Annotated in this window: 30 protein-coding genes and 7 pseudogenes; 14 read left to right on the forward strand and 23 right to left on the reverse strand. The window is 69.1% G+C overall.

Annotation, left to right across the window (positions count from 1 at the left end; translation table 11 throughout):
- Positions 1 to 1,088 precede the first annotated feature (1,088 nt).
- A complete protein-coding gene (locus ACFWWR_RS40630; protein WP_384308914.1) occupies positions 1,089 to 2,042 on the forward strand; it encodes an expansin EXLX1 family cellulose-binding protein in 954 nt (317 codons plus the stop codon).
- Between the two features lie 80 nt (positions 2,043 to 2,122).
- Here the strand turns inward: ACFWWR_RS40630 and ACFWWR_RS40635 are convergent, their stop codons facing one another.
- The 11 genes and pseudogenes from ACFWWR_RS40635 to ACFWWR_RS40685 all read right to left on the reverse strand — a co-directional run bounded on the left by ACFWWR_RS40635 (position 2,123) and on the right by ACFWWR_RS40685 (position 13,595).
- Positions 2,123 to 3,178, reverse strand: a complete 1,056-nt coding sequence (locus tag ACFWWR_RS40635) for a cellulose binding domain-containing protein (RefSeq protein ID WP_384308950.1) — start codon at positions 3,176 to 3,178, stop codon at positions 2,123 to 2,125.
- Positions 3,179 to 3,479: 301 nt separating this feature from the next.
- On the reverse strand, positions 3,480 to 4,364 hold the full coding sequence (locus tag ACFWWR_RS40640) for a LysR family transcriptional regulator (protein WP_384308917.1): 885 nt from the start codon (positions 4,362 to 4,364) through the stop codon (positions 3,480 to 3,482).
- Between the two features lie 161 nt (positions 4,365 to 4,525).
- Positions 4,526 to 4,901: pseudogene (locus tag ACFWWR_RS40645) on the reverse strand (ISAzo13 family transposase); the annotation flags it as partial.
- Between the two features lie 142 nt (positions 4,902 to 5,043).
- The gene (gene arr, locus ACFWWR_RS40650; RefSeq protein WP_384308920.1) at positions 5,044 to 5,454 is read right to left on the reverse strand and encodes an NAD(+)--rifampin ADP-ribosyltransferase; all 411 of its coding nucleotides are present in this window, start codon (positions 5,452 to 5,454) and stop codon (positions 5,044 to 5,046) included.
- A 655-nt stretch (positions 5,455 to 6,109) separates the two neighbouring features.
- Positions 6,110 to 6,228 (reverse strand): annotated as a pseudogene (locus ACFWWR_RS40655) (IS5/IS1182 family transposase); the annotation flags it as partial.
- Positions 6,229 to 6,299: 71 nt separating this feature from the next.
- Positions 6,300 to 9,851: a SpoIIE family protein phosphatase gene (locus tag ACFWWR_RS40660; RefSeq protein WP_384308923.1), complete on the reverse strand. Its 3,552-nt coding sequence runs from the start codon at positions 9,849 to 9,851 to the stop codon at positions 6,300 to 6,302.
- Between the two features lie 283 nt (positions 9,852 to 10,134).
- Positions 10,135 to 10,527: pseudogene (locus ACFWWR_RS40665) on the reverse strand (DDE-type integrase/transposase/recombinase); the annotation flags it as partial.
- A 518-nt stretch (positions 10,528 to 11,045) separates the two neighbouring features.
- Positions 11,046 to 11,675, reverse strand: a complete 630-nt coding sequence (locus tag ACFWWR_RS40670; protein ID WP_384308926.1) for a hypothetical protein — start codon at positions 11,673 to 11,675, stop codon at positions 11,046 to 11,048.
- Positions 11,665 to 12,408, reverse strand: coding sequence for a hypothetical protein (locus tag ACFWWR_RS40675; RefSeq protein ID WP_383873817.1), 744 nt, complete (start codon positions 12,406 to 12,408; stop codon positions 11,665 to 11,667). Before ACFWWR_RS40675 ends, ACFWWR_RS40670 begins: the two co-directional genes overlap by 11 nt.
- 378 nt (positions 12,409 to 12,786) lie before the next feature.
- Positions 12,787 to 13,107: a transcriptional regulator gene (locus tag ACFWWR_RS40680; protein ID WP_383873814.1), complete on the reverse strand. Its 321-nt coding sequence runs from the start codon at positions 13,105 to 13,107 to the stop codon at positions 12,787 to 12,789.
- Positions 13,104 to 13,595, reverse strand: a complete 492-nt coding sequence (locus tag ACFWWR_RS40685) for a hypothetical protein (protein WP_384308929.1) — start codon at positions 13,593 to 13,595, stop codon at positions 13,104 to 13,106. The genes ACFWWR_RS40680 and ACFWWR_RS40685 overlap by 4 nt, the downstream gene beginning before the upstream one ends.
- Positions 13,596 to 14,553: 958 nt before the next feature.
- On the opposite strand from ACFWWR_RS40685, the gene ACFWWR_RS40690 reads away from it, so the two are divergent.
- Positions 14,554 to 15,189, forward strand: a complete 636-nt coding sequence (locus ACFWWR_RS40690) for a DUF6461 domain-containing protein (protein ID WP_384308932.1) — start codon at positions 14,554 to 14,556, stop codon at positions 15,187 to 15,189.
- Between the two features lie 216 nt (positions 15,190 to 15,405).
- Here the strand turns inward: ACFWWR_RS40690 and ACFWWR_RS40695 are convergent.
- Positions 15,406 to 15,462: pseudogene (locus ACFWWR_RS40695) on the reverse strand (hypothetical protein); the annotation flags it as partial.
- 193 nt (positions 15,463 to 15,655) lie between these two features.
- On the opposite strand from ACFWWR_RS40695, the pseudogene ACFWWR_RS40700 reads away from it, so the two are divergent.
- Positions 15,656 to 15,787, forward strand: a pseudogene (locus ACFWWR_RS40700) (ATP-binding cassette domain-containing protein); the annotation flags it as partial.
- Between the two features lie 16 nt (positions 15,788 to 15,803).
- Here the strand turns inward: ACFWWR_RS40700 and ACFWWR_RS40705 are convergent.
- On the reverse strand, positions 15,804 to 16,571 hold the full coding sequence (locus tag ACFWWR_RS40705) for a class I SAM-dependent methyltransferase (protein ID WP_384308935.1): 768 nt from the start codon (positions 16,569 to 16,571) through the stop codon (positions 15,804 to 15,806).
- Positions 16,572 to 16,769: 198 nt separating this feature from the next.
- On the opposite strand from ACFWWR_RS40705, the gene ACFWWR_RS40710 reads away from it, so the two are divergent.
- Positions 16,770 to 17,045 (forward strand): hypothetical protein, encoded by a 276-nt coding sequence (locus ACFWWR_RS40710; RefSeq protein ID WP_383873804.1) that lies wholly within the window; start codon positions 16,770 to 16,772, stop codon positions 17,043 to 17,045.
- A gap of 480 nt (positions 17,046 to 17,525) precedes the next feature.
- Positions 17,526 to 18,191 (forward strand): maleylpyruvate isomerase family mycothiol-dependent enzyme, encoded by a 666-nt coding sequence (locus ACFWWR_RS40715; protein WP_383873801.1) that lies wholly within the window; start codon positions 17,526 to 17,528, stop codon positions 18,189 to 18,191.
- 105 nt (positions 18,192 to 18,296) lie between these two features.
- Here the strand turns inward: ACFWWR_RS40715 and ACFWWR_RS40720 are convergent, their stop codons facing one another.
- From ACFWWR_RS40720 to ACFWWR_RS40730, 3 genes are all read right to left on the reverse strand, one after another.
- The gene (locus ACFWWR_RS40720) at positions 18,297 to 19,730 is read right to left on the reverse strand and encodes a polysaccharide deacetylase family protein (protein WP_384308938.1); all 1,434 of its coding nucleotides are present in this window, start codon (positions 19,728 to 19,730) and stop codon (positions 18,297 to 18,299) included.
- Positions 19,731 to 19,907: 177 nt separating this feature from the next.
- On the reverse strand, positions 19,908 to 23,708 hold the full coding sequence (locus ACFWWR_RS40725; protein ID WP_383873791.1) for a hypothetical protein: 3,801 nt from the start codon (positions 23,706 to 23,708) through the stop codon (positions 19,908 to 19,910).
- Positions 23,709 to 24,050: 342 nt separating this feature from the next.
- The gene (locus tag ACFWWR_RS40730) at positions 24,051 to 25,721 is read right to left on the reverse strand and encodes an amylo-alpha-1,6-glucosidase (RefSeq protein ID WP_384308941.1); all 1,671 of its coding nucleotides are present in this window, start codon (positions 25,719 to 25,721) and stop codon (positions 24,051 to 24,053) included.
- A 329-nt stretch (positions 25,722 to 26,050) separates the two neighbouring features.
- Here ACFWWR_RS40730 and ACFWWR_RS40735 point away from each other — a divergent pair, with 329 nt between their 5' ends.
- Both ACFWWR_RS40735 and ACFWWR_RS40740 read left to right on the forward strand, forming a co-directional pair.
- Positions 26,051 to 26,380, forward strand: a complete 330-nt coding sequence (locus ACFWWR_RS40735) for a hypothetical protein (RefSeq protein ID WP_383873783.1) — start codon at positions 26,051 to 26,053, stop codon at positions 26,378 to 26,380.
- Between the two features lie 282 nt (positions 26,381 to 26,662).
- The gene (locus ACFWWR_RS40740; RefSeq protein WP_384308953.1) at positions 26,663 to 27,124 is read left to right on the forward strand and encodes a transposase; all 462 of its coding nucleotides are present in this window, start codon (positions 26,663 to 26,665) and stop codon (positions 27,122 to 27,124) included.
- 21 nt (positions 27,125 to 27,145) lie between these two features.
- On the opposite strand, the gene ACFWWR_RS40745 is transcribed toward ACFWWR_RS40740, so the two are convergent.
- The 3 genes and pseudogenes from ACFWWR_RS40745 to ACFWWR_RS40755 form a co-directional block, all read right to left on the reverse strand.
- A complete protein-coding gene (locus ACFWWR_RS40745; protein ID WP_384308944.1) occupies positions 27,146 to 27,616 on the reverse strand; it encodes an NUDIX hydrolase in 471 nt (156 codons plus the stop codon).
- Between the two features lie 1,487 nt (positions 27,617 to 29,103).
- A complete protein-coding gene (locus tag ACFWWR_RS40750; RefSeq protein ID WP_384308955.1) occupies positions 29,104 to 30,285 on the reverse strand; it encodes a PP2C family protein-serine/threonine phosphatase in 1,182 nt (393 codons plus the stop codon).
- A 407-nt stretch (positions 30,286 to 30,692) separates the two neighbouring features.
- Positions 30,693 to 30,845 (reverse strand): annotated as a pseudogene (locus ACFWWR_RS40755) (NAD(P)-binding domain-containing protein); the annotation flags it as partial.
- 133 nt (positions 30,846 to 30,978) lie between these two features.
- On the opposite strand from ACFWWR_RS40755, the gene ACFWWR_RS40760 reads away from it, so the two are divergent.
- On the forward strand, positions 30,979 to 31,275 hold the full coding sequence (locus ACFWWR_RS40760) for a LysR substrate-binding domain-containing protein (RefSeq protein WP_384308958.1): 297 nt from the start codon (positions 30,979 to 30,981) through the stop codon (positions 31,273 to 31,275).
- A gap of 851 nt (positions 31,276 to 32,126) precedes the next feature.
- On the forward strand, positions 32,127 to 32,735 hold the full coding sequence (locus ACFWWR_RS40765; RefSeq protein ID WP_383873777.1) for a superoxide dismutase: 609 nt from the start codon (positions 32,127 to 32,129) through the stop codon (positions 32,733 to 32,735).
- A 168-nt stretch (positions 32,736 to 32,903) separates the two neighbouring features.
- On the opposite strand, the gene ACFWWR_RS40770 is transcribed toward ACFWWR_RS40765, so the two are convergent.
- Entirely contained in the window at positions 32,904 to 33,074 is a 171-nt protein-coding gene (locus ACFWWR_RS40770) for a DUF5670 family protein (RefSeq protein ID WP_030933194.1), read from the reverse strand.
- Between the two features lie 488 nt (positions 33,075 to 33,562).
- On the opposite strand from ACFWWR_RS40770, the pseudogene ACFWWR_RS40775 reads away from it, so the two are divergent.
- Positions 33,563 to 33,748 (forward strand): annotated as a pseudogene (locus ACFWWR_RS40775) (ANTAR domain-containing protein); the annotation flags it as partial.
- 97 nt (positions 33,749 to 33,845) lie between these two features.
- Here ACFWWR_RS40775 and ACFWWR_RS40780 read toward each other — a convergent pair.
- A complete protein-coding gene (locus ACFWWR_RS40780; protein ID WP_384308962.1) occupies positions 33,846 to 34,352 on the reverse strand; it encodes a hypothetical protein in 507 nt (168 codons plus the stop codon).
- A 232-nt stretch (positions 34,353 to 34,584) separates the two neighbouring features.
- Between ACFWWR_RS40780 and ACFWWR_RS40785 the strand changes: the two genes are divergently transcribed.
- Positions 34,585 to 35,436, forward strand: a complete 852-nt coding sequence (locus tag ACFWWR_RS40785) for an MBL fold metallo-hydrolase (protein ID WP_384308947.1) — start codon at positions 34,585 to 34,587, stop codon at positions 35,434 to 35,436.
- Between the two features lie 365 nt (positions 35,437 to 35,801).
- Here ACFWWR_RS40785 and ACFWWR_RS40790 read toward each other — a convergent pair whose 3' ends face one another.
- Complete coding sequence (locus tag ACFWWR_RS40790) at positions 35,802 to 36,107, reverse strand: transposase family protein (protein ID WP_383873772.1); 306 nt, start codon at positions 36,105 to 36,107, stop codon at positions 35,802 to 35,804.
- A 286-nt stretch (positions 36,108 to 36,393) separates the two neighbouring features.
- On the opposite strand from ACFWWR_RS40790, the gene ACFWWR_RS40795 reads away from it, so the two are divergent.
- Together ACFWWR_RS40795 and ACFWWR_RS40800 are read left to right on the forward strand one after the other, a co-directional pair.
- The gene (locus tag ACFWWR_RS40795) at positions 36,394 to 37,221 is read left to right on the forward strand and encodes a class I SAM-dependent methyltransferase (RefSeq protein WP_383873769.1); all 828 of its coding nucleotides are present in this window, start codon (positions 36,394 to 36,396) and stop codon (positions 37,219 to 37,221) included.
- Between the two features lie 172 nt (positions 37,222 to 37,393).
- Positions 37,394 to 37,951 carry a hypothetical protein gene (locus ACFWWR_RS40800; protein ID WP_383873766.1) on the forward strand — a complete coding sequence of 186 codons (558 nt, stop codon included), beginning with the start codon at positions 37,394 to 37,396 and terminating at the stop codon, positions 37,949 to 37,951.
- A 148-nt stretch (positions 37,952 to 38,099) separates the two neighbouring features.
- On the opposite strand, the gene ACFWWR_RS40805 is transcribed toward ACFWWR_RS40800, so the two are convergent.
- Complete coding sequence (locus ACFWWR_RS40805) at positions 38,100 to 39,164, reverse strand: ADP-ribosylglycohydrolase family protein (RefSeq protein ID WP_384308960.1); 1,065 nt, start codon at positions 39,162 to 39,164, stop codon at positions 38,100 to 38,102.
- A 596-nt stretch (positions 39,165 to 39,760) separates the two neighbouring features.
- Between ACFWWR_RS40805 and ACFWWR_RS40810 the strand changes: the two genes are divergently transcribed.
- The coding region (locus tag ACFWWR_RS40810; protein ID WP_384308948.1) for an RNA-guided endonuclease InsQ/TnpB family protein at positions 39,761 to 40,566 on the forward strand (806 nt) is incomplete at its 3' end.

The raw sequence follows: 40,566 nt of genomic DNA on the forward strand, positions 1-40,566 counted from the left end.
GTTCCCCCCGCCCCTACCCCCCCCCCCCCCCCCCACCCACGTTTTACCCCAACACAAAAAACCGGGGTGGGGGGCCCTGCACCCCGGGCCCCCCCCCCCCCGACGCTCTGCGTCCTGTCCTCACCACCCAGACAGCAGTGGCCACACATCAGCGCACGAACGGAGACGGAGGGATGCCTCATCTTTTTCGCGGGCGGCCGGGACAGGAGCCGGCGGGGCGGAGTGGAACGTCGTTCTTGAGTAGTGCCAGGCGCACGGTGGCGAGGCTCGTTCCTTCCCGGTCCGCGATGTCCTGGAGCGACAGGCGGTCTTGTTCGTACCAGGTGCGCCATTGCCCGTTACGGGTGGCCGTGTGCTGAGTACGGCGAAATCGGGGCGGACTCCAATCGGCCGGGTGCCGGGACAGCAGATAGATGGCATTCGCCGTGGTGGTGTTCAGAGCCTGCGCAACCTGGGCGATGGAGAAGTCGCCGACGGGTACGGGCTGGTGGAGCTGGGCAGCGGTAATGCTGTCGGGGTCAGGTCCCGGTAGCTGGAGTTCTTGCAGGCTGGCGGCGTCCAGTCGTGGGGCCCACTGGACGGGTTCGTCGATGCCGTGTTCTTCGAGGATCGTGCGTGCGGTGTGGGTGAGCAGGTCGGCCTCGGCGGGCAGGATGCGCCAGCGAAATCGCTTGTACTGCTGGCGTCGGGCCGGGGTGGCGGGCGCGATGGCTGGTGCGCGTGATGCGGGGGTGATCCGGTCAGGGTGTGGAAGATCCAGCGTTGGGCGTGCGCGATGTCGGGAAGGTGGTTCGACCTAAGGCGGCGCTGTAGGTCCAGCCGGTTCTTCGGTGCGACAGGGATTTGGGTGGGGGCACGGCCGCGTCTGGCCGGGGTCCCGTCGGCTGAGGGGCCCCATCACTCACGTCGATCCCCCTGCCACGCGCTGCCGTCCGAGGGGGTGGCCGTCACAGAGACCGTGCCCCGCACTTCCGTCCGGCGCCTCATGTCCGGGAATCCGACTCGATCGAAAAATCGGCGGCAACCTTTTCGCCACCTGCGGCAACTGAGTAGTTGCAACACCGACACGCTCTTCCGAACGGACGAACATGCAAGAGACACGCCAGGCCGCGCGGCAGCGCAGGCACAGACGTCGGCTGATGGTTGGCACCACCGCGGGGCTGGCTGTCACCGGTCTTCTCGTCTGCCTGGTCATGACGATGCAATCCGACCCCAAGGGGGATGCCGGGCGGTCCTCGGCCACGGCCGTCGCCGACTCCGAGGAAACTCTCCCACCGACACCGCCAAGGCAGAAGTCCTCCACACCCTCCCCGTCCGCCTCCTCCCCGACCCTCTCGGCCAGCGCTACGACCCCGAAGGCTTCTGCAACCACGTCGGCGGCCCCGTCATCGGCCTCCTCGCGGACGGCTCCTGCCACGTCATCGCTGGCCGGACGGATCCAGCCCAAGCGCACCTACCAGGGAGTCGCCACCGTCTACAAGGCCGGGGTCGGGGACGGCGCCTGCTCGTACGGCCCGAGCAGCGACATGATGATCGCGGCGATGAACACCACCGACTACGAGACGTCCGCGGCCTGTGGGGCCCACGTGCTCGTCCGCGCGGCGAACGGTGCCTCCGTCACGGTCCGGATCACCAACGAATGCCCTTTGCCCTGTGCGCCAGGGCAACTCGACCTCAGCGAACAGGCCTTCGCCAAACTGGCTCCCGTCTCGACCGGCCGGATCGCGATCACCTGGAGCCTGTTGAGCCCCGACGCGTCGGGCACGATCTCGATCCGCTACAAGAACGGATCCAGCCCCTACTGGTGCGGCGTTCAGGCGATCGGCCACCGCAACCCGCTCGCTCGGCTGGAGGTCCGCACCGGCGGCGGCTGGCGCCAACTGGCCCGCACCGACTACAACTATTTTCTCTCTCCCGACGGCAGCGGGTGCGGCGGTGCGATCAGGCTCACCGACATCTACGGAGAGCAACTGACCATCAGCGGGATCGCTTTGCGGCCGGAGGCAGTGCAGTCGACGGGGGTCCAGTTCGCCCGGCACTGACCCCGCCGCCCACAGTGAGTCCCTCCGAACCAGCCATTGACCGCGGTCGGCGCGGACCACAAGCGGAAGGTGAGCGTGTGTCACACGGTGGTGCAGGCGGTGCCGTTCAGGCTGAAGCCGGAGGGCTTGGCGAAGATGCCGCTGGAGGTGCCCTGGAACCCGAAGGCCGCCTGGCCGCCGGCCGCCACCTCTCCGTTGTGGGCCGCGTTGCTCACTGTGACAGCTCCTGACGACCCGGACAGGTTCGCGTTCCAGGCATTGGTGATCCGCTGCCCGGAGGGGAGGGTGAAAGCGAGCTTCCAGCCGCTGACGGGGGAGGAGCCGGTGTTGGTGATGGTGACGTCGGCGGTGAAGCCGTCCTGCCAGACGTTCGTCGCGTACGCCACCTTGCAGGCCGAGGAGCCTCCAGGGTCCCCGGGGCCGCCCGGGTCACCGGAGGAGCCCGTGTTGACGGTGGAGGAGAACGAGTTCACGGCCAGGCCCGCACCGTTCTGCCAGGGCTCGAACCCGGCCTGAACACTCGTCATGTACCAGTTGTTCTGCGCGAGTCCCCGGGACACGGTCTGCCGGACGAAGTCCATGACGTCGAAGGACCAACTGGTGATCGCCGACGGTGCGACGAACGACAGCACGTCGTTTGAGCCGTTGCTGCCGGCCCACAGCTGCCACTCGCGCCCGGCCACGGTGGCGGTGCCGACCGGGGAGCCGATGGGCTGGATGGGTCCGACCTTGTTGAACCAGATCATGATCTCGGTCCGGTTCACGCCGTCGGTTCGGGGCGTGGGGTCGAGCCAGATGTCGTACGAGGCGTTGTACGCCGCGTCGTTGACATAGTTGTAGGAGATTCTCGTGGGCGCGTTGGAGATGGTGCTGAGTTGAGCGGGAAGGTTGGTGCCGGGCGAGCAGTTGGTGTAGTGGCAGCCGTTGTAGACGGACGGGTAGGACTTCGGAGCGCCGTTCGTCGGGACGGATCCGTCAGCCTGGGCGATCCTGAACCCCGAGTCGGTGACGGCGATGCACTGGGTGGCGTTGGTGCCCCAGCGATTGTTCTGGACCACGTAGCGGCCCTGGATGGTCGTTGAACCGAAGGGCTGGCAGATCGTGGTGTCGGCCTGCGCCACTGACGCTGTGGTCAGAAGTCCGCCTGCTCCTCGCTCGGTCCGGCCATCGACGTGGCCCGACGCCTGGTCTCCGTCCCGATCGTCGGGATTGACGACGCGATGACCGCGTCAACGGGTGAGGTCTGCCCTGGTGCAGGCCGGCTTTCAGGTGTTGGGTGACGCGGGCACCTGCTGTGCTGGGGGCAGTACCTCGGCGCCGATGCCGTCGCCGGGGATTAGCGCAATGCGGTGGTCCGTTGTCATGCCGCCAATTGCAGCAAGGCGGGCCGTGGGGCGTCCAAGACACAAAGCGGATCTCCCTTATAAGCGGTGCCTATCAGCTGTCGGCGACCGAGGTTGCGGCCGTGACGAATGCGGCGGCTGCGGGCGACAGGCCGCCGCGGCGGCTGACCAGGGCGATGTCCAGGGTGGTCTCCGGTTCGATGTCCAGGACGCGGGCGCCCAGTCGCCGGGCGACGTCCCGCCAGGAATCCGTGACCACCGCGAGCCCGACCCCGGCCAGTACCAGGGGCATGAGCGACACGCGGTGCTCGGTCTCGGCGGCTACGGTGAACTCGATGCCCTGCTCCCGCACCCCGTCGACGTAGGCGCGCATCCCGGTACCCCGCTGCCCGACGATCAGCCGCTGTCCCGCAAGCTCCCGCCACTCCACCGCCGTCCGATCGGCGAACGGGCCGTCGGCCGGGACCACCAGCACAAAACGCTGCCGCCCCAGCGCATGTGAGACGACCTCCTTGTCGGAGACCGGACCGGCGGACGCCAGGAGCCCCAACTCCACGGCACCCGTGCGCACCATGTCGATCACATCACGCGACGTGAACGCCGCTTTGATGACCACCGAGACGCCGGGATACCGGTGGCTGAAGGCACTCACCAAGGTCGTCAGCGGCTCCACCGCCTGCGATGGCATCGACGCCACATCCAGGCGCCCCTCACGCAGCTCATGTACCGCCGTGACACTCGCCCGCGCCGTCTCCAGACTCCGCACGGCCTCCCGGGCAGGCTCGATCAGGGCCCTTCCGGCCTCCGTCAGGACTGCCCTACGCCCGATGCGATTGAACAGCTCGGAATCGAGATCACGCTCCAGTGCCCGCACGGCCTGCGACAGCGACGGCTGCGACACGTACAGAGCCGAGGCCGCACGGTTGAACCCCCCGTGATCAACAATCGCAAGGAAGTACTCCAGCTGCCGAATGTCCATACGCGCCCTGTGCCCCTCAAGAAATCAACCGACGACTCAATTGGTCCCGACCATGGTGGCGTGAAGGAACGCCTCGACGAAGTACGGACCACCGATGCGCTGGCCTTGATCGTCACCGAAGCGCGGTCACAGCTACTGACCTTTTCGGATTGGCTGAGCATCCGGTCCGGGTGCTGGCTGCCCTCATTCGTCTTGGCGTTGGCCTGCAGGCTGAAGCTTGCCCTCAACAGGTCGGCGACGGTGTCGGCACTGACGCGGTGCCCGGCCCGTGTCAGCTCCCGCGTAAGCGTGCGCGTGGACTTCACCGTCCACCGCAACGGCGACATCGGGTCACCACGCACAACTCAGTGCCGGCCGCAGCCTTGGGTTCAGATCCGCGACCCTCTTGCGGCCCCCGCCCGGACGACGCACCCGCCCCAGAGGCTCCTCACCCGCCTCGAGTTCGAACTCACCCTTGCGTACTGTCGTCTCGCTCACCGCAGCGGCCTGGGCGACGGCCCGGACACCGCCGTGCGCCACCCGGGCCTCCACGGCCACCAACAGGGGTCGCTGCCGCTCGTCAGGTGGAACCCGGCGGCCCAGCCGACGCGACAGTCGGGCCACCGTCACGACCGAAGAACACTGCCGAACGCAGATCGGTCGCCAGCAAGAGCTGACGGCCAATCACGAAAGATCGAGGTTAGTTGATGATTTCGGCGCGTTCATCCAGACGGATTGCGGCCAGCCGGTCTCGCCACATCTGGAGAGCTTCGGGTGTCTGTCGCGTCCAGTCGGTGACCTCCCCAACGATCCGGAGCGGTTCCCTGCTGCGATAGGAGCGGGTGGGATTGCCGGGGAACTTCTTGTCGGTGACGTTTGGATCGTTCTCAAACTCCCCGGTCGGTTCGACGACATACACTCGCGGAGCCCCGTCGCCGGCGGCGAGTTCGGCGGCGAGTCCCGCGCCGTCACGCAACGCGGTGAAGTAGATGTGGTTCATCACGACTTCGGGCCGGTAGTTGGAACGGAAACCGGCGGTGAGGTGATCTCCGACCCGCAGCTCGGCCTTTGTGCCGTGAAAGAACGGCCCCTCGTCCAACGCCTCGTCCATCGCCACAGGTTATCAAGACCAAGCTGTTGTGACGGCGAGCTATCCAGGACGGCTCGCACGCCGTGATCACACCAGCCACAATCCGGGCACCAGCCTGGTCATGCTCCACCGCCGCCGCACGGGTGAGGAACTGCTCGACTGGAAAGTCGCACACAACACCTCCCACAAAAGCAGGTCAGAGCCCGCGACGAGCACGTGTTGCCCGCATGCACGGTGGTGTGGAGTGGACCGTTGCATTCGCGGATCGGACCCGACGGAGTTTCCGATGCTCGGGGGCCCTGGACCCCTATGGCGACGCGGCCTTCAACCACCGGCAGGTGCCGCCACTGCTGACGGAACTCGACCGGCTCCCGGCCGCTTGCTTGGCGCGGATGCGGATGCGGATGCGGATGCGGATGGCGCTGGCGGGTGCGGCTTCCTTGAGCCAGCGGCTCGCTCCGGGGCCGATGGGAAGGCGATCTCCGTCGAGCTAAAGGTGTACAGCCGACAACAGGTCCTCGGAGTTGGTGCGGGCAGAGACGGAGAGTTCCTCACCGAACGCCCGGCCCCACACCCTTGCACCGGTACAGCCCGGAGGGGTCGAGTAGCGCGCCGAGTTGAAGCTGATTGTGCGATCCGAGCCGACCAGCCTCTCCTCGCCCAGCGCGAACGTGGACGCCGCCACGAGCAGCACCCGATCCTCCAGTGAAGAGACCATGGGCGGCCCTTGCGAACCGGATCTGCACCTTCGCGACGCAGTGCAGTGGCCAACTTGCCGAAGCAACGCGGACGCAGGCCTAGTGAGGGGGGCTATCCGGACACCTCAGGGCCCTAACTCGTCAAGCTGCGGCAAATCCGCAGCTTGCTCAGCAGTGACTGCGAGCAGGAGCGGTTGGTTGTTCGGCACTTCGGTCGGTCTGCGGGTCGCCGGTTCGACACGAGGGTTCGGCGGTGGCTGCGAGCAGGGCGGCGTCGTCGTCGACCCGGTCGGGGGTGTTGAGCATTTCCAGGGCCCGTTCGGCGATCTGCTGGGGGTCGGGGCGGGCGGCGGCGGGCAGCGCGCCGCAGGTCTGGAGCAGGGCAGCCAGGCCGTCGTTGAGGGACAGCGCCCGGTTCTCCACCAAACCGTCCGTGTAGAGCAGCAGGCTGGTGCCGGGCGGGAACGCCACCTCGCGGTCGACTGGGGTGCTGCCCAGTCCCAGCGGCAGCGCCGGGGGCAGCTCCAGGTAGGCGGTGTCGGCGGCTATCAGCAGGGGCGGCAGGTGCCCGCTGGCGGCGTAGCGCAGGCGGTGATGGTGGGGGTCGTAGACCGCGTAGAGGCAGGTGGCGAAGCGTTCGGTGGGGAGCGACTGCACGTAGGCGTCCAGCCTGGTCAGCACCTGGGCCGGGCCGGCGCCCTCCAGCGCGAGGCTGTGCAGGGCGGAGCGGAGTTGGCCCATCAGGGTGGCGGCTTCCACGTCGTGGCCCATGACGTCGCCGATGGCCAGTCCCACGGCGCCGTCGGGCAGGGCGAGCACGTCGTACCAGTCGCCGCCGACCTCGGCGCCGCGGTTGCTGGCCCGGTAGTGGGTGGCCAGGCGCACGCCGGGTACCTGGGGCAGACGGCTGGGCAGCAGGGCGCGCTGCAGGGTCAGGGCGAGGCGGCGCTCGTTGTGGTACATGGTGGCGTTGTCGTAGGCCAGGGCCAGGCGGTGGGCGAGGTTCTCCAGATACTTGTGTTCGACCGCGGAGTAGCCGCCGGTGTGCCGGATTAGTACCAGGGCCCCCAGCGTCTGGTCGTGGGCGTGCAGCGGCAGGGCCAGCACGGCGGCGGGCACCGGGTGCGGGTCGGATGGGGCTGGGGCGGTGCCGTTGATCGCGTGGGTGGCGGCGCTGGCCAGAGCCTCGCGGGCAAGAAGGGGGGTGCCGGCGATGTATGCCGGGGGTGACTGCGCCGGGGCGGGTGCCGCGGTGGTGAGGTGGATGCTGATCTGGTCGGCGAAGTCGGGCAGCAGGATCTGGCCGGCGGTCTGCAGGATCTGGTCCGGGTCGAGGGTGGCGGACAGCCGCAGGCCTGCGTCGGCCAGGGAGGCCAGCAAGGCCAGCTGGTTGCGTGTCTCGGTCAGGACCTGTTCGCGCAGCCGGGACAGTTCCAACCCGGTGCGGACGCGCGCCAGCAGCTGGCGCGCGGAGAAGGGTTTGGCCAGGTAGTCGTCGGCGCCTGCGTGCCGGCCCTGCACGGATTCCTCCTCGCCGGCGCGGGCGGTGAGCAGGACGACGGGCAGGCGGGCGGTGCGCGGGTCGGCGCGCAGCGCCCGGACCAGCTCGAAGCCGTCCATGCGGGGCATCATCACGTCGCTGAGCACCAGCTCCACCGGCTGTGCCAGGGCCATCTCCAGGGCGGCCCTGCCGTCGGCGGCGAGCAGCACGTCGTAGTCGGGCTGCAGGAGCTGGGTGAGGTAGGCGCGCATGTCGGCGTTGTCGTCGACGACCAGCAGGCGGGCCCGGTGGGGGCGGTCGGTTTCGTGCGGGTCGGGGACGTGGGGGGCATCGTGGTTCGCGGGGGCGTGCGGGGTGGGTGCCGCGGGGGTGGCCGACGCGGGGACGGGGTCGGCCGTCAGCCAGCCCAGCGCCTCGTCGACATAGGCTGCGGCGCGGCCGGGCCGGCCGTCTCCGCCTTCCCTGGGGGTTTCCCCGGGGGATGCGGCGACAGCCCCGGGCGGGGCCGGGCGGGGCCGGGGGGCGGCGGCGCAGGGGAGGTCCACGGTGACGGTGGTGCCCAGGCCGAGCCGGCTGTCCACGCCGACGGTGCCGCGGTGCGCTTCCACCAGGTCCTTCACCAGCACCAGGCCGAGACCGCTGCCCTCGTGGGAGCGGGAGCGGGCGCCGCGGACCCGGTGGAAGCGCTCGAACAGGCGCGGCAGCTCGTCCGCGGGGATGCCGGTGCCGGTGTCGGTCACCGTCAGCCGGGCCCGGTCGCCGGCCGCGGCCACCTGCACCCGAGCGCCGCCGGTGAAGGTGAACTTCAGGGCGTTGCTGAGCAGGTTGAGGATGATCTTCTCCCACATCTCCCGGTCCAGGGACACCGGCTTGGGCAGCGGCGGGCAGTCCACCTCCAGCGTCAGGTCGGCCGCTTCGAAGGCGGAGCGGAACACCCCGGCCAGCTCGGCCGTGGCACCGGCGAGGTCGACCGGCTCAAGGGCCGGGCGCATCTGCCCTGCCTCGGCCCTGGCGACGTCCAGGAGGGTGTTGACCTGCTTCAGCAGGCGCAGGGCACCGCGCTCGGCCAGCTCCAGCTGCTCGCGCCGCTCGGGCCGGTCCTCGTCGACCAGAGCCTGCTGGAGCGGGCCCAGGAGCAGGGTGAGCGGGGTGCGGAACTCGTGGCTGACGTTGGCGAAGAAGGTGGTCTTGGCCCGGTCCAGATCGGCCAGCGCCTCCGCCCGCCGACGTTGCTCTTCGTGCGCGAGCGCGGCCGACAGCGCCCCGGCCACGGCGGAGGCGAGGACCTCCAGGAAGTCGTGGTAGGCCCCGGCCGGAGGGAAGCAGGGGTTGACGCCCACCACCAGGACGCCCTCCACCTTGCCCGCGCAGTGCAGCGGCAGGGCCAGCGCCTGCTCGACCGGGAGCCGGGAGGCCGCGGCGTGCTGCCCGGCCGTGCTGCCGCCGGTGAACGCGGCGGCCGGCAGCGTGGCCGGGGCCCCGTCGGCGATCACCTGCGCCAGCCGGGCCGCCACCTGCGACCCGTCGGCCGCACTCAGCGAGACGGTCTGGGCCGCCGGCCGCTGCATCCCCCGCTCGGAAGCCAGGTACAGGCCCAGAAACGGGATTTCCTCGGGGTAGGAGCCCGCCACCTCGGCGACCACGCGGGCGACCTCGCCCGGGGCGGTCAGCCCGGCGGTGCGCGCGCCGGTCTCGCTCAGCAAGCGCAGACGGCGTTCGCCAAGTACCCGGCCGGTGGTCTCGGTGAGGATCTGCAGCACGCCGCCGGCGGTGCCGTCGTCCAGCAGCACGGGCTGGAAGGCGGAGTCGAAGTAGCACTGCTCCAAAAAGCCGTGGCGCTCCATGATGAGCAGTTCATCCGGGACCAGCAGGGACTTGCGGGTGCCGGTCACATAGTGGAAGTGGGAGCTCACGGGGTGGGCCCAGACCTCGGGGAACACTTCCTTGTAGGGCCGGCCGAGCGCCCAGGGGTGTTTGGTGCCGACAATGGGTGTGGAGCCCAGGTTGTACAGCGTGGCGAATTCAGCCCCCCAGTACAGAGCCATCCCATGCTCAGAGGTGAGCATGAGGCGCAGGGTGTCCACCAGGGGACCCGGCCACGAGATGGGGGGCCCGAGCGGTGTCGCCGCCCAGTCGATCCCTGCCAGAAGCTCGCCGAACGCGCCCCCCTCGGCGAACACCCGGGCCGCCGCGGTGCGCGGGTCATCGGGCCGGGTCATCGAAAGATCTTCCTCCTGGCGCCTGTGCGATCCGCCCGCGTCCTCCCAGGACTGCCGACTGCCACTCGCTGCGGGATCTCCTGGGCGGATCGGATGTCGAATCCGACAGTTATGGCTACATTTTGCCCGAATTATGAAGCTTAGGCAATTAAGGGCTATTTGCCCAGCAGTGTACGCCTGTAGCGCCGCGTCGACGGCGGTGATCGTCGACTCGCAGTCCTGCGGGCGGCCGACACCGTCGGCGCCGACGGACAAGCGACGGACAAGGCCGGACGGCGGGCAATGCTCTGTCCGCGCTGGAGCCGATCGCGCCCATCGACTGGCTGACGCCGGCCCGGCGGCACGCTTCAGCGAAGGCCCAGCTGGTGTACTGGGCTCCGTGGTCGGTGTGCATGACCGCTCCGGTGAGGGTGCGTCGGGTGCGTTCGGCGGCGGCCAGGGCGTCGGTGACGAGACCGGTGCGCATGTGATCCGCGATCGCCCAGCCGGCCAGACGGCGCGAGACGAGGTCGATCACGGTGGCCAGGTAGAGGAACTTCCCGCCCTCCAGCGGGAGATGGGTGATGTCGCCGACGTACTTCGTGTTCGGCTCACTCGCGGTGAAGTCGCGGCCGATCAGGTCCGGATCCTTCGCCGCGGCCGGGTCCGCGGTCGTGGTGCGGTGCCTGCGCCGCAGCCGCATGTCCAAAACGCTGATCACCGCCGCGAAACAGACCGCTGCACGATCCTGGCTGGGCGAGGTCTCCTCGGTGGTGCTCCAGCAGTCCCTGCGTGACGTGGAGGCCGCCTACAAAAACTTCTTCGCCTCCCGCAGGGGCGAACGCAAGGGCACGACGGTGGGTGCGCCCCGGTGCAATGCCCTGGCCGGAGTTGAGGATGAGGAAGGCGATGGGGGGCGCTGGCGCAGCAGAGGGGGGACCGGGGCGCGCTCGACGGGTGGGCTTCGGAGCGGTCGCCGCGCCCGGCCGCCGACAGAGTGGCGGCCCGCCGTCAGACGGAGGCGTCGGCCGGCTGCTCGTGGTGGTGTTTGAGCGCGTCACGTGCCGCGGGGACGTCGGTCGGGGTGAGTCCGCTCCAGAATGCGTGGGTGACGATCAGCCCGGCGAGTTCGAGTTCCCTCTCGCGAACCGGGCGATCTCCGCCGCGTCCTTGGGACCCCAGCCGGGGGAGGAGGCGGGGCCGGGACGACTTCTGTCACTGCGCGGTTGCGCGACGATGGGTGGTGCGGATCAGGACCGAGACCAGCGCCGCGAGGTCAAGGGCGCCGACCGGGTCGTCCGCGTAGCGGGTGGTCTGCAGCGGCCCCACTTCGTCCAGGCGGACTCCCTCCGCCTCCAGGACGTGGGCGAGGGCCAGCAGTGCCAGGCGGGCGTTGCCGTCCGGGTAAGGGTGGAAGAAGGCGATGTCCAGATATGCCCTGGCCGCCCGGGCAGGCAACGGCACCGACGGGTCTGCGCTCTGGCGCAGGCAGGCGGCGAAGTCCCGCCAGGTATGCGGCGTCAGCCCGTACCGTTCCCGGCCGCCCTTGGCGAAGGCGTCGCCCTGCCGCAGGCACACATCGGGTATGCCGAGGACCAACTTCTGCCAGTCGTCGAGTAGGGGCAGGGTGAGCGGTTCTCCCTGTGAGGCCGCGGCACGGGAGAGGGTCATCGCGGTGAGCAGCCGCTCGGCGCGGTCCCGGTTGCGGTGGCGGACCGGGCCGTCGAACCAGGCGGCGAGTCCGTCGACGGCCGCCCGCACGGGCGCAGGGCTCGTGGCCGCAACCGAGGACCAGTCGACCTGCTCCCTGACTTGGCACCACCGGGCCAGTGCGTCATCGCTCACGGTAGAACCCGCGACCGGTGAGGCGGACCGCCAGGTCCTCGCCCACCGCGTCGACCAGGGTCGGGGCGGGCTCGGCCCAGCTCTTGAACCGGCCGCCGATCGCGGCTTCCACCGCCTTCTCCGCCGCCTCCGGTCCCAGACCGGTGGAAGAGAGGAACCAGGTCAGCGTTGTGTCGCAGAGCCCGTACCAGGACGACTCGGCGTGGGTGCGGTCCACGACCGTGGTGACCAAGCGGGTCACCGCGCGTTCCAGATGCCAGCTGCGGTCCTCAGCATCCGCGTCGGGCAGCGGGGCGAGTTGCTCGAACCGCTCGGCCATCTCCTCCAGCCAGTCACGCCATTCCAGCAACGAGGCCACCACCCGTGCGGCGGTCTCCTCCGCCTCTCCGACCGAATGCGCGTCGCAGCACCAAGCGCCAACAGGCCCACCGTTGTGGATCGACCAGTCCCAGCCGCAGGACCAGCGGCCGTAGCGCGACGCCAGGAGCGCGCTCACCTCCCGCATGAAGCGGAAGTTCTCCATCCGATCGACATCGGCAGGAGGTGTCATCCGGGCGACCAGCGCCGTAGTCCGGGCCTCCTCGTCGTCGTCCCACTCGAAGGCGTTTCGACGAGGGTCGGCCTCGGACCAGGGCAGCGACCAGGCTCGTAGTTCTTGGTGGATGGACGTGGTGTACCCCCGAAGTCGGACGTGCAGAACAACTGACAGATGATGCCGACGGGATCGAGGCATGTCACCCGAATTTACTGGCCACCGACCTGTGTCTCCCACTCCCAGCCGCCATCGCCGAGGCCACCTGATCTGGATATCCGCCGCCCGGCCGGCCGCGCCCACGACGCCACGCCATAGCGCCGTGCGCTGAGTGCATGCCGGGCAGGCCGACGCCACCTGCGGTGCCTCAACACCAGCTCCGACAGGAACCCCGACCTGCGGCTGAAGAAGCCCGGCAGCGCCGACACCAACGCCGCCGTCGGCACCATCAGGTCCTGCAACTGGGACACCGCAGCGGACAGAAAGACCTACGCCTGCTGAAGACCTTGGCGGAACGCGGCAGCCAAGCCTCCCGCGTTCCGGTGGGAGGCCGGCTTTCCATCACGGCTCCGATCATGATCAGGGAACCGGATCCGACGGCCCTACTATCGCCCGCAGCGCCGCGAGGTGCCCTTGGTAGGCATCCCGACCTCGCCGGGTCAGGCGGAGCCACACGCGCTGGCGGGTGTCGCGGACGGCTTTGCGCTGCTCGACGTAGCCGGCGTCCATCAGCACGGTGACGTGCTTGCTCAACACGGAGGCGGAGAGGTCGAGTTGTTTTTGGACCAAGCCGAACTCCGCCTCGCCCGCGGTGTCTAGCAGGGCGCAGATGCGCAGCCGGTTCGGGGCGTGGATGGTGGTGTCGAAGCCCTCCAGCAGGCCGCGGGCTTCGGCGCTCACGCGGTCTTCCGGTGCAACCGGACGAAGGCAAGGTGGAAGCCGACGGACACGGCGGCACTGATCAGTGAGGCCGCGATCAGCCACGCCGGCCATCCGGTGACGCGGAAGGCGAACGCAGCCCCCACCAGAAGCGCGGGCAGGCCGACCATGAGCGGCACGGTCGCCCGCTTCGGCAGCACGTCCAACCGCAGTGCCACCCCGGTTTTGTTACGCCAAGTCTTGGCCGCCACAGCGAAGAGTGCCCCGTACACCGCGGTGATCGCCAGCATGATGCCCATCCAGACGGGGCCCGGCAGCAGCCAGTCCGAATCGGCCATGACGCCTCCGTAGGTGATCGGGAGCGCGGCGAGGTAGAGCGTAAGCGTGATGAAGAACCAGGTCGGCCACGGTGTGGCCGACAGTGCCGCGGCGGAGGCCCGGATGTGCTCGGTGTCGGCCAGGGCGGAACGGGCTTGCTCTGGCGTCAGTCGTACCCCGTCAGTTTCCATGACGGAAAGAGTAGCGGCTGGTTTCCAGTATGGAAAGGGTCGAGTTTCCGGTACGGCAAGTGACGGCTCGCCCGTTGGGTTCTGTCTCCCGCCCGTGCAGGCCGCTGCCAGACACTGAGGGCCGCGTCCGTCTCGCAGCGCAGCCAGGCGTTGCTGGTGTCGCCGAGCTGTGACCGTGGAGATAGGCCGCTGCGTGCGGGGTGTCGGGTGAACCAGCGCGCCGGCGATGAAGCCGGGCCCTTGGTCCTCCCCCTCCTGGGTCGTGTGTGCACTCGATGAACGGGCCGATCCTGCACGTTGTGCCCGGGTCCGGGCCCGGGCGCGGTCGGCGACGGGTTCGATCGCCAGCGGTTTGTCGTCGCCTTCGTCGAGGGTGAGCTGCCGGGTGGCCCGATGGTCGGATCGGAGGGCGCCGGCTCGCAGGGCGATGCCTCGGCCCCGGACGCGCTGGAGCCCGAGGGACTCGTACAGCGCGTACGCCACCCTTGCTCGATGCGCACCTTGGGGGCGATCACCTGGTGCATCTGCTCGGTGGTGGCCATCCGGTACTGCGTCTGCATGCCAGCGCCAGCCGGTCTCCGCTGCCCGCGTCCACGCCGATCATCCCCGGATCCGCTCCCTGTCCGGTGCGGCACCGGCCTGTATGGCACCGCGCGTACCGGTCACGCCAGCCCCGACCACGGCTGGTCATCGGCTGATCGCCCCCGCGGCGCGCCTCCCGCCGGCCCCAATCTCCGGAAACGACGCGATTCTGTATCTAGTGATTGTTGTTGCTTACTCCGTTGAGTAAGAGGTGAGCGCGCCCGTAGGGCCAGCACAGCGTTGGCAGGTTCCGCTAGTTGCCCAATGGCCTCCGGACTCTGGGCTGTCCTACCGCATGTGGGTGTCGGTAATGAGCGTTAGATTCTGCTCTCAAGGGCCGGCATCGCGGCGGCCACCGTGCGGGGAGGGCGGATTGATGAACCGGGGACCTACGGAAAGCGGGCTGGGCTGGATAGCCGATGCCTACAGCACCAGCTTCACGCTCACACTCAGTGAGGGCCTCTCGCCGCACGAGCTGCTGCGCCGCGTCGGCGCCGAGGAGCGCCACATGGTCCTGCTCACCCGCTCCGCAGCGTACGAGCTGCTGCTGCGGGATGAGGAGGACCACATCAGTGACCTCGACTTCCTGGACTGGGAAGATGAAGCGGCAGTTGCCCAGCTGACAAGCGCCGGCTTTCTGCCCGCCCCGCCGGACACCATCGTCCGAGCGGGCTCGGTGGCGGGCTGGGCGTATGCGCTGGAGGAATTCCACTGCCATACGGGTACGTACCTCGCGGCGCTGTCCGAGCGGGGGCGGGCGTTCTGCGTCCATCGCAACGCAAAGAGCTTCAGCCGCGTCGACTATGCCTGCCGCGGCAATGTGGTGACGTCCTTCGAGCCTGGCCTGCCGCACCTTTCGAACGGCGTCCCAGCCGAGGTGGCGCTCGGCTTCGTGGACGACGGTGCCGAGTTGGGCGATGTCGCGTTCCTGCGGTTCCTGGAGGGCGAGCTCGGCATCTACCTCCCCTGTGAGGAGACGGAGGCAGAGCTTCCGGCAGCCGCTTTCACCTGACGCGCCCCCGGACAGCCACGTCCCCTTTCCTGCTGGTAGGACATGAGCACGAACTTCGTGGATGCAGGCCTCGAAGAACAGCGCTTGTCCGCCTGTTGCCCGCTTCTGCCAGGTCACCGTCTGAGCTGACCTGTCGCCTTCCCGCCAGCTGGCACCTCGCAATGCCCCGGGCTCCTGGGTCGTACGGTCCGCCGGTGCGATGCCCCAGCGTGCGGCGAGCAACGCCGGGACCGCGAACGCGGTCTCATCATCTGCGGCCGCGACCTCCACCACGCCAGCCCCGGCCTTGCCACATGCGCGTCGTTGGAGGCCGAGGACGTGACTGCGTTCGGTCGGACACAGAGGTTGAGAACATCTGGGCCGCGGTGCGCAGCCATGTGGAGGGTGCAGTGATGAGCTCGCTCAACCAGTACTGCGCGTGCGAGGTGTGCGGAGAAACTACCGACGGTGTCCTGTTCTGCGCGGGGTGTCGCTTGACCTTCCTGCGGGGCAACTCGTGGGCCGCGTCGGTGACAACGGCGCCGGTAAGAGCACCCTGCTGCGCATCCTGGCCGGAGATCTCGTCGCTGACAGCGGTGTAGTGGAGCGGGCGGGCCGGGCGGCGGAACCATCACCTACTCACCAGCGCGGGCCACGAGCATCGGCTGGAAGAAGCCGGTCGCCTGCGGCATCCGCCACACGGGGTCGACAAACCCGGCCTCGACCGCAAGGCCGGCCAGCCGGCCCTGGCCGAGTGCCCAGTAGGTGGTCCGGCGGACCTGGACGCGCCATTCTCCGCCTGCCGGAAGGAGTTGGAAGTGCTCCAAGTCGTAGTGCTCGCCGTCATCGTGCCAGTGCCAGAGCTGAAAGGTGACGGTTCGTTCCCTGCCGTCGGTGGTCCGGTGGACTTGTGGAGGCGTCGAAGGCGGGCGGTCGCGCAGCAGGGCGTCGTAGGGACGTGTGCTGACCAGTAGCAGGCCGGCGGGACGCAGCACGCGGCGCATCTCGGCCAGGGCGGCGTGCACATCCTGCTCAGTCAGCAGGTGAGGCAGCGAGTTGTCGGCGCAGACGACGGTGTCGAACCGGCCATCAGGAAACGGGAGGCGTCGCATGTCGGCGGCGGCCGTGCGCAGATTCAGGCTCCGGCGGGCGGCCTCACGGGCAGCGCGGGCGGCAGCACGGGGGCTGAGGTCGGTCCCGGTGACGCGGTGTCCGCGCAGCGCCAGGCCGATGGCCTGCGTGCCGATGCCGCAGGAACAGTCGAGCACCGCCGCACGATCCTGGCAGATCAGGGCGTCCAGGGCGTCCCCCTGCTGACGGATGCTTGCGTCCCAGTCTGAGTAGATCAGGTGGTAGTCGTCGGCCAGTGCGTCGTAGAAGTGCGCCACCGAACTCTCGGGCATGGCCCGAGGCTACCGTGCCTGATTCCCGGGAGGCGCCGGTCGTCCCCCGTGGTCGGCGCGAGCGCCCTCACTGACGACAGTGCCGTCATTTCCCGGGTTCTGGCTCACTTTCCGTGGAGCGCTGACTGAGTGTGATGTCAGTGGTGTGTGGTGGGATGGTCGGACTCTGCCACCGTGACCTGCTGGGAGTCCGCCTTGATGCCCGTGTACTCGTCTCTGACCCACGCCCTCGGCGAGGCCTTGGTCGACGTCCTGTGGTTCATTGAGGGCAGTGAAGATGAGCAGATGGATCCGGACGACGCCGTCAAGGTCCTGGAGGGTGTCGCCCACCTGGTCAGCAAGCTGTCGAGCGAGCAGCGGGGTGAATTGATCGACCTGCTCGGGACGATGACCGAAGCGGAGTCCGACCCTGCGCGGCGGGAGTTCCTGGAAGGGTTTCCGGAGGGCTTCGGGCTCCTTGATGACGTGGTCTGACCTGTACTGAACAGCTGGCCGAAGGAGCGGACGTGGCCGGTGAGAGCATCGAGTTCAGGGCATTGGACCAGAACTACCTTGAGGCGAAGGAACTCGGTCTCGGTGAGGGTCTCCGGCCGGCGGAGGCAGCCGGAGCACCACTTCTTCCACAGGCCGAACTGTCAGCCGCACTGCACCCGGTACGGGCTAGTTCCGGGCAACTTCCTCAGGGCCACTCACCAGAGACCCGTCACTCTGCGTGCATGCTCCACGGAAAGTGAGCCAGAACCCGGGAATCAGCGTCAGGACCTGATGCCGGCTCAGCATGTCCACTCTGATGCCTGCGAGGTCCTGGTTCGGACGCCTTGAGGAATAGTCACCCCGTGAGCGATGACTTTGCTCCAGTGGGAGGGTCTCTTCTTCGAACCCCCGGGCCGGACGACCACGTGTTCCGGTCCAGGCGCCATGCAAGGCACGACTCGTGACAGGAGACTCGCCCGTATGACTGGTTCGGACCTGGTAGCAGATCGCAGAACGGGGGCCGAGGTCTGGCCACTGATCCGTACTGAGCGAGCGGCGCTGGTAGCCGATCTTGCAGATTTGCCTGACGATCAGTGGGAGACCCCGTCGCTGTGCACCGGGTTGATGGTGCGTGAGGTGCTGGCGCACCTCACTGCGGGGGCGAGCCTCAATGCTGTGCGCTGGCTGGCGGGTGTGATCCGCTGCCGATTCGACTTCGACAAACAGGTAGCAATGCGGTTAGCCGAACAGCTCGGTGCAACCCCGGCCGAGACGCTTGAGCGGTTCCGGCGTGTTGTCCCCAGCAGGACCAAGCCTCCCCTCCCTGCCGTGGCCATGCTCGGCGAGACGATCGTGCATGCGGAGGACATCCGGCGACCGCTGGACATTCGTCGTGACTACCCAACTGAGGCGGTCACACGTGTCGCTGAGTACTACCAAGGGTCGGATCTGGTGGTCCTTGCCAAGGGGCGCATCGGTGACCTACGACTCGTCGCAAATGACGGCCCGTTCAAGACCGGATCCGGGGCACTCGTGTCCGGCAGTACCTTGGCCCTGACGATGGCCATGACCGGACGCACGGCGTATCTCAACGACCTGGAAGGCGACGGTGTTGAGCGCCTCCGCGAGCGCTGCGGAATGACGTGACGGTGAAGGCGGCCCACCGCCCGTGGCAGCGGGCCGCCGAGGTGGACCTGCGCGTGTCAGTGACCTTGGCGGGTTCTTCGGTCCGGGCTCGAGTCAGCTCTCTGATCACAGCGTGGCGCGCAGGTGGCTCACCGTGACGAAGTGGAAGCCCTCGGTGGTGAGGGTGCGAAGGAGCTCCGGGACGGCGGCGACGGACGTCGGGTGGATGTCGTGCATCAGGACGACGCTGTTGCGTCGGGCCTTGGAGATGACTGCCTGAGCGACCTTGGCGCTGTCCCGGTACTTCCAGTCCTCGGTGTCGACGTCCCACAGCACGGGCGACAGTGTGGTGGAGGCCTTCACCTTGGCGTTGACCGCGCCGTACGGCGGCCGGAAGAGAGTGGGGGCCTTGCCGGTGGCGGCCTTGATCGCGGTGCTGGTGCGGCCCAGCTGGTAGGCGACCTGCTCGGGGGTGAGCTTGGTGAGGTCGGGGTGGTTCCAGGAGTGGTTGCCGACTTCGTGGCCGGCCTTGGCCTCGGCGCGTACGAGTTCGGGATGGGCGGCCACGTTCTGGCCGACGGTGAAGAAGGTGGCGCGCGCCCTGTAACGGGCGAGGTGGTTCAACAGGGTCGCGGTCTCCGGGGCGGCAGGGCCGTCGTCGAAGGTCAGGGCGATGCACTTGACCCTCTTGCAGTCGGTGTCGTCGTCGGCGGAGGCGGTGTGGGTGGGCACGGCCGCGCTGGGTGTGCTGGGGGCGCCCAGGTCGAGGCCACTGCTGGGCTGCTCGGTCTGCTTCTGGGCGCGTCGGCCGAAGGAGGACAGCCAGGGGGTGATCGTCGCCTTGTCGAGGGACACGACGTAGGACCCGGCTGCAGAGGCTCCCACCGTGCCTGAGTCGAGCTGCACTCGGAGACCGCCGTCGGCGGTGAAGGACAGGTCGTCGAGTAGATCGGCGCGGTGGGTGGTGTCGGCGAAAGCGTCGTCGAGGTAGGTGGGGTCCACCCCCTCGCGACCCCTGAGCTGCTTCTTCAGGGCGGCGGTGAAGGCGTCCCGTGAACCGTCTGCGATGAGACCGAGCGCGTGACGGTAGGCGCCGTCCTCCCCGTCGTACCAGTACGTGCTGGTCGACTGCCCGTTGCCGGCCCCACTGCCGTCCACTGTGGTGAGCAGGACTCCGAGCACGTCACCGGAGGCAACCAGGAACCGGTGGCTGACGTTGAGCTCGCCGGCCGAAAGCGAGCCGGTGCCGCACCTGTTGGAGCGGAAGGAGGCCACGAGCCGGTCGACGTCCTTCTTCATCGCGGCCGTCATCGCCTCCGCTCCGGGCACATCCGGGTAGCTGATGGCGAACGGGCAGGAGCTCTGCTCGCTGCTGTCGTTGACGATCTCCAGGCCCTTGATCTTCGATGGGTCGACCGTCCGGGAGGTGGAGGAGGACGGTCCGGCCTGCACCGGCTCAGGGGCGGGGTCCGGGAGTCCGGACCCGTTGGCGCAGGCCGCGGTCAGGAAGAGCGAACCGAGCAGGAGAAGAGTCGAGGGGAGGAGGGCGTGAGAACGCATGCGGAGCACCTGGGGGAGAGAGGACGTGCCGGGCGTCGCGGAACGGACGCCGGTCGGCCGTCCGGCGCAGAAGTGCGCGAACGGCCGTCGTGCTCTCGATGCTCCAGGTCAGGAGCGTTTTTCAGCGACCCTCGGGGTCACTCTGAACAATCCTCCGCGCCCCCGATGGCGGCTTCTTCAGCGAGGAACGGGGCACACCTCGCGGTACGGGGCGTCGGGGACGTAGCTGCGCCACTGGGCCCGGGTGAGCCCGCCGCCCGCTCGCTCGCAGACGGTGCGGACGGCCTGCTCCGGTGCTATGGACAAGGCTTGGAGCGGCACGTCCGGGCCTGATGCGTAGACCGTGCCCCCGTCGCCGGCGAAGGAGAGCGAGCGGATCTCGTCACCGGACGTCGGCAGATCGCCGCCGAGCAGCTGCTGGCCCTCGGTGTCCCACAGCCGTAGCGTGCCGGCGCTCCCGCCCACGGCGAGGGTGCGGCCGTCGGCGGAGAAGGCGAGCGCGGTGACGGACTCGGGCTGACCCCGCGACACCGTGTCGGCAGTGCCGGTCAACCCGCCTGTGCGACGCCGGGCGTCGCCGTCCCAGAGGGTGACGTGCCCGGTCTTGTCACCGACTGCCAGCCGCTTGCCGTCGGGGCTGAAGGCGAGCGCGGTGACCTCCCGGCCGTCGGCGAGGGCACGCCCGGTGACCTTGCCGGACGGCAGGTTCCCGTACTCGTCGTCGTAGCCGACCAGCAGCCGCCCGTCCGGCCGGACCGCCAGGGCCGTCTCGGACATGCCGTGAAGGATCCGTGACCTGCGGCCGCGTGCGGTGTCCCACACCTCGGCCCCGCTTTCGCGCAGGGCCAGCAGAGTCCGCCCTCCGGGACCCGCGGCGAGACCGGCCAGGGGACGGTCAGCGGCGCCGGAGGTCTCGAAGGACGTGCGCACCTTGTGCGTCGGCACGTCCCACAGGGTGAACCGCAGCCGCAGGGAGCCCTGCGAGGAGGTGGTGTCGGCGACGGCGAGCGACCGGCCGTCCGGACTGAAGGACAGCAACGGGCTTGTTGTGCTGTCCGGCGAGGGCAGGGAGCCGAGAGTGGCCCGGCCGAGCACCCGGCCCATGGGGGTCCCCCCGCTCGAGCTAAGCCGAGAGTGGGGGAGGGTGGAGCGCAGCTCGAACCTGTAGCCGCCGCCGGACCGGGCGACGGTGGCCAGGGATGTGCCGTCGGGACTCAGGGCGGTTGCGTCGGTCTCGGTGTCCTGCCATCGAGCGCCGAGGCGGTCGGTGAGGTCGTAGCTGTGGACGGTGGCGCCGTCCAGAAAGCGCAGGACGCGTTGCTTGCCCGGGTCCCAGGTCAGGCCTCTCACTTCAGCGCCGGACAACGGTCGCTGGTAGGCGATGGTGCCCCCGTTGTCCAGTCGCCACACGGCGATCTGCTGGTCGTCGGCCGTGGCCAGGAACCGCCCGTCGGGGGAGAGGGCGGCTCGCGTGAACCCGGAGATCCCACCGCTTTGGAAGTCGGCGACCGTGCGTCCGCTGCCCACGTCCCAGACCGCGGTGGCCGTTCCGTAGGCGACGGCCAGTCGCCGGCCGTCCGCGCTGAACCGCAGGAGGCGGGATCCGCCGTCCGCGCCGGTGCCGGTGCCGCAGACGATGCCGTCGGCCTTGTCCCAGTCTCCCGTCAGCCGCCGGTGCTTGACGGTGTCCCACACCTGCGGCGGGGCCCCGGCAGGGCACAGCGCCAGCAGCCGGCCGTCCGGGCTGACGGCCGTCATGGACAGGCCGTCCGGGACGCCGGCCGAGAAGGCGGTCCTCGTGCCCTCGGTCCGCAGTACCCGCACCGTGCCTCCCTCGCCCGCCGGGCCGGTGACGTACGCGGATCCGTCGTCCGAGGTGTCCATGAGAGTCGTGTCGCCCAGTTCGGCGGCGGGCTTCCCGGCGGCGTGATCCCACAGCACTTCACCGTCCGGCCCGGTGAGATCGAGAAAGCGGGAGTCGGCACCAGCGGCCGTTACCTCCATACCGCTGGGCAGGTGGTAGGTCGCGGTACGCCGGTGATCGGCAACGCTCCACACATTCACCGCGCTGTTCGCGACGCTGACGAGGGTCCGGCCTCGGTCGGTGAGGAAGCGCCGGACGTCTCTGCCCGTCTGGGGGTCGGTGAAGGCGTCCCTTTCCGGTTGGGCCAGCGCCGCCAGCAGCGCAGAGCGCGACTCGGTCAGCGGAGCGAGCTGCCACGCCGCGACGCCGAGCAGGGAGGCGGTGCGGGGGTCGCTGGAACGCAGGCTGTCGGCGATCGTGGCCAGGCGGCGGGCTGCGGCCTTCGCGGACTCCTGCGCGCCGGCCCGGTCGCGTTGCCAGGCGAGCAGACCGGCCGCCAGCGCGCACACGAGGAGGACGGACACGCCCACCGTGAGCGCGCGCGTACGACGGGCGGCGCGTGCCCTGACGTCCCGCTCGGCATGCCGGGCATCCAGGGAAGCGGTGAGAAACGCCCGCTCCAGCTGGGCCAGGTCGTCGTCCTCGGCCTTCCGTTCGGCCCTCGCCCCCTTGTCGGCGAACATTTCCTCGGCCCGGGCCAGTCGGGTGCCCCGGTACAAGGCGCCGGGATCGCGGCCCAGCCCGTCCCAGGCACGGGCGGCCTCGCCGAGCAGCCGCTGCACGTGCAGCCGTTCCCGGCTCTCCTCGATCCAGCCGGCCAGCCGAGGCCAGCTCGTGATCAGTGCCTCATGGGCCAGCTCGACGCTGTCGCCGTCCAGAGTGATCAGGCGCGCGGCGGCAAGACGTTCCAGTACGTCCTGTGCATCCGGTCCGGCCAGTTCGGCGCGGGATGCCGGGCGGCGCGTGTCGGGGGTGCCCGAGGGGAGGGCCGGTCCCTGCTCGTAAGCGGAGCCGCCGGGTGAGATCAGCCGCAGCAGGATGCGGCGGGCGGTCCGTGCCTGCTGCGTGGACAGGCCGCCGTACACCTCTTCCGCAGTGGCGGCGATCGCCCCCCGCACGCCGCCCGTCTCCTCGTAGCCGGTCAGCGTCAGCGTACGGCCCCGGCGCCGGCGCCACGTCTCCAGCAGGCAGTGCGAGAGCATCGGCAGCGCGCCCGGCCGGTCGCCGACCTCCTCGATGATCCGCGCGGTCAGCACCCGCTCCACGTTCAGCCCCGCCGCGGTGGCCGGGCCGGTGATCACCTCGCGCAGCTCGCCCCCGTTCATGGGCCCGACCAGCAGATTGGCGCGGCTGACCGCCTCGGCCAGCTCCCGGTGGGCGGCGCAGTGGCCGTAGAAGTCGCCGCGCACCGCGACCACCACGCGCAGGCGGCTGCCCGGCTCACGCGCCCTGAGCAACAGGTCCAGGAAGCGGTCCCGCTCCTCGCGGTCGTGGCAGAGTGTGAACAGCTCCTCGAACTGGTCGACGATCACCCAGGTGTCCAGCTCACCGTCCTGTGGAACGAGTGCTTGCCCGTGTGTGCGGCCGGGTCGCTCGCCGGGAGTGAGCACCCGGATCACCGCCGGGCGGCCGGCGCCCTCGCTCTCCCGCAGCTGCGGGACGAGGCCGGCCCTCAGCAGCGAGGACTTGCCGCTGCCGGACGGCCCGAACACCGCCGCGAACCGGTGCGCCTGCGCCAGATCCAGGAGTTCGCGTCCCAGTGCCTCCCGGCCGAAGAACAGGTCGCTGTCAGCCGGTTCGAAGCGGGCCAGCCCACGGTACGGAGCCCGCTCGTCGGCCGTGGGAGCACGCAGCTCGGTGTCCGCCTCCCGCCAACGGGCCTCCCACTCGTCCGGGTCGGCGTCGAGCGACTCCGCGTAGGCGCGCACCACCGCCAGAGTCGGCAGCTGGTCGCCGGCCGCGGCCTGCGACAGCGCGGTCGTGGAGTAGCCCGCCCGCTCCGCCATCTCCCGGTACGGCGGCTTCCCGGCCTTCTCCCTCAGCAGGCGCAGGTCATGCGCGAGGCGCTGGACCGGACCGGCACCGGGGTCGACTGGTTTCTCTCGTCGGCCCACCTGGTGGCACCTTTCAACCATCAAACAAGAAACGGTGCTCAACCTACGTTTTCGCCCGTCCGGAGGCAATCCTGGCCCCGCCGAGGAGGCCGGGATTGCCTCGGGCTCAGGGCACCAGCTCGATACCCCGGACCGTGGGTCAGGCCCGCGACGCGACGCACTCGCCCGGTGGGAGGTCGGGGCGGGCGGGGTATCGGCGTGCCGGGGGGCCACCGGCCGGAGGCATCGGGGGTGACGGCGACGCCGACTTCCCCCGCCGGCTCAGTTCCCACCAGCTGTGTTCAGCGGGAAGGGCATGGTTGAGCGGTACCGGGCGATGTCATTCGATGGCCGGGGTGATCTTCAGGCTCGTGAGGCCGTGTGTTCCTCGACGGTCAGTCCCGCAGGGGCTGATACCGAGTCGATCCGGCCGTCGGAGGCGATGGTGATGTCGAGTCGTTCTCCCGCGACGGTGAGCCCGGTGACGGTGAGCGCGCCGACGGGGAGTGGGCCCGTGGGCCGGAGGTGGAGGCGGCCTGCGGGTACGTCGGGCTCCAGGCCGGTCATCGCGGTCATGAGGGCGATGGCTGCTGCGGCCGACCAGGCTTGTGGGCGGCAGGCGGCCGGGTAGGGGACCGGTGCGGGGGTGTCCGTGCGGGCGTCGCCGCCCCACAGTTCAGGCAGTCGGTAGTCGAAGGCCGGTGCCGCGGCAAGGATGCCCTCGATGAGCCGGGCGGCGGCGTCGGGGTGGCCGCTGCGGGCGAGGCCGGTGACGGCGATGGCGGTGTCGTGGGGCCAGACGGTGCCGCAGTGGTAGCGCAGGGGGCCGTAGCCGCCGGACGTCGACGACATCGTGCGCAGCCCGTAGGCGTCGGACATGTCGGGGGCGGTGAGCCGGGCGGCGACGGCGGCGGTCTCATCGGCATTGAGGATGCCGGTGGACAGGAGGTGGCCCATGTTGCTTGTGACGGAGTCGACGGGGAGGCCCGAGCCATCGAGTGCCATGGCTGGGTATGGGCCGTGCTGGTCAGAGACCCAGAACCGGCCGCGGAACCGGTCGGCGAGGCCCGCCGCGAAGGTCCGCCAGCGTTCGCCGTCGGGCAGTCCGAAGGCGTCGAGGAGTGCCGCCCCGGCGAGGGCCGCTTCGTAGGCGTAGCCCTGTACTTCGGCAAGAGCGAGGGGGGCTTCGGCGAAGCGGCCGTCGGCGAACCGGGCGGCGTCCCCGGAGTCTTTCCAGCCCTGATTGGCCAGGCCGGTGCCGGTTTGGCGAGCGTCGGCGCCCCCGCCACCTGGGTCCTCTCCAACCACGACGAGACCCGCCACGTCACCCGCTACGGCCGCGCCGAAACCGGCGTCACGACCCCGATGCGCGATCAGGGCCAGCCCACCGACCTCGCCCTTGGCACCCGCCGAGCCAGAGCGGCGGCTCTGCTGATGCCGGCCCTGCCCGGAGGCGCGTCGCTGATGGACCGGCGCATCGTCGGCGACACGGTCGAGGTGGTGGTGTGGGACTGCGATCCGGTCCTGCCGGTGGCCCAGGGCGCCGACGCGGGACGGGTCGGCCAGCACGGTCTGGAGATCGTCATGGCCGTCGCGCAGAGCTTCGAAGCGCAGCGGCAGCAAGTCGGGCAAGCGCATCACCGCCCGCATCACCCTCCTGGACGACCCCGGCGGCGCCATGGCCGGACGCCGGTGCCTGTAGGACGAAGCGGGCCGCCCCCCGTCAGACGGGGAGGCAGCGTGGCAGGCCAGCGCTGCGTGCAGTTCACCGAGAACGACATCGGGCAGCGCCGCGCCCTGACCGTGTTTGAGGACCTGTTCAGCGACCTGGGTCAGCTTCATGTGGGTGTGCTGGGAGACTTCCCGCAGCCCTGTGAAGCCCTCATTGACGGCCCGTCCTACCGCCCCTGCGATCGCACCAGGCCCACTCGGACAACCTCCGCAACGGAGTGACCGGACATGCTGGCTGAACTCCGCGACCGCCCGATCTGCTGGCCCCAGTTCCAGGTCAACCCACAGGCAGCTGCCCGCCATACCTACTGGGCACCACGCTGCAAAGCTGAAGCAGCTCGCCGCCGACGACGCGAGCGCGACGACGCCAACGACACCCTTGAGACAGAACCGACCGGGCCGCCATCGCCCGAACCCCCTGCACGACACCGACCGCAACCCGCAACTGCCCTCACTGCGACAAGCCGGTCACCATCGTCGCCGTGCTTGCCACCCCCGAGGCCGCCCGTCCGACCACCCCCGCCGCAAGCTCTGGCGTCATTCCGATGCGCAGAGGCTGAACCCGGGCGCAGGAAACCCGTGGGACATGGCCAGTGGCCATTCACTACCCTCGCCTGAGAAAGGACGTGGGCATGGCACTGGTGAAGAAGGGGTCGCGGCGCATCACCGTCGACGGCACCACCTACCGATGGAGGCTTCGCGGAAGGCCCACCTACGACCAGGGGCTGGTCTGCTCGCCCCTCACCTATGCGGTCGAACACGCCGAGACTCCCGGCACCACACTGGTGATCACGACCAACCAGCCACACCCAAGCAACTGGTTCGGCACACAGGCCAATCCTGTCCTGCCTTCCGACGTTGCTGACAGCATTCGAACCGCTCGCGCCAACGGATGGACTCCCGAGAGCTCCGGCTCTCCTTTCCATCTCGACCAGTCGGAGGGCTTCGTCTCCTCCCACTGACTACCCCCGCGCAGAAGGACTCGCCGATCGCGTGATCGGTGAGTCCTTCTGATGCTGTCCGCTCCCCACATTCCCCAGTTGGTTTACTCCGTGAACCAACTGGGGCGAAGAGCAGCACTGGGGAAAATTCGGGCTCTGACCGGAGTGTGAATCCCCGGCCCAACGGCGTCCTGGAACCGTTCAAGCCCTATCTCAACGCCCGCTTCACCGCACCGAGGTGCTCGGCCAGGTCGACGGAAAGCGCCTGTTCTGGAGATCCGCGAACGCGGATACCGGAGAAGCATCCAGGTTGTCCGCAAGCACCTCGCCGCTCTGCGAGCTGGCACCGCCGAACCCGTCCGCGCCGACATACCCAGCCCGCGCAAGATCACCTCATGGATCATGCGGCCCCGTGACACTCTCACCCCAAGCCAGGAAGAGCGGCTGCTTCAGGTCCGGCTTGTCTGCCCCGACATCACCCGAGCCTGCGACCTCGCACGATGCTTCACCGACCTGGTTCGCCACCGCCGCGGAGCCCTGCTGATGCAGTGGATTCGCCAAGCCGAGCAGGACGCTCCGAAACCCATGGCCAGCTTCGCGGGCTCCCTCCGCCAGGACCTCGACGCCGTCACCGCCGGCCTCACCCTGTCCTGGAGTTCCGGGGTGGTCGAGGGCCACGTAAACCGGGTGAAAACCATCAAGAGAGCCATGTATGGCCGGGCCTCGTTTCAGCTCCTTCGCACCCGGCTCCTCACACAGCCGTGATCACGGGCAGCCCAGCAAGGCTCAGCCGTCCACGGTGATCGGCTGGGCCGGTGGGCCATCCATCAGCAAGGAAGCCAGCAGTTCTGGCAACTCCGCCGGTCGCAACACATCGGACGTCGCGGCCAACTCTGCGGCGGTCCACCAGCGGTGCCCGCTGATCGCGGCCCTCTCGATGTCCTCGAAAGCCGAGGTATCGACGTCAAACGCGGGCACCCGGGCGACGTAGTAACGCTGCCGAACCTCGTAGGCGACGCCTTCCCGGACCGTCGCCCATGGACGCCCTCGCCATATCTCCGGGCCCAACGAGACGTTCGTCAGTCCGGTTTCCTCCCGCAACTCCCGCAAGGCTGCCTGCTCGTGGCTCTCGCCTGGCTTCACACCGCCTCCGGGGGTGAACCAACGAAGAGAACCCCTCGCCTTGTTCCGTGCGGAGAACAGCAGTAGCCGATCGGCGTCGTCCACCAGCACCACGCGGGCGCTCGGGCGCGGCACGAGGCCCCCTCCAACGTCATCACCTCTTCAGCGTAGAACCTCGGCCAACTGAGGCAGCTCCCGCGCTGGGCAGACGCAATCCGGCCAGAGCCAAAATTCGAGATCGGTATCAAAGGCGTTCTTGCTGAACGAGAGAACCTTCCAGGACGGACTCGATGGCATCCCGGAGGTAGAAGAGCGCCTGGATCAGGCAGGCGGTGCCGACCGGCACGGCTCCAACGGCTTGTCCGGTCACCGGGTCGCCCGGCAGCCGGGCGACCCGGTGCATCCGTCACTGGGCCGACGGGCCCGACCGGACCACCCGGGCGGGGTGCCCGGCGCATCGGGCGCCCACGGACGGGATGGTGAAACCGTCATCGGACCTGTGGGGCCCGTCGGCCGTCCGGTCCGGTCGGCGAGCGCGGGGAGAAGGGCGACACCGGCGAGCAGGGGCCGGGGCCGCCCGACCGGGCCTGCCCCGGCGGCTACAGCCCGCAGGCCCCGAGTTACGACCCCGACGCCTTCGTCTGCCGCAAGGACGGCGCCCCCAATCCGGAGCCCGGCAACGGCAACGGTGGCCTGCTCCCCGCCGGCCTCGCCCCGAGCCGCCGCCAGTACCCATGACGAAATACGCCCCGTTTCGGCTTCGGGCGGGAGGGGGTCTTCGTCTGTGCTGCGAGGTTTTCACACGTTTGGAGGCGAGTCATTGACTCGCCTGGTTGTTCCGTCGGCGATGCTTTGTACCTGGGGTTTGCCGGTTCCTTCCTGCGTCGGATCTGCGGCCGGAATACCCCTGGTGGTGTCGCGCGCTGCTGCGGCCAACAACGGGCGGCACCACCTCTGCGTGCGCGCTAGACAGCGGTACCTGATCAGGATCACCAGCTTGGCGTGACAGCGAGCAGCGGCCCCGCTTTCCTTGCGAATTCCAGGGCTACGCAGACCCCTCAGTCGCCGGGCTCGATACGGAGCCGCTCAGCAGTCCCCTTGAGGCAGAGGTGACGGTTCAGCACCTTGGAGTCGCAAACGGCCGAAAGGGAAGGGGCCACGGTGGCAGGTTCGTCGTCGGCCGTGGGAGGTGGCGCAGCGGACGCGGTTCCCGTGGCCAGGACGGTGGGTGTTACGGCCAGTGACAACTGTAAGTGCGTGTTTGATCACGGCACACGTCATGAGGTTCACAGCATGCCGGCCTGCGCGGGCGAGATCCCGACCGCGCAGCCCCGTGCACGGGTGACAACTACGCCCCCGTGCACGGGGGCGTTTCGTCATGCCCGGCTTACGAGATCCCGTAAGCCTGACGACCAGCGACTTCAGTCGTCGGGCTCGATGCGGAAGTCGACGACTGTGGTGTCGCCGCGGCGCACGATCGGGTGCGCGACCTCGACAACCCGGCCGGTGTCGACAATGTGCTTCCGCGTGTACCGCAGCTCCGCCGGAGCCGATGCACAGCGTCGCTGCCTCCAACTCCGTGGGCATGGCTGCCGTGAACGACTCGCTTGGCGGCGCGCGGGTCATAGGCGGAGGACGATCAGGGCGATGTCGTCGCGGGCGCCGCTGCTGACGCCGAGGTGCGCGAGCAAGGCGTCGGCGAGACGTTCGGGGTTGTGGCGGGCATGGCGGGCGAGCGCGTCGGTGAGGCGTTGCAGACTGGCATCGATGTCCTCGCCGCGGCGTTCGATGAGACCGTCGGTGTAGAGCACGAAGGTGTCACCAGGGGTGTAGGGCAGGTCGGCTTGGAGGCGGGGGACGGGTTTGGGACGTGCCCCCAGCGGAGGGTCGGTGGCCTGGTCGAGAAGATCGCAGGTGCCGTCTGGGTGGAGGAGGACGGGGGGCGGGTGGCCGGCACTGCTGTAGAGGATGCGGCGAGCGTGGGGGTCGACGACGGCTTGGACGACGGTGGTGGCCAGCGCACCCTCTACGTACCGTGCGTACAGGCCCAGGACGTCCAGGGCTCTCGCGGGCCCGTCGACGGCCCGGACCACGGCGGACAACGCGCTGCGGAGCATGCCCATGACGGCGGCGGCCTCCAGACCGTGGCCGACAACGTCGCCGACCGCGACGGCGAATCTGTTCTCGGGCAGGTCGACCACCTCGTACCAGTCGCCGCACACGTTCAGTGACCCGGCGGCGGGCAAGTAGCGCACCGCGGTGTCCCGGTGGCGGGCCAGGTGGGGCGAGTGGAGCATGGCCTCCTGCAAGGTGACGGCGACCTGGCGTTCCCGGGCGTGGGCTTGACGCAGTTCCTCGTTCAGCCGCTTGAGCTCGCGCGCCCGCGCGTACAGTTCGACCTCCATGGCTTCCACATTGTTGGGCGCCTTGTCTCCTCGCTGGCGAGGGTGGGAGAGGATGAACGAGGTCACGTCCTCCCCCCGGTGGATGATCCACTCCACCTGCCCATCCGGCCCGAGCACCGGGGTGTTGATCGCGGACCACCATCGCTCCTCGAACACGCCGGGCCGGTCGGCCACGGGAATGTCGTACTTCATCGGCGCCATCGTGTCCGGCTCCTTCGAGCGCAGGACCCGGTGCAGGGAGGCGTTCAGATTCCGCACCCCGTCAGCATCCGGGTCCGCCGGATTTTCAGGGAAGGCCTCGAAGAGGTACCGCCCGAGCAGATCCTCCCGAGTACGGCCGGTCACGCGACATGCCGCCTCATTGACGTCGGCGAGCACCAGATCCGGGCCCAGCACCATACAGGGGCTGGGAGTGACCTTGAACAGCGCCTGGTAGTCGATCCCCGGCCGCGCCACACGCTGCGGCCGTGCATCCTCCTCTGGGGTGTTCTCGTCCCTCACCCTTACGTTCTACCGTTCGTCGGCGCCCTCGGCACCTGGGCATACCGCCTGCCCTTGGCCCGTAAGCATCTACCACGTTCCCTCGTGACGTCAGCCTTCAGAACTAGAGAACGCAGAGGCGCTGGCGCACCACACCAAACGGTTGTCGGCCAACTCGAGCGCTCAGTGCGACCACAGCAGGTCGTGTGATCGCTCGGGCTGGACTCACCAACTCCGTGAACATCCGCCAACCAGTGCGAACGCCCGGCTGCTGGAGCAGCGGCGCGACGTCGGGCAGTGCGATGGCTGAGGGAGGAGAAGCATGCGGCGATCTCCAGGCCGTCGGCGGCGAGGGGCTCGGCCGTGTCACAGGTGCGGTTCCAGGCACGGACAGTGTGCCCTGCACGAGCGAGGTTGCGGGCCATCGCGGCCCCCATCATCCCGGTGCCCAGGACGCCCACGGTGCGCGGGACGCTCATCGGCCCGCCTTCCCGGACGCGGCGTGGACCAGGCCGTCCAGCCACGCCTGGTCGCCGTTGAGCATCGGGTTCGGCCGCTCGCGGGCCAGCGCCGCGGCGGGCCGGCCGATCTGCGTCTCCTGGTTCAGGATCCATACCCGCCCACCAGCAGGTCCTCGGCAAGCAGCTCACCACCCAGGCCGCCATCACCGTGCCCAACCTGTACGGCGTCGTCTCCGTGGTCGCCGCCGGCTCCGGCTACAGCGTCCTGCCCCGCTCCCTGTGCCAGGACCACCTCGCCGCCGGCAGCCTGGCCCTCCTCCCCGACCCAGACGAACCACCGCTCAACAGTCTCTTCCTCGTCCAGCGCCCCGGCGCTGGAGCCAACCCCGACGTCGTCCGCGTCGTCCGCGTCCGCGACACCCTCCGCCACGCAGCCCTCACCTGGTAGGAGCCGGGAGTGTCTTGAATGGCGTTCGTAGGACCAGGGCGAAAGGCGAGGAGCTGCCCCCTCTTTAGGACACACAGCCGTGGCGCCCGGCCCCAGCACCTTCACGTCGACGGCGGCACGGCTGCACGTGGGGTGCGCGAGGTGAGTGTCGTGACGACGAAACACCGGCAGGTCAGAGCACGCATGTGCGCTGCCCGGACCCGCTGCCGGAGCAGCTCTACCGGCAGGTCCTGGAGCCGCTCGCCGAGCTGTCAGTCCCCAGTCGTGCAGGCTCTATCGCCGACCGCGGCCCTGGTGGAGCTCAAGGGCGCCCTGCGTTACCACGGCCGATACCCGTCGCCTGTGCGCGTGCGTCGCCGACAGTTCAAGTCTGCCGGCGCTCCAGCGCGCAGGCCTCCGCTCCTCCCGGGCGGGGGCCTTATGCAGGGGGCCCCACCCGCCGGAGAAGGTCCAGCCCGTCCACGGTGCCCGCCTGCGGCCGGGCCCGTTCATCCAGCACTCCGCGACCCTGATCACCTGGGCGGCCATCACCCTCCTGACCCCGTCGTCTGGCCCGCAAGGGCGGCACCCCCAGCTGGCCGAGAACCCGGCATCTGCCACCGGCTTGGCTGAGCAGCTGAGGTCGTTGATGCCAGAGCGGGGTCGGCCGGCACCGGCGGACGCCGGGTGAGAAGACGATCACTCTCCGGGAAGGACACGCCGGACGGACGGGGGCGCTCAGACACCGAAGACTGACGGGCCGACCCCGCCATAGATCATAGTGATGCATTACTTTGGTTGTTGCAAGTCATTCGCAATAGAGGCATAGGCTGTCCCCGGACGATCACTCACCCGGAAAGGGGACGTGCCTGATGGGCACCTATGCGCTTCCCGACCTGCCCTACGACTACGCCGCTCTGGAGCCGGCCATCACCGGGCAGATCCTGGAACTGCACCACGCCAAGCACCACGCCGCCTACGTCAAGGGCGCCAACGACACCCTTGAACAGATCGCCGAGGTCCGCGACAAGGACCAGATCACACCCGCCTCACTGGTCGGCCTGGAGAAGACCTTTGCCTTCAACCTCTCCGGCCACGTCCTGCACTCGATCTTCTGGCAAAACCTCTCCCCGGACGGCGGCGACCGTCCCGACGGTGCCCTCGCCGACGCCATCGATGAGCACCTCGGCGGCTTCGAAGCCTTCAAGAAGCAGCTCACCGTGGCGACCGCGTCCGTCCAGGGCTCCGGCTGGGGTGTGCTCGCCTGGGAGCCCCTCGGTAAGCGCCTGATCGTGGAGCAGGTCTACGACCACCACGGCAACGTCGGCCAGGGCAGCACCCCGTTGCTGGTCTTCGACGCCTGGGAGCACGCCTACTACCTGCAGTACAAGAACGTCCGCCCCGACTACGTCACCAAGCTGTGGGACCTGGTCAACTGGGAAGACGTCGCCACCCGGTTCGCCGCGGTAACCAACACCTGAGCAGCATCACCAGCGCCAGCGGGCCGGGAAGCCTCAGCGCTCCCGGCCCGCACCGCGTCGTCGATCACCAAGCCACGCACCCGAGGTTCTCCCGGAGGGATGTCCTGATCCGGGACATGCTTGGGCCCCGGATACATCCGGGGCCCAAGCATGGTGCAGGTTGGCGGGTTACCAGCGATACCAGCGGCCCTTGCGGCCGCCCGTGTCGGCGGAGCGCATGACGAAGCCGAGCAGCCAGACGACCAGCACGATGACGGCGATCCACCACAGTGCCTTCAGCGCGAAGCCCGCGCCGAAAAGGATCAGAGCCAGCAGAAGAACGAGAAGCAGGGGAACCATAGTTATCAACCTCCGTCGCTCCTTGTGCCCGGCGAATGCAAGAACACACGGTCGATTTCCCTGGTTTCTCCACTGCTCTTGCGGGCACTTAACCCAGTTTCTCCACGCGTTCACCTCACCGTCGGGCCGGAAGGCGGCTGTCGTTCAGTCGAGTTCCACGCACGGTGGCCGCAGGAAGCGCCCAGTACGTGACACGCGGGTCCGCTACGGCCCACCCGATCGGCGCAGCCTGGTGGCCGGTGGGTGGGGCACTGGCACGGTCGGCCCGAGGCATGTTCTTCCTCCCGCGTCACCGGGCTGCACGGGGCGGGTACCGCAGTCATCCCAGAGTCGGCTGCGGCCCCGCCTTGGCTGCCCGTTCCTCGCCTGTCCGGCCCGTGAAAGTGAGCGAGGACGCGGCGGCCACCCGTCACAGAAAGCCTTGCTCCTGCATGGAGACCAGCCCATGACGACTTCCCGCGTAGCGTGGTCCTCGCCCGACGGCACACGTGACGACGCCACGGCGCCCGCCTGGAGCAGGAGAACGCGCAGCTGCGGCACGCCGTCGACTCCCACGCGACGGTGGAGCAGGCATCGGTGTCCTCACCGCGATTCACCGGCTCGCGCCGGCAGACGGATTCGAGGTGCTGTGTGCGGTGTCCCAGCACACCAACACCAAGCTGCACACGGTGGCTGAGACGGTGATCGCCTGGGCGCTGGGGCAGCCGCTGCCGGAGCGGGTGAGGCGGCAACTGGACGCGGCGGTGCAGCAGCGCTGCCCCGCCCGGACGCTCAGCAGCCTCCTCCAGCCGCGCCACTCGTGTGCGGCGACAGCAGCACCCGCACCTCCTCAACGCCTGCAGGATCCTCACCCAGAGCCAGTACCAGCCGTCGTCGCAGCAGAGCCTGTGCAGCCGGAGAACGGCCCGCCTCCTCAACCAGGGCCGCGCCCTCCTCACCGGGCAGCCGTCCGGCGATCCACCGGTACAGCCGCCCCAGGCGGTCGGCCACCGACTGCTGGGTGGTGTCACCGGCTCCGGAGGCATCGACGGACCGCTGATTCGAGGCATGACCACCGGCTTCGTCGCAGGCCGGGAGGCTCTTCGTAATGTGGATGTGGCGATCGATGCCGTGGGACGGCCGGGCGGGAACGATCTTAGGACGCCTGTGATCGACGTCAGCGAGATCGGCGCCTTCCTCGGCTTGGACGTCGGCAAGGGCGAACACCACGCCACCGCCGTCACCCCGACCGTGATTCCCAGAGGGAACGACCACGTTCAAGATCTGGCTGACGCTCAAGCGCGCAGGCTCCCACTGCATGTCCCGCGCGGTCGGCGTCCGCGCGCCAAGGGGAGCGCGCATACAAGAAGCATGAGCGCGAGCGCCAGAGTTGGAGCCTGACAACGCCGACCGCGCAGCAATCGTCGTTCACCGAAGCCGACCGCCAGGAGTTCTGCGTTTGACGACAGCCCGGCATGGGGCTGCACTGGAATCATGACGCTGCGGCGACTCCGTCCTAGGGAGAGCAGCGATGACAACCATGGAAACGTTCAACCTTCTGCAGCCGTACAAGATAGCCAAGGAGACGTTCGTCATCCCGTGGGCCCTTGAGGCCCCGCCGGTCGGCCACTTCCCGATGAACTCGATGGTGATCCGGGGAGCCGAGCCGGTCCTCGTGGACACCGGGGCGCCCGCAGTACGCTCCCAGTGGCTGGAGGCAGCCTGGTCCGTCGTGGATCCACTGGACGTTCGGTGGATCTTCCTCACCCACGACGACCGCGACCACGCAGGCAACCTCCTGCCGGTCCTCGCCGAATGCCCGAACGCGACCTTGCTGACGACATGGTTCTCCATCGGCCGCATGGCCGAGGAGTGGGAGACACCCATCAACCGGTGCCGCTTCATGACCGACGGCGACACGATCGACGCGGGCGACCGGACCTTGGTCGCCAAACGACCGCCCCTGTACGACAACCCCACAACCCGCGCTCTTTTCGACCCGAAGACCAACGTCCTGTGGGCCGTCGATACCTTCGCCACGAACGTGCCGACCCCCATGCCCGACATGGCGGCGCTGTCCCCAGACGAATTCCGCGACGGCCAGTTCTTCGGCGGAAGCCTGGTCTCTCCCTGGGTCGCCCTGCTGGACGCCCAAAAGTTCGGGACGGTCGTCACCGACTTCCAACACCTGAACGCCGAGGTCATCGCCGGCTGTCACTGCCCGGTCCTCCGCGGAACCCAGATCCCCGAGGCCTACGACCTCCTCCGCCAGCTCCCCGGAATCCCACCGTGGGCAGAGTTCACCCAGGCCGACCTGGACCAGTGGATGGCGGTTGCAGAGAGCTCGGTTCCGCCGGAGCAGCCGCGGCCGTCGGAGACGTGAGAGGCGACCGCGGACGAGAACGGCGTTGCACATCTGACCTGACGCTTCTATGCCCGTACGACGAGGTGCGGCTGGATCCGCAGGTGAGTGCCGATGCGCGGGTCACCCACCCGACCCTCATCAGTGGGAAGGGCCGTGAGTGGGTCAGCGACGCATACGACTGGCAGCGGTCGTCTCCCGATACAACGAGGAGCTGCCGCCGATGCCGGACGCTGCGGCCTTCTCCCACGGCATGGTCGTCGTCCTGGTTTCGGGTGAGAGCTGCTCTCAGTTCTTCTTCGCGGTCCGGCAAGGGCCGCTGGCCTCCGGCCCGGCATGACTGTCCCCCCTGTCGAGCGGATGACCCCGCAAGGTGAGATCGCACATCACCCCGTACAGCAGCAAAGCCCCTGCCGAGCCCGTGCCACCGCGCCCGTGCCGCCGTCAGTGCGGCGGTGAGCGTCAGGCGGGCGACGGATCACCACAGGTCTGCCGCCCACCGCCATGTCGGCGAGCCGACGCTCGTAGCCGCTGTGGACGCGCCCGGACACCTCACCGCAGTGCGGGCAGACCGCCTGCGCGGCGACAGCCCGGGCAACGACCCGGACGCGGCCCTCGCCGAGCTCGACTTCCTCGATCACCAAGCCATCCACCTGCGCGAACAGCACGTCCTCCGAGTCCGCATCTCTCACGGACGAGCATGGTCACAGGGCTGGCACCAGCCGCGCGGTGATCACCGGATCCGATCGGAAGCCGCTGCTTCGTGCCGTCAATGCAGCCGCTGGAGGCGATCGAGCTCAACGCTTTCCCTCACCTGCACGAGCGTGAGTTCTGGTGCGGGCTACTGCTCGGAGCCGCGGCGGCCAGTTGACGACCGAGCTCTACTCGACCTTCTCTGAGCAACCGCGGCAGCGCGTCAGCGGCTGCTTCGGCAAACGAGTGGCGTCTCCACGGACGAGCCTCATAGATTGTGCGTTCGTGACTGACGACCCGAAGATGCGCCCGAATCCACACGACCTCGGCCGGGTGTTCAACGAGGTGCCGGAGCTTTACGACCGGGTCCGGCCGGGGTACCCCGACGAACTGTTTGCGGACCTTGTCGCCGTCACCGGCATGGACGAAAAGGCGTCGGTGCTGGAGGTGGGCTGCGGTACCGGTCAGGCGACGCGCTCGCTGGCAGCGTTCGGATGCTCCGTGACCGCCATCGAGCCGGGCGTAGACATGGCCGCACTCGCTCGCCACCGGATCGCCTCCCTCCGCAACGTCGAAGTTGAGACGTCGACGTTTGAGGAGTGGGACGATCGCGGCCGGCGCTTCGATGTTCTCGTGGCTGCGTCGTCGTGGCACTGGGTCGACCCGTCGATTGGCTGGCAGCGAGCGTACGACGTGCTCTCTCCCGGGGGTTGGATGGCGCTGCTCGGCCACGTCGTTGTCCGCCTGCCTGGAGAGCCGGAGGTGTATGCCGAGACCGCCGATCTCCATGAGCGGTTCTGCCCCGGGAACCCCGACTGGGGTCATCCGCCAATGGAGGACGAGGTGCGCGCCACCGACGAGGGTTGGGGACTGGTCGACGATCCCGGAGGATTGTTCGGCCCAACGATCGTGCGCTGGTATCCAACCGTTCAGTGGTTCGACGGGGACGGCTTTGCCGATCTCCTTCGTTCACAGTCGCTGTATCGCATGCTCGACCGGGACGTCCGTGAGCCTCTGCTCGACGCCATCGCCGAGCGCATCCGTACGCGGATGGGCGATCGCGCATCACGCCGATATCTGAGCGTGCTGCGCGTCGGACAGCGCGCCGAGTGAGGCCAGGGACCGATCTCTGAGCCACCGGGCGCGGCCTGATGTCCTGCGCCACGCAAGTTCGTGGAGGGGAGTTGGGGTCGCTGATCAGTGGTTTGGCTTTCTCGCGGCGCTGAAGCGGTTCCGGGAGCAGCGTCGTGGCCCGCGAATCCCGGCCGTCTGAGAGGCTGTGACCATGACGGACATCCCCCTCTGGCGTCGGCCCACCCGCGGCGGTTGGCGCATTGAGGCCGATGAGGCCCGCGTCGGCGTCAACGTGGTCGACCCCGACGGCCGAGTCCGGGCCTACGTCGCCACGCAGCCCGTGCAGCACTTCACGGGCTGGTTCGCCAAGCGGCAGAACTCGGTCATGAGCCGAGCCTTCGAGACGAACGGGCCGTCTCTGCCTGTTCGTGAACCCACCCAGATCACGCTGCGTCCACCCGACCAGCAGGCCTTCGTCAGCAACGGTGCCGCCAACGGTCGCCGTCGGGAGAAAGCCGGTCGTGCCCTCGTCTACGGTCGGCGCTACGCGTTCCTTCACACCGGGGGACAGGGCGCCGACGCTACGCGGGACGGCACCCTGATCGCGTCATTCGTCAAACACGGCTTCCGCCCCCAGGACGGCCACGTCAGCCGCGACGACCACTGTGTCTTGGACGAGACCGACGAACTGGTCCTGACAATCTTCGAGAAGCTCCTGAGGCCCGGACGCCCCGGCGCCGTCTCCGACGTCCTCACCGACTTCAGCTGAACCGACTCGGCGATGGCCCGGGTACCTCGACCGATCGCCGCCGGCACCGCGCAGTACCAGTCTTCTCACGACTTCGCGGGAGACCCCTTCCCGGACTTTGCCGACCCCAGGCTGGCCCCGGCGACGTGTGGACACCGGAGCGGGCGGGTCACCAGCCGGGGTAGCGGTCCCACCAATGGTCGTCCCAGCCTGGGGTGTACTCGCTGCCGCTGGGCGAGTCGGTGAGCTGGGCAATGAGGTCGCGGGCGAGGGTATCGAGGACCCAGGCAAGTTCGTGGCGGCTGATGAGGTCAACGGGCAGCGCCTCGACGCCGTGTGCCGCTCCGAGCAGCGCGCCGGCCACGCAGGCGACCGAGTCGCCGTCCGGCGCCATGGCGGCGAAACGCAGTGCGGCACCTACCTGGTCTCGGCCGGGGAAAGAGCCGGCGACATACAGGCCGCCGAGCAGTGCCGACAGCGCGGTGGCGTCGGGCGCGAGCTTCGCGAGCCGTCCCACTTCCGCGCCCTGGTCGTCGGCCTGAAGCAGTGCCCTGATGAGCTTCTTGTGCTCGGCGCCGGTCAGGCCGGGGTCGGCATCAGCAAGGGCGTCGAGGCCGTCCATCATGGCCTGCCGCACCTGCGACCGCTCACCGGACTGGGAACACTGCATCTCCAGGGTGCTTATCAGGCAGTGGGTGACCAGCACCGCCGCGTGGGCTGCCGCGGACTGCGCGGCTGGGTCGCCGTGGGTGAGGGCGGCGATCTCCCGGGCCAACCTGACTGACTGCTTGGAACCGTGTGCCGCGCCGACCACGGCGACGGGAAGTGTGCGGGTGAGCGCATGGCAGCCGCGGCTGGTCGTCGGCCTGCCCAGGCTTCCCGGCTCGGTCTTGGCCAGTGCCGCCACGGTTGCTGGCGCTGAACCGCGCCGCTCGGCCAGTACGGGCACCCGGGCAAGCCAGCCGTCAGGCCACACATCGTCACCGTGAGCCCAGCGCTGCCGCATCCGCTCGATCTCGATCCCTTGCAGAGCAGCCCACCGGCCGTAGGCGTGCCATACCACCGAGGGCGGATGACAGCTGCCCTTGTGGTTGCCGCGCACCCACGCGCGGATCGTGCCCTCGGCGGTGAAGCAGGCCAACTGGGTGCTGACACCGGCCCGCAGCGGGCCGTCGGCCGGCAACTTGCCCCGGGTGGTGCCCAGTGTGTCCCCCAGCGCCAGGCCGAGCATCATCCCGCGCACCCGGGACGCCGCCCCTTTCTTCCGCAGAATCTCCTGTTGCTACTGCGGCTTCTTAGCGGGGCCCAGGTCCAGCTCACCCTGCCCCTGCACGGCATGTGGCTGCGGGGCATCGGCCATGGGTTTCTCCCGAAGGTGCGGCGGCACGCGGAAGCGGGCCGGGTGGGCTGTGGCGTATGGGCGGATGTACCAGAGGGAAGAATTTTTCGGCCGGATTGAGGCTCCGCCAGCTTGGCACTGCTCACCCCTTATCATCAACGAGACCATATGAAGGGCCTCCGGGCGAGGATCGACAGATGCACCTGTCCGGCGCCCGTGTGGTCAGGCGGGCGGCGGCTATGGCCAGCCTCTCGACAAGTTCCTTCAGGCTGATTGAGGTGCAGTCCTGGAATTCGCCCCCGTCTTCGTGGCGGCTGGTGCGGCATGGGAAGCGTGAAGCGTCGGAGGACGAACTCGTCGCCTTCTTGATGCAGCTGCGGCGTCCTGAAGTTCGTTCTGGATCCCCGAGCTGGGCTTTGCCGCCAGGGCGGATCGCAGTGCCCTGACGGGCAGGTTTGATCTCTACTTGCGGGTGTGGCTAGTTTGTGCGCGTGGCCGCGAACCATGTGAAGCGGGCGTTCAAGTACCGCTTCTATCCGAGTGATGCGCAGGCAGCGGAGCTGTCGCGCACGTTCGGTTGCGTGCGGAAGGTCTACAACCTGGCGCTCGCCGCGCGTACTGAGGCGTGGGCGCGGCAGGTGCGGGTCAACTACAACGCTACGTCGGCGATGCTGACGGCGTGGAAGAAGACCGAGGAGTTGGCGTTCCTCAATGACGTGTCGTCGGTGCCGCTCCAGCAGACGCTGCGGCACTTGCAGAGCGCGTTCGCCAACTTCTTCGGTAAGCGCGCGAGGTATCCGCGTTTCAAGTCGCGGAAGAAGTCGCGGAAGTCGGCGGAGTACACGACCAGCGGATTCCGCTTCCGCGACGGCCAGCTGACGTTGGCGAAGATGGCGGAGCCGCTGGACATCGTGTGGTCCCGGCCGCTGCCCGAAGGCGCCGAGCCGTCCACCGTGACGGTGTCGCAGGACGCGGCCGGACGCTGGTTCGTCTCGATGCTGTGCGAGGATCCGGCCGTGAAGCCGCTTCCCTCCACTGATGCGGCAGTCGGGGTCGATGTCGGCCTGGACCACCTGCTGACCCTCTCCACCGGGGAGAAGATCGCCAACCCCAGGCACGAACGCCGCGACCGCACCCGACTCGCCAAGGCCCAGCGCAAGCTGTCCCGCAAGGCCAGGGGCGACGGCGCCAACCGGGCGAAAGCCCGGCGTAAGGTCGCCAGGATCCATGCGAGGATCGCCGACCGGCGCCGGGATGTGCTCCACAAGCTGACCACTCGGCTCGTGCGTGAGAACCA

It is taken from the genome of Streptomyces sp. NPDC058678, assembly GCF_042714835.1.
In the GTDB taxonomy this organism is placed as follows: Bacteria; Actinomycetota; Actinomycetes; order Streptomycetales; family Streptomycetaceae; genus Streptomyces.

What these genes read in the sequence shown, in the direction of transcription:
- ACFWWR_RS40800 (WP_383873766.1), top strand. Translation starts at nt 37,394, where the DNA reads ATGACGGACATCCCCCTCTGGCGTCGGCCCACCCGCGGCGGTTGGCGC.
- ACFWWR_RS40765 (WP_383873777.1), top strand. Translation starts at nt 32,127, where the DNA reads ATGGGCACCTATGCGCTTCCCGACCTGCCCTACGACTACGCCGCTCTG.
- ACFWWR_RS40685 (WP_384308929.1), bottom strand. Translation starts at nt 13,595, where the DNA reads ATGGAAACTGACGGGGTACGACTGACGCCAGAGCAAGCCCGTTCCGCC.
- ACFWWR_RS40735 (WP_383873783.1), top strand. Translation starts at nt 26,051, where the DNA reads ATGGCACTGGTGAAGAAGGGGTCGCGGCGCATCACCGTCGACGGCACC.
- ACFWWR_RS40705 (WP_384308935.1), bottom strand. Translation starts at nt 16,571, where the DNA reads ATGCCCGAGAGTTCGGTGGCGCACTTCTACGACGCACTGGCCGACGAC.
- ACFWWR_RS40730 (WP_384308941.1), bottom strand. Translation starts at nt 25,721, where the DNA reads ATGGCGGGCAGCTGCCTGTGGGTTGACCTGGAACTGGGGCCAGCAGAT.
- ACFWWR_RS40660 (WP_384308923.1), bottom strand. Translation starts at nt 9,851, where the DNA reads ATGACCCGGCCCGATGACCCGCGCACCGCGGCGGCCCGGGTGTTCGCC.
- ACFWWR_RS40770 (WP_030933194.1), bottom strand. Translation starts at nt 33,074, where the DNA reads ATGGTTCCCCTGCTTCTCGTTCTTCTGCTGGCTCTGATCCTTTTCGGC.
- ACFWWR_RS40720 (WP_384308938.1), bottom strand. Translation starts at nt 19,730, where the DNA reads ATGCGTTCTCACGCCCTCCTCCCCTCGACTCTTCTCCTGCTCGGTTCG.
- ACFWWR_RS40630 (WP_384308914.1), top strand. Translation starts at nt 1,089, where the DNA reads ATGCAAGAGACACGCCAGGCCGCGCGGCAGCGCAGGCACAGACGTCGG.
- ACFWWR_RS40675 (WP_383873817.1), bottom strand. Translation starts at nt 12,408, where the DNA reads ATGCCTCGATCCCGTCGGCATCATCTGTCAGTTGTTCTGCACGTCCGA.
- ACFWWR_RS40715 (WP_383873801.1), top strand. Translation starts at nt 17,526, where the DNA reads ATGACTGGTTCGGACCTGGTAGCAGATCGCAGAACGGGGGCCGAGGTC.
- ACFWWR_RS40640 (WP_384308917.1), bottom strand. Translation starts at nt 4,364, where the DNA reads ATGGACATTCGGCAGCTGGAGTACTTCCTTGCGATTGTTGATCACGGG.
- ACFWWR_RS40785 (WP_384308947.1), top strand. Translation starts at nt 34,585, where the DNA reads ATGACAACCATGGAAACGTTCAACCTTCTGCAGCCGTACAAGATAGCC.
- ACFWWR_RS40710 (WP_383873804.1), top strand. Translation starts at nt 16,770, where the DNA reads ATGCCCGTGTACTCGTCTCTGACCCACGCCCTCGGCGAGGCCTTGGTC.
- ACFWWR_RS40805 (WP_384308960.1), bottom strand. Translation starts at nt 39,164, where the DNA reads ATGATGCTCGGCCTGGCGCTGGGGGACACACTGGGCACCACCCGGGGC.
- ACFWWR_RS40690 (WP_384308932.1), top strand. Translation starts at nt 14,554, where the DNA reads ATGAACCGGGGACCTACGGAAAGCGGGCTGGGCTGGATAGCCGATGCC.
- arr (WP_384308920.1), bottom strand. Translation starts at nt 5,454, where the DNA reads ATGGACGAGGCGTTGGACGAGGGGCCGTTCTTTCACGGCACAAAGGCC.
- ACFWWR_RS40750 (WP_384308955.1), bottom strand. Translation starts at nt 30,285, where the DNA reads ATGGTGCTGGGCCCGGATCTGGTGCTCGCCGACGTCAATGAGGCGGCA.